General features: G+C 70.8%; 54 protein-coding genes and 3 pseudogenes (2 of these 57 running past the window's edge). 10 read left to right on the top strand and 47 right to left on the bottom strand.

The window, feature by feature from the left end; genetic code table 11:
- On the bottom strand, window positions 1-731 hold the 5' portion of the coding sequence (locus ACZ6K0_RS41935; RefSeq protein WP_469235928.1) for an exonuclease SbcCD subunit D. The gene continues 421 nt to the left of window position 1, outside the view; the window shows 731 of its 1,152 coding nt (coding positions 1-731); its start codon is at window positions 729-731; the stop codon falls past the left edge of the window.
- A gap of 402 nt (window positions 732-1,133) precedes the next feature.
- Window positions 1,134-2,093 carry a hypothetical protein gene (locus ACZ6K0_RS41930; protein ID WP_469235926.1) on the bottom strand — a complete coding sequence of 320 codons (960 nt, stop codon included), beginning with the start codon at window positions 2,091-2,093 and terminating at the stop codon, window positions 1,134-1,136.
- Between the two features lie 803 nt (window positions 2,094-2,896).
- Here ACZ6K0_RS41930 and ACZ6K0_RS41925 point away from each other — a divergent pair.
- Window positions 2,897-3,382, top strand: coding sequence for a PDDEXK family nuclease (locus ACZ6K0_RS41925; RefSeq protein WP_469235924.1), 486 nt, complete (start codon window positions 2,897-2,899; stop codon window positions 3,380-3,382).
- A gap of 145 nt (window positions 3,383-3,527) precedes the next feature.
- Here ACZ6K0_RS41925 and ACZ6K0_RS41920 read toward each other — a convergent pair whose 3' ends face one another.
- The 3 genes and pseudogenes from ACZ6K0_RS41920 to ACZ6K0_RS41910 form a co-directional block, all read right to left on the bottom strand.
- Window positions 3,528-4,601, bottom strand: a complete 1,074-nt coding sequence (locus tag ACZ6K0_RS41920; RefSeq protein ID WP_469235922.1) for a hypothetical protein — start codon at window positions 4,599-4,601, stop codon at window positions 3,528-3,530.
- 120 nt (window positions 4,602-4,721) lie between these two features.
- Window positions 4,722-4,823, bottom strand: a pseudogene (locus ACZ6K0_RS41915) (IS5/IS1182 family transposase); the annotation flags it as partial.
- A gap of 244 nt (window positions 4,824-5,067) precedes the next feature.
- The gene (locus ACZ6K0_RS41910) at window positions 5,068-5,277 is read right to left on the bottom strand and encodes a hypothetical protein (RefSeq protein ID WP_469235920.1); all 210 of its coding nucleotides are present in this window, start codon (window positions 5,275-5,277) and stop codon (window positions 5,068-5,070) included.
- Window positions 5,278-5,414: 137 nt separating this feature from the next.
- Between ACZ6K0_RS41910 and ACZ6K0_RS41905 the strand changes: the two genes are divergently transcribed.
- Window positions 5,415-5,720, top strand: coding sequence for a helix-turn-helix domain-containing protein (locus tag ACZ6K0_RS41905; protein WP_469235971.1), 306 nt, complete (start codon window positions 5,415-5,417; stop codon window positions 5,718-5,720).
- Here the strand turns inward: ACZ6K0_RS41905 and ACZ6K0_RS41900 are convergent.
- Window positions 5,623-5,910, bottom strand: a complete 288-nt coding sequence (locus tag ACZ6K0_RS41900) for a hypothetical protein (RefSeq protein WP_469235918.1) — start codon at window positions 5,908-5,910, stop codon at window positions 5,623-5,625. The two genes, ACZ6K0_RS41905 and ACZ6K0_RS41900, sit on opposite strands and share 98 nt — an antisense overlap.
- Between ACZ6K0_RS41900 and ACZ6K0_RS41895 the strand changes: the two genes are divergently transcribed.
- On the top strand, window positions 5,909-6,268 hold the full coding sequence (locus ACZ6K0_RS41895; protein ID WP_469235916.1) for a hypothetical protein: 360 nt from the start codon (window positions 5,909-5,911) through the stop codon (window positions 6,266-6,268). The genes ACZ6K0_RS41900 and ACZ6K0_RS41895 overlap by 2 nt on opposite strands.
- 81 nt (window positions 6,269-6,349) lie before the next feature.
- Here ACZ6K0_RS41895 and ACZ6K0_RS41890 read toward each other — a convergent pair whose 3' ends face one another.
- From ACZ6K0_RS41890 to ACZ6K0_RS41840, 11 genes are all read right to left on the bottom strand, one after another.
- Window positions 6,350-8,155, bottom strand: coding sequence for an IclR family transcriptional regulator domain-containing protein (locus ACZ6K0_RS41890; RefSeq protein ID WP_469235914.1), 1,806 nt, complete (start codon window positions 8,153-8,155; stop codon window positions 6,350-6,352).
- Window positions 8,152-8,751, bottom strand: a complete 600-nt coding sequence (locus ACZ6K0_RS41885; RefSeq protein ID WP_469235912.1) for an RNA polymerase sigma factor — start codon at window positions 8,749-8,751, stop codon at window positions 8,152-8,154. The genes ACZ6K0_RS41890 and ACZ6K0_RS41885 overlap by 4 nt, the downstream gene beginning before the upstream one ends.
- Window positions 8,745-9,023, bottom strand: a complete 279-nt coding sequence (locus ACZ6K0_RS41880) for a hypothetical protein (protein ID WP_469235910.1) — start codon at window positions 9,021-9,023, stop codon at window positions 8,745-8,747. The genes ACZ6K0_RS41885 and ACZ6K0_RS41880 overlap by 7 nt, the downstream gene beginning before the upstream one ends.
- Before the next feature lie 107 nt (window positions 9,024-9,130).
- On the bottom strand, window positions 9,131-9,643 hold the full coding sequence (locus ACZ6K0_RS41875; protein ID WP_469235908.1) for a DUF6415 family natural product biosynthesis protein: 513 nt from the start codon (window positions 9,641-9,643) through the stop codon (window positions 9,131-9,133).
- A 415-nt stretch (window positions 9,644-10,058) separates the two neighbouring features.
- Window positions 10,059-11,174, bottom strand: a complete 1,116-nt coding sequence (locus tag ACZ6K0_RS41870; protein ID WP_469235906.1) for a hypothetical protein — start codon at window positions 11,172-11,174, stop codon at window positions 10,059-10,061.
- A 5-nt stretch (window positions 11,175-11,179) separates the two neighbouring features.
- Entirely contained in the window at window positions 11,180-12,061 is an 882-nt protein-coding gene (locus tag ACZ6K0_RS41865; protein WP_469235904.1) for a lactate/malate family dehydrogenase, read from the bottom strand.
- Entirely contained in the window at window positions 12,058-13,200 is a 1,143-nt protein-coding gene (locus ACZ6K0_RS41860; RefSeq protein ID WP_469235902.1) for a phosphotransferase, read from the bottom strand. The genes ACZ6K0_RS41865 and ACZ6K0_RS41860 overlap by 4 nt, the downstream gene beginning before the upstream one ends.
- Complete coding sequence (locus tag ACZ6K0_RS41855; RefSeq protein ID WP_469235901.1) at window positions 13,197-13,592, bottom strand: hypothetical protein; 396 nt, start codon at window positions 13,590-13,592, stop codon at window positions 13,197-13,199. Before ACZ6K0_RS41855 ends, ACZ6K0_RS41860 begins: the two co-directional genes overlap by 4 nt.
- Window positions 13,589-14,050, bottom strand: a complete 462-nt coding sequence (locus tag ACZ6K0_RS41850; protein WP_469235899.1) for a hypothetical protein — start codon at window positions 14,048-14,050, stop codon at window positions 13,589-13,591. Before ACZ6K0_RS41850 ends, ACZ6K0_RS41855 begins: the two co-directional genes overlap by 4 nt.
- Entirely contained in the window at window positions 14,047-14,499 is a 453-nt protein-coding gene (locus ACZ6K0_RS41845; protein ID WP_469235897.1) for a hypothetical protein, read from the bottom strand. Before ACZ6K0_RS41845 ends, ACZ6K0_RS41850 begins: the two co-directional genes overlap by 4 nt.
- A complete protein-coding gene (locus ACZ6K0_RS41840; RefSeq protein WP_469235895.1) occupies window positions 14,496-14,732 on the bottom strand; it encodes a hypothetical protein in 237 nt (78 codons plus the stop codon). Before ACZ6K0_RS41840 ends, ACZ6K0_RS41845 begins: the two co-directional genes overlap by 4 nt.
- A gap of 260 nt (window positions 14,733-14,992) precedes the next feature.
- Between ACZ6K0_RS41840 and ACZ6K0_RS41835 the strand changes: the two genes are divergently transcribed.
- Both ACZ6K0_RS41835 and ACZ6K0_RS41830 read left to right on the top strand, forming a co-directional pair.
- Complete coding sequence (locus ACZ6K0_RS41835) at window positions 14,993-15,871, top strand: Scr1 family TA system antitoxin-like transcriptional regulator (protein WP_469235893.1); 879 nt, start codon at window positions 14,993-14,995, stop codon at window positions 15,869-15,871.
- Window positions 15,868-16,080: a DUF397 domain-containing protein gene (locus tag ACZ6K0_RS41830; RefSeq protein ID WP_469235891.1), complete on the top strand. Its 213-nt coding sequence runs from the start codon at window positions 15,868-15,870 to the stop codon at window positions 16,078-16,080. The genes ACZ6K0_RS41835 and ACZ6K0_RS41830 overlap by 4 nt, the downstream gene beginning before the upstream one ends.
- 148 nt (window positions 16,081-16,228) lie before the next feature.
- Here ACZ6K0_RS41830 and ACZ6K0_RS41825 read toward each other — a convergent pair whose 3' ends face one another.
- Window positions 16,229-17,986 carry a pRL2-11 gene (locus ACZ6K0_RS41825; RefSeq protein ID WP_469235889.1) on the bottom strand — a complete coding sequence of 586 codons (1,758 nt, stop codon included), beginning with the start codon at window positions 17,984-17,986 and terminating at the stop codon, window positions 16,229-16,231.
- Window positions 17,987-18,172: 186 nt separating this feature from the next.
- On the opposite strand from ACZ6K0_RS41825, the pseudogene ACZ6K0_RS41820 reads away from it, so the two are divergent.
- Window positions 18,173-18,605, top strand: a pseudogene (locus ACZ6K0_RS41820) (LuxR family transcriptional regulator); the annotation flags it as partial.
- Between the two features lie 105 nt (window positions 18,606-18,710).
- Here ACZ6K0_RS41820 and ACZ6K0_RS41815 read toward each other — a convergent pair.
- The 23 genes from ACZ6K0_RS41815 to ACZ6K0_RS41705 form a co-directional block, all read right to left on the bottom strand.
- Window positions 18,711-19,238 (bottom strand): hypothetical protein, encoded by a 528-nt coding sequence (locus ACZ6K0_RS41815; protein WP_469578706.1) that lies wholly within the window; start codon window positions 19,236-19,238, stop codon window positions 18,711-18,713.
- A gap of 121 nt (window positions 19,239-19,359) precedes the next feature.
- Window positions 19,360-22,779 carry a LysM peptidoglycan-binding domain-containing protein gene (locus ACZ6K0_RS41810; protein WP_469235885.1) on the bottom strand — a complete coding sequence of 1,140 codons (3,420 nt, stop codon included), beginning with the start codon at window positions 22,777-22,779 and terminating at the stop codon, window positions 19,360-19,362.
- Between the two features lie 6 nt (window positions 22,780-22,785).
- Window positions 22,786-23,226, bottom strand: coding sequence for a pilus assembly protein TadG-related protein (locus ACZ6K0_RS41805; protein WP_469235883.1), 441 nt, complete (start codon window positions 23,224-23,226; stop codon window positions 22,786-22,788).
- Window positions 23,223-23,687 (bottom strand): TadE/TadG family type IV pilus assembly protein, encoded by a 465-nt coding sequence (locus tag ACZ6K0_RS41800; protein WP_469578704.1) that lies wholly within the window; start codon window positions 23,685-23,687, stop codon window positions 23,223-23,225. Before ACZ6K0_RS41800 ends, ACZ6K0_RS41805 begins: the two co-directional genes overlap by 4 nt.
- A complete protein-coding gene (locus tag ACZ6K0_RS41795) occupies window positions 23,684-24,085 on the bottom strand; it encodes a TadE family protein (RefSeq protein ID WP_469235879.1) in 402 nt (133 codons plus the stop codon). The genes ACZ6K0_RS41800 and ACZ6K0_RS41795 overlap by 4 nt, the downstream gene beginning before the upstream one ends.
- 21 nt (window positions 24,086-24,106) lie before the next feature.
- Complete coding sequence (locus ACZ6K0_RS41790) at window positions 24,107-24,346, bottom strand: hypothetical protein (RefSeq protein ID WP_469235877.1); 240 nt, start codon at window positions 24,344-24,346, stop codon at window positions 24,107-24,109.
- 39 nt (window positions 24,347-24,385) lie between these two features.
- Window positions 24,386-25,270, bottom strand: a complete 885-nt coding sequence (locus tag ACZ6K0_RS41785; RefSeq protein ID WP_469235875.1) for a type II secretion system F family protein — start codon at window positions 25,268-25,270, stop codon at window positions 24,386-24,388.
- Window positions 25,267-26,187, bottom strand: a complete 921-nt coding sequence (locus tag ACZ6K0_RS41780) for a type II secretion system F family protein (RefSeq protein ID WP_469235873.1) — start codon at window positions 26,185-26,187, stop codon at window positions 25,267-25,269. Before ACZ6K0_RS41780 ends, ACZ6K0_RS41785 begins: the two co-directional genes overlap by 4 nt.
- Window positions 26,187-27,692 (bottom strand): CpaF family protein, encoded by a 1,506-nt coding sequence (locus tag ACZ6K0_RS41775; protein WP_469235871.1) that lies wholly within the window; start codon window positions 27,690-27,692, stop codon window positions 26,187-26,189. Before ACZ6K0_RS41775 ends, ACZ6K0_RS41780 begins: the two co-directional genes overlap by 1 nt.
- Before the next feature lie 4 nt (window positions 27,693-27,696).
- Window positions 27,697-28,539, bottom strand: coding sequence for a hypothetical protein (locus ACZ6K0_RS41770; RefSeq protein WP_469235869.1), 843 nt, complete (start codon window positions 28,537-28,539; stop codon window positions 27,697-27,699).
- The gene (locus ACZ6K0_RS41765) at window positions 28,539-29,243 is read right to left on the bottom strand and encodes an SAF domain-containing protein (RefSeq protein ID WP_469235867.1); all 705 of its coding nucleotides are present in this window, start codon (window positions 29,241-29,243) and stop codon (window positions 28,539-28,541) included. The genes ACZ6K0_RS41770 and ACZ6K0_RS41765 overlap by 1 nt, the downstream gene beginning before the upstream one ends.
- Window positions 29,244-29,281: 38 nt before the next feature.
- Window positions 29,282-30,175 carry an ATP/GTP-binding protein gene (locus ACZ6K0_RS41760; protein ID WP_469235865.1) on the bottom strand — a complete coding sequence of 298 codons (894 nt, stop codon included), beginning with the start codon at window positions 30,173-30,175 and terminating at the stop codon, window positions 29,282-29,284.
- Window positions 30,169-30,765, bottom strand: a complete 597-nt coding sequence (locus ACZ6K0_RS41755) for a hypothetical protein (protein WP_469235863.1) — start codon at window positions 30,763-30,765, stop codon at window positions 30,169-30,171. Before ACZ6K0_RS41755 ends, ACZ6K0_RS41760 begins: the two co-directional genes overlap by 7 nt.
- Before the next feature lie 236 nt (window positions 30,766-31,001).
- Complete coding sequence (locus ACZ6K0_RS41750; protein ID WP_469235862.1) at window positions 31,002-31,661, bottom strand: hypothetical protein; 660 nt, start codon at window positions 31,659-31,661, stop codon at window positions 31,002-31,004.
- Window positions 31,658-32,776: a C40 family peptidase gene (locus tag ACZ6K0_RS41745; RefSeq protein WP_469235860.1), complete on the bottom strand. Its 1,119-nt coding sequence runs from the start codon at window positions 32,774-32,776 to the stop codon at window positions 31,658-31,660. The genes ACZ6K0_RS41750 and ACZ6K0_RS41745 overlap by 4 nt, the downstream gene beginning before the upstream one ends.
- Window positions 32,773-35,310, bottom strand: a complete 2,538-nt coding sequence (locus ACZ6K0_RS41740; RefSeq protein WP_469235858.1) for a TrbL/VirB6 family protein — start codon at window positions 35,308-35,310, stop codon at window positions 32,773-32,775. Before ACZ6K0_RS41740 ends, ACZ6K0_RS41745 begins: the two co-directional genes overlap by 4 nt.
- Window positions 35,307-35,702: a hypothetical protein gene (locus tag ACZ6K0_RS41735; RefSeq protein ID WP_469235856.1), complete on the bottom strand. Its 396-nt coding sequence runs from the start codon at window positions 35,700-35,702 to the stop codon at window positions 35,307-35,309. Before ACZ6K0_RS41735 ends, ACZ6K0_RS41740 begins: the two co-directional genes overlap by 4 nt.
- Entirely contained in the window at window positions 35,699-38,305 is a 2,607-nt protein-coding gene (locus tag ACZ6K0_RS41730) for an ATP-binding protein (RefSeq protein ID WP_469235854.1), read from the bottom strand. Before ACZ6K0_RS41730 ends, ACZ6K0_RS41735 begins: the two co-directional genes overlap by 4 nt.
- On the bottom strand, window positions 38,302-38,973 hold the full coding sequence (locus tag ACZ6K0_RS41725) for a hypothetical protein (protein WP_469235852.1): 672 nt from the start codon (window positions 38,971-38,973) through the stop codon (window positions 38,302-38,304). Before ACZ6K0_RS41725 ends, ACZ6K0_RS41730 begins: the two co-directional genes overlap by 4 nt.
- Window positions 38,970-39,311, bottom strand: coding sequence for a hypothetical protein (locus tag ACZ6K0_RS41720; RefSeq protein WP_469235851.1), 342 nt, complete (start codon window positions 39,309-39,311; stop codon window positions 38,970-38,972). The genes ACZ6K0_RS41725 and ACZ6K0_RS41720 overlap by 4 nt, the downstream gene beginning before the upstream one ends.
- Window positions 39,312-39,325: 14 nt before the next feature.
- The gene (locus tag ACZ6K0_RS41715) at window positions 39,326-40,348 is read right to left on the bottom strand and encodes a conjugal transfer protein (RefSeq protein ID WP_469235848.1); all 1,023 of its coding nucleotides are present in this window, start codon (window positions 40,346-40,348) and stop codon (window positions 39,326-39,328) included.
- A 629-nt stretch (window positions 40,349-40,977) separates the two neighbouring features.
- Window positions 40,978-41,154: a hypothetical protein gene (locus ACZ6K0_RS41710; RefSeq protein ID WP_469235846.1), complete on the bottom strand. Its 177-nt coding sequence runs from the start codon at window positions 41,152-41,154 to the stop codon at window positions 40,978-40,980.
- Between the two features lie 86 nt (window positions 41,155-41,240).
- Window positions 41,241-41,708 carry a GNAT family N-acetyltransferase gene (locus tag ACZ6K0_RS41705; protein WP_469235969.1) on the bottom strand — a complete coding sequence of 156 codons (468 nt, stop codon included), beginning with the start codon at window positions 41,706-41,708 and terminating at the stop codon, window positions 41,241-41,243.
- 2,119 nt (window positions 41,709-43,827) lie between these two features.
- Here ACZ6K0_RS41705 and ACZ6K0_RS41700 point away from each other — a divergent pair.
- Entirely contained in the window at window positions 43,828-44,016 is a 189-nt protein-coding gene (locus tag ACZ6K0_RS41700; protein WP_469235844.1) for a hypothetical protein, read from the top strand.
- Between the two features lie 258 nt (window positions 44,017-44,274).
- A complete protein-coding gene (locus ACZ6K0_RS41695) occupies window positions 44,275-44,886 on the top strand; it encodes a DUF6000 family protein (protein WP_469235843.1) in 612 nt (203 codons plus the stop codon).
- 548 nt (window positions 44,887-45,434) lie between these two features.
- On the opposite strand, the gene ACZ6K0_RS41690 is transcribed toward ACZ6K0_RS41695, so the two are convergent.
- A complete protein-coding gene (locus tag ACZ6K0_RS41690) occupies window positions 45,435-47,717 on the bottom strand; it encodes an FG-GAP repeat domain-containing protein (protein WP_469235841.1) in 2,283 nt (760 codons plus the stop codon).
- A gap of 52 nt (window positions 47,718-47,769) precedes the next feature.
- Window positions 47,770-50,031, bottom strand: coding sequence for an FG-GAP-like repeat-containing protein (locus ACZ6K0_RS41685; RefSeq protein ID WP_469235839.1), 2,262 nt, complete (start codon window positions 50,029-50,031; stop codon window positions 47,770-47,772).
- A 733-nt stretch (window positions 50,032-50,764) separates the two neighbouring features.
- On the opposite strand from ACZ6K0_RS41685, the gene ACZ6K0_RS41680 reads away from it, so the two are divergent.
- Together ACZ6K0_RS41680 and ACZ6K0_RS41675 are read left to right on the top strand one after the other, a co-directional pair.
- Window positions 50,765-52,981, top strand: a complete 2,217-nt coding sequence (locus tag ACZ6K0_RS41680) for an FG-GAP repeat domain-containing protein (RefSeq protein WP_469235837.1) — start codon at window positions 50,765-50,767, stop codon at window positions 52,979-52,981.
- Window positions 52,982-53,322: 341 nt separating this feature from the next.
- Window positions 53,323-53,415, top strand: a pseudogene (locus ACZ6K0_RS41675) (IS5/IS1182 family transposase); the annotation flags it as partial.
- A gap of 235 nt (window positions 53,416-53,650) precedes the next feature.
- Here the strand turns inward: ACZ6K0_RS41675 and ACZ6K0_RS41670 are convergent.
- From ACZ6K0_RS41670 to ACZ6K0_RS41655, 4 genes are all read right to left on the bottom strand, one after another.
- A complete protein-coding gene (locus ACZ6K0_RS41670; RefSeq protein ID WP_376410840.1) occupies window positions 53,651-53,776 on the bottom strand; it encodes a hypothetical protein in 126 nt (41 codons plus the stop codon).
- Between the two features lie 537 nt (window positions 53,777-54,313).
- Window positions 54,314-54,745, bottom strand: coding sequence for an NUDIX hydrolase (locus ACZ6K0_RS41665; protein ID WP_469235835.1), 432 nt, complete (start codon window positions 54,743-54,745; stop codon window positions 54,314-54,316).
- A gap of 35 nt (window positions 54,746-54,780) precedes the next feature.
- A complete protein-coding gene (locus ACZ6K0_RS41660) occupies window positions 54,781-55,095 on the bottom strand; it encodes an SDR family oxidoreductase (protein ID WP_376410834.1) in 315 nt (104 codons plus the stop codon).
- A gap of 511 nt (window positions 55,096-55,606) precedes the next feature.
- Window positions 55,607-55,710, bottom strand: the end of a protein-coding gene (locus tag ACZ6K0_RS41655; RefSeq protein WP_469235833.1) for an HIT domain-containing protein. 286 nt of this gene lie beyond the right edge of the window; only the last 104 of its 390 coding nucleotides appear in the window; the start codon falls outside the window, past its right edge; the stop codon is at window positions 55,607-55,609.

Below are 55,710 nucleotides of genomic sequence, written 5' to 3'. Positions count from 1 at the left end.
GCCTTGGGGTGGTCGGCCTCGGAGAAGGAGTAGGCCAGCGGTGATCCGCTGTAGCGGACGCGGTCGGTGATCTTCTGGCAGCGGTGCAGGTGTCCCAGGGCGACGTAGTCGACGCCGTCGAACACCGAGGCGCTGACCGAGGGCACGCCGCCGGCGGTGATGTCGCGTTCGCTGTCACTGGGTTCAGCGCCGGTGACGAAGGCGTGGGCGAGGACGACCGACCGGCTCCCGGGTCGGGTGGCGAGGTCGGCGCGTACCTGGTCCATCGCCGCGCCGAGGACGGCCTGGTGGCTGGGCTTGTCTGCGTCGAAATAGGGCTGGACCAGGCCGGGTTCGAGGTAGGGAAGGCCGTAGAACGCCACCGGGCCGTGCTCGTCTTGCAGGACTGCCGGGCGGGCGCAGTCGTCCACTGCGGTGCGAAAGTGGATTCCGGCGCGTTCGATCAGGCGGGCGTTGACCCCGAGTCGACGCGGGGAGTCGTGGTTGCCGCTGATCATCACCAGCGGCACGTGCATGTCGGCGAGTTCTTCCAGGACCTGGTCGAACAGGCCGATCGCATCGAGCGGCGGGATGGCCCGGTCGAACACGTCGCCCGCCACTGCCACGACATCGACGTGATGTTCCCGGACGGTGTCCACAAGGAACCGCAGGAACTCGTGCTGCTCGTCGATGAGCGGCACACGGTGAAGTTGGCGGCCCAGGTGCCAGTCGGATGTGTGCAGAATCCTCATGCGCACACACCGTAACCACAAAGGCCAACATTGCAGGCGGATTTGATGATGAATGATCCTTTGGAGTGACCTCCCGGCGGCGACTCACGAAGGTCTGAGCCGCCGCCGGGAAGAGAAGGACACAAGAAGAGAAGGGGAGTGAATCGGTCCGACGCAACCCGCGCGAGCGGTCCCTGCCCGCTGCCGACGTGGACCCTCTCCCCCGCAGGGCCGGTGCCACCAACCCCCGCTTTTTTAGCCGGCGGTCCGGGGGCGTGCCGTCTCCCTGCGAGTCAGGGCCGGTCGGTCTCTGGTGCGTGCGCGCAAAGGGGTGCCGGGCCTCGTAGCAGAGTCCTTGGGACCCCCAGCAACACGACGGTCAGACGTATCGGATGCCCCGGTCAGGCGGGGCGGGGGCGTCGCCTAGAGCAGCGGCAGGGTGTCAGCCGCCGGGATGGAGGAGGTGCGAGGGCCGGGAACTGTGAGGGCCGGGTGGCCGAGCAGCAGGGTGAGCGTCCGTGTCGGAGGCGGGAAGCCACCGGTCAGGCTGGTGAGAAAGTCGGCTGCCTTGATCCGGCGGGTGGGCGCGGTCGTGGCGTCTTCCAGCACGCCGCTGGCAGCGAGCTTCCCCGCCACCTCTGCGATGCGTTCCTCCACGTCACGCCAGGCGGCCGCGGCGTCAGCCTCGACCCGGCCGGCGGCCACCGTGACGACCCGGCTCAACAGGTAGCTGACGGGGGGAACGTCGCTGTCGGGGAACGTGTCCGTGGCCACGGCCCGGCGAGCCGCCTGATTCCTGGCCGCGCGGAAGGCGGGCAGCGTCGCGAGCACGGCGGCCATCCGCTCGGCTTCCGCCTGGGTGTCGACCTGCTCCGTCGCGTGCACCTGCTCTTGACGGTCTCGCCGTGCCTGCTGCAGCAGCAAGGTGAAGTCGTCCCACTGATCATCGAGCTCCTCCCACCAGGAGGCAGCGGCGCCCCAGAAGTGCGCGACCGAATCGGCGACGAAACACAGCCGGACAGCCGCGAGCTGCCCGTGCCGGAGCCGGGCCGCAGCCCTCAGCACCGCCAGCTGCTTACGCTCGGCCGCATCCAGTTCTTCCTCCGGGTCAGGCAGGTCCCCGTCGTCGACGGCCGCGGCGGCGACAGGCAGCACGGCGAACTCGTCGGCATCGAAGCACTCGATGTCCTGGTACAGCACCCGGATGCCCAGCGTGAGAGCGGTACGGAGGAAGTCCTCCAGCGCCATGCAGTCCGCACCGAGGAGAACAACCCGGTCCTCAGCTTCCGGGAGTACCGGGACGAGACAGACACCATGCTCCTGCGCCCAACCGCTCACGGTCTCAGGTGCGTCCTGCACAGGGCCAGCGGCCTGCTTGCTCATCGTTCCTCTTCCCTCAAAGACGCCGCCCATCGCAGCGCGTGAGCCGGAACCTAGGAGGCACCACTGGCAGTCAGCCCCGCGCCAGGCGGGGCGCCGCGAGGGATACGACCGCCCCAAGTGAAAGACATTCGCCCTGGTCAGCAGCTTGCAGGGCAGCACTTCATACGGCTGACGCCGCAGACAAAGACCACCCAAGCGTCAACCAGAGCCGACGTCGGACCACCTGAAAGAATTGGCGATGCGATCCGCTGTTGACACGGACTCCCCCGGACTCAGCTCTGCAGGTAAGTGCCCTCCACTTGCCCGGAAGCAGACGACCGCGGTCTCACACGCCTGACACACGCCTTCGGCGCCTCCGGCTCGACCTGGTCAACAACCCATGCATCAGCGGAACTTCGTCGGCCGCCTACTCCCACGCCCGCCGGCAGCGGGCTTCGGACAGCGGCGACCTCCACTCCACCGGGTCCCGGTCGGCCGCCCTGCTCGACTGCGCAGCGACCACGACCAGGAAGAGCGAGTGCCCTGGTCGTTCGCGCAGGCCTCCCGCCGCTCGACATCCCAGGAGCATCGCGCCCGCCACGATTGAGACCGGAGACAGGACAGAGGCTCACGTGCGACGAGGCGCCTATATTCGGCCAACTTCGAGCGAGACAGAGTGGGATACAGCGAGACACCATGAGACTCGCTCGGACACCGGCGGACACCCACGGACAACCACGGACAGCGGAAGGCAGTGGCCGAAGCATGCGGGCACGAGGACGGCTGCTGTTTCGTCGGGCCCCGCATGCGCCACACTCCCCCGTATGCCGAGCTTTCAGAGAAGGAAGGCGATCGGTGACGCCCACGAGCAGCGCGTCACCGAAGAACTCAACCGACGCGGATGGCATGTCAGCCCCTGGGGGCAGGGAGTCATGGGCGAGCCCGTACGGCTCGCTCTGCACCACACCACCAGCTCGCTGCGCTGGACGCCCGACCTCATCGCCGCACAGGGACGGCGGGTCGTCCTGATCGACTGCAAGAGCCGCATGACCAGCCAGACAAGCCGGCGGCACGCCGTGGAACGTGCCGCGGTCACCGCCCACCTCCAGCTCGTCGCCTGGACCGAGATTCCCCTCTACTACGTCTTCGACAACCTCGACCTCCTCACCCCACACGACGCCCTCGGCCTCGGACAGGAAGGCCCACGGACCACCGCCGGCTCCGGCACGCCCTACCTCCTCGTCCCCGCCACCCGTGCCTCGACGTTCGACCGTGTCTTCGGTGCCCCAGACGGGCTCATGGCCGCCTGAACTCGACTGCGCGCGCTCTCGGATATCCGATCGATCGACGACCGGAACGCGCTGAGCATCGACTCCCTGCCGGTGGGACTTTCACGTTCAGATGTTCATCGGGGCGCCGAAACAGTGTGGGCAGCAGCCGGCGGGCGGTCGCCGCTCAGGTTCCGCGCCGGGATCCAGTGGTGCGGGCGATGAATCCCGCACGGCCCTCCCCAACGGGATGCTGCCATGCCCCGCCCGCGCTGCGCTCGGCGGCAAGACAGCACAGCTCGAGATGGCCGAGACTCAGGAAGTAGCGGTCTGCCATAGAGACCTTCCCTGGCTGGACTTGTCGTGCGCTCATCCATTCCATCAACATGCCGGCCGAGTTCCGGGCCATCGAGGGGCGGAAAAGGTCTGCTTCAGGCTCCAGGCCCCCGGTCGCTCGGTGCCACATCTGGTCGACGGCTGTCCGTACCTCTTCCCTGAGGCTGCAAAGCTCTTCCCGGCTCGCCTCCAGAAGCAAATCGAAACGCTCTTCGGGTGAGGTCTCCGCATAGCGGGCCATCTGCGACGAGTGAGAGATGGCCGCGTACTCCCATACGGCAAAAACGTCATCGTCGTCCTGGGCACAGTCAAAGGCCAGCGCTGCTGATAGGTCAGCCATGAACTCGTGATCTTCCTCGGGCAAGCGCAACCTGTTCAGTCCCACGAGGACGCCGAGAAGCCGGTCGTCGACGTCTCGCTGCGGAGCACCTGCGAGGTCCGGAAGGCGGCGCAGGTTGATCCTCATCTGGCGCACCGCCCGTCCGCCTTTGGCCAGCTCGGTCCGGGCCTCGGCTTCCGCTGCCTCGTACTCCTTGCCGAGCACTGACTCCCATCCTTCAGGAACCCGTGCCGCGGCCTGGGCGATCACGTTTTCGTGGCGGAGGCGGCTGTTGAAGTACGTGCGTGCGATGGCGAGTTTGAGTGCCGTTTCGGGGACGTCGGCGCCGTCGAAGAACGCCAGCAGTGCCAGGTCATCGCTCCGCCGTCCCGGAACTCTGTGCCGGGCGAGTGCACAGACGAGGTCACTTGTCCCGTCCGGGTACACCGACGCGGTACCGTGCCGGCCGCGGTAGACACGTGTCGGTTGCGGCAGCAGGCCGCGCCGACGCCATCGCTCAAGCTGACTCGCGCTGACCGCATAGCCCTGCGCGCGGGCATGCCGGATCAACTCCTGATCGGCCTTGCTGGGTTCACTTCGAGGCATGTACAAGACGCTACGGAGGACACGATGACAGCGTTCGCACCTACCGCGCGGGGGTCCAACCAAAGCGTGTTGCCGAAGGTTGTGTTTGGGCAGGTCAGGGTCGGGGTCGTGGCGGGCTGGTCATGCCGCGAGGGCGAGGTTGGGCATGTGAGCGACGGCCTGGGCCGCGTGGTGGAGGCCGGTCCTGCGCTGGCGGCAGTCTCGGAGGATCTTGCAGTGCTTCCGAGCCCGCCCACCCGATTACCACGCTCCTGAGCCGAACTCCCCCCCCCCTCAGCCTCGGAGTCCCGAGGCGACCGGTGGAGTGTGCGGTCAGCAGCTCGGTCGGCGCAGTGAGTGTGGTGGTGTAGGCGTCTTATGGGAGGGAGCCACACCCGTCCCTGGTCATCAGACTGCTCACGACGGCCGAAGCTCCACGCTCGTGGCGAGTGTCGATGTGAGCCTGGGAGGGCCGGCCGAGCTCAGGTCACCAGGTCAGGTCAGAACACACGTCGGTGAGAACAGTGGCGGCGGCCGCCGCAAGCGTGAGCACCGTGGCGAAGGCGACGGCTGCACGGGTTAGTGCCGTGGGGTAGGTGGCGCCGTCGAGGCGGGCTAGTTTGCCCGCGCCGGCGGCAGCGAGCAGGGCGATGACGATGATGATCGTGACGGCGAGCAGGAGGACGGCGAGGACCACGGCAGGCTCCCAGTGGACGACGGGTTGCTGGCGTGGTCGAAGGTTTCGCGGCCGGTGTTCACGGGAGTTCGTTCAGCCGATGTCGAACGGCGGCGAACACAGCACGCCAGGTTGCACCGTCCCGTTCGAGCAGTTCCATGTCGGCCGGATTCGGGTTTCACCTGTGCCGATGGGTTCCTCGGGAAGAGAATTTCGAGGCGGAGCTCCGTACTGACCTCGGTGAAGGGCGGGACATGGACGACAGTCCCTTGGATCAGCTGGCGACGCGGCTGCGCACGCTCAGAGTGCAGCGTGGCCTGAGCGTGGAGGGGCTGCGGCTGCGATCCGGTCTGGGGCGCACCACCGTCAGTCAGGCGCTAAACGGCACCCGTGTCCCGTCGGAGGCGACAGTGGCCGCGCTGGCCAGGGCTTTGAAGACGGACTTCGGTCCCTTGTCTCCGTAGTCCAGTGAGGAAAAGGCGGTGGCGGAGGTGGCGGCTCACAGTCCCGGAGCGAAGCCACCAACCTCACCGACTGGACACCGCCGACATCGCTGAGATTGAGCAGGGAACCGCTCTCCACATAGGTGTAGCCCCCTGAAACACCGTAATTCGGCTTCTCGTAAAGGCACGCCAGCTTCGACGTACGGTTCATGACCAACCTGAACGTCCCCGCCCAACTGCCCAGTGTCGGCCGCTCAGTGTTCAAGGGCGAGCAGGGCGGGTATGTCTTCGGCGCCCCGGCGTTCGGCAAGCAGCCCGTCGACAACGAACTCGTCGACCTCGACTCAGAGAAGGAGATCGAGGACCTGATCGTGCGCTTCGCGGGCATGTCGGCCTGTCGGTTTAACGCGAGTGGCCCCTGCGAGAGGAAGCCCGCGGGGCCACGTTCACGGCTGGGTCTGCCGTGGGGCCAGCGTGCCGCCCGTAGGGCTGTCGACGACAAAGTCAGCGGGCATTGCGCCAGCGTCCGGCTGGCCGGGCGGCACGCCGCCTGGGCCGTCGGTTGCTGATGGGCGGGGTCCTTCAGGAGCGGGAGCAGCACGTCGCGCAGTCACACAGGACCCCAGGTATGGCGGCCACCGGGTGTCTCATCACCCTGCCCTCCTGCTCAGCTCAGGTTGCGCTGTACTACTGGGCTTGACCGCTGCGTGAGCGCCGGTGGGCACCGTCGCGGACGGCGCGGAGTCCGTGGCGTCCGGCCCGACTTGGCCGGGTGCCGCGGGCCGTACTGCGGGCGCGGTGGAGGGCGAGGTCGGCCGGGACTCGGAAGCGGTTGTGGGGCTGGCGACGGGGTGCATGTCGTCGGCGAGCAGGTGTGCGAGGAGGATCCCGGTGGCGCGCTGGCTGAGGATGCGCGCGGAGTCGACAAGGCGGTGGTGTTCCCCGGCCGGCAGGGACAGGGCAACGCTGGAGGCTCGGCCGGGAAGGCCGAGTGAGTAGGCCACGCACATCGCCGACTCCGAGTATTCCAGGAGGTCGAACTGGGCCGAGTGCGGGCCTGGGGCGTCGAGCGTTTCGATCAGGGCGCGGCGGCTGGTGATGGTCCGGTCGGTGAGGGCGACGGATGGGTAGCGGATGAGGTGGTCCATGCGGCCGTGGAAGTCGAGCTGGGCCAGCAGGCTCTTGCCCACGGCGCTCGCGTGCGCTGTGTCGCGGAACGGAGCCCATTCGTCGACGGGAGGGGCTGTCGTGCTGAAGGCGGATTCCCTGACCGTGATCTCCCCGTCGGTGTAGGTGCTGACGTAGACGGCTGCGGCCAGCTCGTCGCGGAGCGCGCCGATCGTGTCCTTGAGCAAGGTCTGCTCGGGGTCGTTGCCCGTGGCCAGGGTCATCAGTGGGCCGGGGAAGTGCACGGTGTCCCGGGACTCTACGAAGCCTTCCTTGGCGAGCCAGTTGAGCATCCTTGCGGCGATGTCCAAGGGGATCCGGGCCCGGCGGGCTAGCGCTCTTGTGTCGATGCCGTCGGATGTGTGGACGAGCATGAGCATGTCGCGGGCCCGCTGAGTGAGTTGCCAGCGGGCGGGGACGACGGCGGGGGTGTTGCTGTGGCGGGCCATGTCGGTCAGCACCGCCGGCCGCAGCGCGCTCGCCGACCAGGACGGCTCGCTGCTGCCCAGACCGGGCGCCGGGGCAGCGAGCCGGGGCGGCAGTTGAAGGTCAGGCACGTGAAGGGACAGTCCCCCCGTCAGAGCTGTCAGACGGGGCCGTTCCAGTTCGGGTGAGGCCTCTGGCCTTGGGGTCGGCCCGTATGGCGTGGGCAGGACGGGAGCCGGGACGAGGACGAGGCCTGGCCTGGAGGGCCTTTCGTCGGCCCCGGACTGTTCCGTGTCGGGCTTGTGGGGCCGGGCGGGCTGGAGGCCGGCGGTGGCCTGGGATCGCGGGGTGCCGGGCGAGGCCGGGTGATGTGTTGAGGAGAGCTGGTGGCTGATCTCGTCGATGAACAGCGGGTCCTCTACGAGTGCCGCGGCCGATGCGTCGGCGAGGTTGTCGCCGGTGGCTTTGAGTAGACGGCGGGCGTCGCCGTGGCCGTGCCTGGCGGCCTCCTCGACGAGGAACCACGCTTCGTCTCGCCATTCCTCGCTCGCCCGCAAGACGACGACGGCGAGCCGGAACAGGGCACCGGGGTGCCCGGCCGAGGCGGCTTCGCCGAGGCAGTCGGCCGCGGTGGCCAGCTCACGGCGCAGCAGAGCTTTGGAGCCGAGCCGGTACATCGAGTTGGCGCGTGAGCGCTGCCCGGTGTCGAGCTCGTACAGGTGCGTCAGGGGACCGAAGTCGCCTTGGGGGCGGTCCCAGAAGTCCGGCGGCCCGGAGAGCCGGGTCACGAGCGTCAGTAGCTCGGCCGGCCCTTCGGGCACCGGGCGACCGCCACTGTCCTCGTTGAGGCTCACATCCGTCACCTGTCCTTCCCCCCGTGTTGCGTCTTCTTTCGGTGGCCGTTCCGGATGTGCGCGGCGAGTCTGTCGCGCAGTTCGGACACGGCGGTGTGCCGGTCTTTATGGACCCGATCGGTAGTTATGCCCAGGGTCTCGGCGATTTGCGCATCACTCAGGCCCTGGCTCTGGAACTGCACGACTTTCCGGGGCTGTGTCAGTGGCATGGCGTCGATCGTGGGAAGGACCAGCTCTTCCATGGGCTCGATGGCCTCGAAGGGCTGCCCCTGAGCCGGCACGGTCGGAAGGAGTGCTTCGTCCAGGAGGGCGAGGCGGTTGTGTGCCTTCAGTACGTCCGTCGCCAGGTTCCGTGAGGTCGTCCGCAGGTAGCCCGGAAGGTTGGTCTCCGGGCCGAGTTCACCGGACAGGACCTTGTCCGCCACCCGCATGAATGCCTCGTGAGCCACATCCCGGCATGCCTGGCGCGTGAGCTTGCCGCCCGTCCTTTTGCGCAGGATCAGCGTCTCCGCGGCCAGGAAGGTCTTGTAGGAGGCGGCCAGACGCTGGGCGAGGTCTGGTTCCTCGGCCTCGGGGGACTCCTGAGGAGCCTCGCCTGCTACCACCGGCCGTGCTCCTTCGCCCGCGGCAGCATGGTCCCGTTCCTGCCCACCTTCACGATCACCGAGGGCGAGTGGGGCATCGGTGCGACGACGCTCACCTGGACGGTGATTCCGGCCGTGACGGTCACTGAGTCCTCGGCACATGCGGGGCAGGGGGCACCGTCGTGGTGCTGCGTCGTGGACGCCGCGCGCCGCCGGTCCCAGCACGCCTGCACCGCGACGGCTGCGATCTGCACAACGGCTGCGGCGGCCGGGACGAGGCCAGCCCAGTCCATGGACCACGTCATGTGAGTCGTTCTCCGGTTTCGCTCTGGAGGCAACGCGTGGGATGCGCGCCTTTCGACTCCTTGACGGCCCACCTGACCCTGTTCTCCCCCTGAGATCAGAGAACTCCGAAAGATGGAGGGGCGAGGGTCGCTTCTGATCGAGTTCGATCGACGATCGTCCCTACCGAGTCACCCGCCCTTGTGCAGGGTTGCTGCGCCCAAGGAGGTGGGTGCGCTCCGTTCACGTGGTGGCGGGCGTCGTCGAGCGCAGTGTGGAGTGCCTGCACGAGACGGGCCTGCTTCTGAGCTCGGCCGAGGCTGCCGCCCGGGCGTCCCAAGGCCGGTGACGTCAGCCGTCGAACGGCCTCGTCGCAGGTGACCGCGCCTCGGAGCCGTACCGGATGACCGACGGCCAGGCGCTGGAGAGCCTCGTGGACTTCACTGACGAGGAGGTGGGTGTAGCCGGCCAGTTGGAGGGTCGCCAGCTCGATGTCCGGCGGCGGCGGGGTGCTTTCGCTCTGCCCCCATCCAAGCACCGCAGCGGCCACCTCCTGGAGGCGGTCCCGGTCGAGCGGGATGTCGGCCGCGATGGTTCCGGTGGGGTCGTGCACGAGGGTGCCGTGGCTCATCTGGTGGTCTCCCCCAGCGCCTGGTTCCAGGCGCTGATCGTGTCGGGGGTCAGGAGAACGCATGTCACTCCTCCCCTCGGCCTGACGGGCATTCACGTTCATAGCCTTCTGATTCCTTTCTATGAGCAGCACGATGTGGAACGAACCCGATGTCAGGGTTCGAGCGCGGGGTGGCGGTGAACCCTGACATCGGAATCAGGGCGGCCCCGTAACCTCCGTGCGGCGCGGACACCGGGGTGGGTCCGGCCGCCGTACCTCGTGGCGGCGCGCGGCCTGGTTGCCGGCGGCCGCGCACCGCTGTGGGGTGTGGTGTCGCGGGGTGCACGCAGGGCGGACCGCCGGTGGTGGTGTCTTGTCGGGTGCCAGGCTGGGTGGCCGGTCCGCTATGGGGTACGGACCGGCCGGTTCGAGGGAGTCAGCCGCCGAGGCGGGCTACGGCCTCCTTGAGGACGGTGGCGTTCGCGGCGGGGTCGTGGCTCATGACGAGGCCTTGGTGGGACAGGGCGTCGAGGTGCTCGCGCAGGACGGTGTGGTCGCCGGGGGTGGGCAGCAGGCCGAAGATGTCGGGGTATCGGTCCTCGGTCGTCTCGTCGAAGAAGTCGCCGGGCTGGACGCCGCGGATGCTCTCGGTGAGCCGGGGCGCGGCGCAGGCGGTGATCTGCGGGTAGAGGATGCCGACGGCGTGGCCTTCGTTGGCGAGCGGCATGGACAGCCATGAGGTGAGCTGGTCGGGCCACAGCTGCGGCTTCAGCTCCCCCTTGCCATTTGCCTTCCACAGCGGCTCGCGGCGTCCGGCGAGGAGGGCGTCGGTCACGGTCTGGTGTTGGGTGGGGTGCATCTGCTCGCCGGAGGCGAGGCGGGTGCGGACGGTCTCGAAGAGGTCGAGCGCGTCGAGGAGGCCGAAGCCGAACGCCGCGGCGGACGGCCAGGGCAGGACCTGCACCACGCCGTGATCGTCGACGCGGGCGAACACGCGGTCGTTGGCCAGGAGCTGCCGGCCGGCGCGGGCGAGGGTGAGGGCCGTGGTGGTCTTGCCCGCGCCCTTGTCGCCGAGGGTGAGGATCGTGGCGCCGTCGCCGTCGGTGCTGGTAACGGCGGAGGCGTGGAGGATGGCCCAGCCGTCGTCAAGGAGCTGGGCGCGCAGGAGTTCGCGGGCGAGGCGGGCGGCGGCGGTGGCGATCTCGGTCTCGTCGGTGCCGACGATCCGCAGCAGCTTCCACTCCTCGTCCCAGCGGTAGGCGAGCGACCGGTCCTCCTGGACGGCGGTGACCAGTTGGCCGTCCCGGACGACGAGGAGCTCGGCGCCGGCGTACTCGACGGTCTCCGCGTCGCCCTGCTCGACGACGTCGGCCAGGGCCATCAGCTCGGCCTCGTCGAGGTCGGCGGAGACGGTCGGCCCGTCGATCTGGGTGGTGGGCTCGGCACTCCACCAGCTGCCGAGGTAGCGGGTGGCCCAGTTGGGGACGGTGTCGGTCGTGCTGGTGACGGTGACGGCCTGGCCGTCGGCGGTGGTGATACGTACGGCGCCCATGCGGGTCAGATCTCCTTGATGAGTCGGTAGGCGGTGTCGAGCTTCTCCGTGGCCGCCGTGAGCTGGGCGGACTCGGAGTCGTCGAGCGGCGGTGGACACAGGGCCGGGGTCCCGTCGGTGTAGTGCACGGGCATCCCGAGCCAGACGCCCGTCTCCTGACGGACGGACACCTCGGTCATGCCGTCGGTGAGGCCGAGGCTGTGGGTGAGGGCGTCGAGGGCGGCGCCCGCGGGGCCGAGGCGGGTACGGCCGATGCCGTCGCTGATCCGGCGGGGCCGGGCGGCGAGCTCGGCGCGTACCTGCTGCACAGGGACAGTGACGGGCTCGCCGTGGACGGTGGTGGTGGACGCGCAGATCACGGCGGCATCGCCGTGCTCGCCGATCACGTGCCCGCGGACCGCTCCCACCGGGACGCCGAGATGGCGGGCGAGGGTGAGGTGGTAGCGGGCGGTGTCGGTCGCCGCGCCGATGCCGACGACCCGCCGGCAGCCGCTCCGCTCGGCGAAGAGCCGGGCGAGGACGTCGACGGGGTTGGTGACCATGACGGCGACGCCGGCGTAGCCGGCGAGCTGCCGGGCGAGGTGGACGATGAGCGGCGCGTTGGCGGTGAGCCCGGCCATCCTCACATCCCGCCGGGCCCTGTTGGTGAAGGGGGATCGAGGGGAGAGCACGATGGCGTCGCAGACACCCATGGCCGCCGAGGCGGTGACCGTGACCCGCACGTGGGACCCGGTGACCTGGGTCAGGTCCTCCAGATCGGTGACGAGTCCGCGGGCGCTGGCCTCCGTCCCGGAGGCGACGAACAGTTCGCTGCACCAGCCGGAGGCGACGAGGAGCGCGCCGACGCTCTGCCCGACCGCTCCGGCTCCGATCAGTCCGATCCTCATGTGGCTACCGCCTCTCGTACGCGGGTCAGATACAGGCGCCACCAGGTCGCCGGGTCCTCGGTGGCCGCGAGCGGGGCCGTGGCGTGGTCGAGGAGGTCCGCGACGTGGCGGGCGCGGTCCCTCGCCCCGGCCGCGTGCGCGGACAGCGGCAGGTCGGCCGGGGCGGTGAGGTAGGTGGTCAGGATGTTGAGGGTGTCCATGAGGACCAGAATCACGAGCTCGCGCAGCCACCCGGTCCGCTCGTCGGCGGGCAGGCGGCGGGCGGACGCCCTGACGAACGAGTCGAGCCCGGACAGGACCACGACGGCGGCGGCCGGCCGGCCCGCGACCGTCCCGAGCACCATGCGCGAGACGAGCTTGGCCGTGTCCGCTACCTCGTGACCGCGCATCAGCCCGGGGTCGAGATACACCGGCCGGCCGCCTTCCACGGGGAAGGTCGCATGCTCCGGCTTGAGGTCACCGAAGACGACCCTCCCGGCCGGGGTGGAAGGGACCCGGCGGGACCGGCGCAGCCGGGCCACCACCGTGTCGAGGACCTCACCGTGCCCGGTCTGCCGCAGATAGAACCCGCCGCTCAGGCCGTTGAACTTGCGGGCGAACGTACCGGAGATGCCGCGCTCGCGGATCGGCGCGCTCTCCACCGCTTCGGCGACACCCTCGCGGGCGAGACCTTCGGCGACGTCCCGCACGACCAGGCCGAGCAACTCGCGCGTACGGCCGGGCTCGGCCTCGATCAGGTCCGCGAGCGTCGGCCCGGCCACCGGCTCGGTGAAGAGCACTCCGCGGGCATACCCGGCGAGCGGGACTGTGCAGAGTCCGGCGGGCCCGGCCAGGGCCCGCAGTTGCGCGGCCTCGCGCTCCATGAGTGAGCCGGGCGAGACCAGATAGGCGGCCTGACGAGCTCGGACGGTGCCGAGGTCACCACACGCCCCGCGCAGCACCGACACCAGCGACACCCCGCAGACGGACGCCTTCGCATACAGGTCGCGGCCGTCGACGGTGAGGCGCTGCACGTAGCTGGTGACGCTCGGCGTCACCGGACCCGGCAGCACATCGGCCCCCGCCCACACGGACCGTGCCGCGGTGAGCACCTGTTCGCCCGCCATCGCGAGCACGTCAGCCGCCGCTGGGGGCATCATGCGAACCACCCGCCCACCAGGGCCGGGGCCATGGCCGCCAGCGGCCTGGGCAGGCACACGCACCCGACGGCGGGCATCGCGGCGAGGGTATAAAGGACGGAGCCGGGGCCGGTGATGCTCACCGCCTCTGGGGCGTACCCGCCGGTGCTGAGCCGATGGGCGACGTCCTCGTGCCCCATCCGGTCCTCGCCCCAGAGGCGCAAGGTGGCCGAGGGAAACGGACGGGGGTCGTCGGGGTTGTCGTCGGGGTTGTCGTCGAGGCGATCGGCCAGCCGCTCGGCCGCCGCCGTCAGCCGCCGCACTGCACCCGCCGACGTCGGGGCGACATCGCGCGCCAGGAGCCAGATGTACGGGTCGGCCAGCGTCCCGGCCCACGTCTCGCAGTGGATCACGGCCGCACCGCCCTGACCCGCACGTAGGCACTGGGGCCCATGCCGTGCTGGGCGGCGCCGGTCTCATCGTGCGTCTCGACGTGCGTCAGGCCGCGGGGGTCGAGGTCCCCGCAAGCGTGTCCCTGTAGCGCGATCACGGTGATCGTGGCGTGTCCGTCGGCGTAGTCCGAGACGACGATCACGCGGTCGCTCACGGCCTGGTCGGTGATGTGTTCGGTGAGTTCGCGGGCCAGGAGGGTCAGTCGCTCGACGTCCTCGGCGGACAGACCCCAGGTACCGAACGCGACACCCGTCGTGAACCCGACTCTGCGGGGCGTGCTGCGGCCGTCAGCGGGGAAGTGGAGTGTCTGCCGGAGGCGGGCGGGGCGGGCTGTATCGGCCGGAACCTGTGTGCCACCCGGGGGCCGGATGCCCTCCGGGGGCACCCAGGTCAGGCGGCGGGAGAGAGCGCCCATCATGCGGCCTCCCGCCCGGTGCCGGCGGCCGACGCGGCACGCAGAGCGTCACTCAGGGCGTCGGGGTTCATGAGCCGAGGGCGCAAGCTCGGGGCCTGTACCCACCGACGCTCGGGGATCTGTGGGCCGCCCGGCCGGGGGGCGGCGATCCACCACGGCGGGCCGAGGGCGGTGGTGCCGGGAACGTCCCACGTCGTGTGGGTGCCCGTGGGCACCCACACGTAGGCGTACCCGGCGCCGAGGTCGGCGAGGATCGGGACCTGCGTCCACGCCTCGCGCCGGTGCTCGGCGGCGCCGGTCAGCTGGTGCTGCGGCATGGCGATGACGTCCCATAATGCGCCGACGGGCAAGAGGGCGTAGGTGCCGTGCAACCACTCGTCCCAGACCGCCCATGTCGAATGGTGGGCCGTGGCCAGCCAGTGGGCTCCGAAGTCGGAGGCGTCGCGCTTCATGAGCTCCTCCAAAGGGTCGGGCAGTTGCCGCAGACCCGCACCGCGTAGCCGAGCCGGGCGCCTTCGGCTCCGGAGTGCACGTAGGCGTATCCGCCGTCGCGGGTGAGGTGGGGCGAGCCGCAGCCTGCCGCGCAGGTCTGGGCGTGTAACTGGTCGCGCTGGTCGGCCGTGAGGCCGGAAGGGTCGTGCACGTCGGCTCGGATGTCTGCCGACGTCGCGCTTCGTGCGGTCATGGGTGCGTCGGTCCCCTCGTGTCCGATGGCTCAGCAGGGATTGCACCTACGGTCACGATGCGTGATTCACCGCACACGCCCAGGTGCTACTTGAAACACTGCCATTGAATTTCAATGACGGGAACCCAAATAGCTGAACTTCCCCCTTCTCGGGGACAAGCTTGAGCGAGGACCACACGATGGCGACTGCCGCGTACCCTGCGGATGTTGATCGAGCACATGCCGGAAAACCGCGCTACGGCTCAGGCAGAGGGGTGGACATGGCGACACGGGGAACAGCGGCAGGGCCCGCCAGTCGGATGCAGATCGCCCGCGGACTCCGGCAACTCATGGACGCCCAGGGGCTGACGCAGGGCGACGTAGCGCGCTCCGCCGAGGTGTCCTCCGGCACCGTCAACCGGTACCTCATGTGGCAGGACCGCAGCGCCCTCAAGATCCCGACCCTGCGGGCCATCGCGAAGGCCGCCGGCGCGACCGCCGATCAGACCGAGATCCTTGTCGAGCTCGCCCGGTCCCAGTCCGACGGCTGGTGGATGGACAACGCCCAGGCGGCGCCCTGGCTGAACGCGCTGCACGCCTTCGAGGAGATCGCGGAATACGAGTATGTCTGGGCGACGTCGCTCGTCCCCGGCCTTGCCCAGACCCCGTCGTACGCCCGTCATCTCCACGAGCAGCAGGATCCGCGGGCGGACGCGGCGGTCATCGACGCCCGGGTCGAGGCCCGGATGAGGCGTCAGCAGATCCTCGACCGCGAAGACATGAGACTGACGATCATCCTTGATCAGGCCGTACTGAAGCGGCGGGTGGGCTCGGCGGCGGTGATGGCCGAGCAGATAGACCACCTGCGACACCTCGCGGAGCGCCCCCGGGTCAGGGTCCAGGTCCTCCCCTTCGACGTCGGAGCCCCTGACGCCGGCAGCGGCGGGCACTTCCTGATCCTCGGCCGGGAGGATGTCGCCGAGCCGGTCAACAGCATGTCGGTGGTCTACCTCGAACTCCACCGCCGCGGTATGTACCTCGATGACCCCGCCGATGTCACCGACTACAAGATCATGTTTGATGACCTGCGCAGCCAGGCGGCCGACAAGGGCCGCACATTGGACCTGCTCACCACCGCACGATCGGAGTACGACGCATGAACGCCGCCAAGCCCCCCGCCCAGTTCGCCGCTGACGCCTGGTTCAAGGCATCGGCAAGCGCCGCGCAGAACGAGTGCGTCGAGGTCAACACGAGCGCACCCGCCGTCGTCGGCGTACGAGACTCGAAGGCGCCGGGCGGACCGGTCCTCACCTTCGAGCCGGCCGCCTTCACCGCCGCGGTCGACGCCGTCGCCTCCGGCGTTCTGTAGCAACGCAGCAGCGCGTAGGGGGCCGTCCTCTCCAGGACGGCCCCCGTCGTGCTACTGCGTAGGTCACGAAGGCCTGCCGTGCGGGGAGCCTGAACTGATCAGCGTATGAGCAGCAGGCCCGTGCGAGCACCGCGTGGTTGCAGTCGGGTCAGCTGGCCGCGCGGGGGCGATTGCGTGCCCAGCGCTGGAGGTCGCCGACACGGTAGAGGAGCTCCGTTCCTCGTTTGCCGGCTGGCGTCGGGAACTCGGGGTCGTTGGCGCGGGCCCAGCGCAGCGCGGCAAGGGTGACAACGTTTAGGTTCCTCTGAGCTTCGCGCAGTGAGACCAGCTCGTCCTCAGGCGGCTGCGCCCCTGTGTCCGGTTCACCCTCCCGCGCGTGAGGTGGGTGTTGTTCGCCGGGGTCAGGTTCGGTCGCCGCCTTCCGAAGGGTGATCGGCTGCCCGTTGCCCGGGCTCCCGGCCATGGCCCAGGCGCGGGCTTCGGCTTCGGAGAGGTTGAGGATCTGGGTCTCTCGGGCCGTGCCGCCGAGGACGACTTGGACGCGGCCGGGGTGCCGGGTCGATTTCGGGGCGGGGTGGACCTCGGGGACGAGCATGCGCCAGGCGTTGAGGGTGTAGCGGACGAGGATGCGGGTGGAGAAGTTCTCCCGCATCTCCGGGCCGCCCAGCGCACGGGCGGTGGCCGATTGGGCGACGAGCAGGACGTGGAGGCGTACCTGCCGGCCCATGAAGAGGATCTCGGCGAGTGCGTCGATCGCGGGCGAGGTCTTGGGGTCGCCGCTCTCTCGGATCTTTTCCCAGTAGCGTTTGAGCTGGGCCATGGTGGCGTTGATCTCTTCGAGCAGGATGACGTTGCGGGGGCCGACCAGCTCGGGTTCGGAGGCCAGGACGTCGTCGCCGAGTTCTTCGGCGAGCCGGATCCGGCGATGCCCCTCCGCGCCGAGATGGAGTAGGGCGTCGTGGATTTCGGCGATGTCGCGGCAGTAGTTGACGCCGGGGATGCCGCGGGCCCAGGTGTGGCTGATGCGCTTGAAGTCGAGGATGTGGGCCTGGGCGCCGTTGTGGAGGAATTGACTCGCGATCGTGCGCAGGATGGTGGACTTGCCGCCGCCGGTGCCTGCGGAGATCAGGACGTGCGGGGAGTCGTGGTCGAGGTCGACGGAGACGGTCTTGCCGCCGGCGCCGAGGCCGATCAGCGGGGCGGACTCGGGCCTGGAGGCGAGGAGGTCGCGTACGCCGGGGTCGGCCAGGCCGAGGGCGGTGGGTGGGCGGTGCTTCTTTCTGATGGTGACGTGGGTGTCGCGTCCGGCGAGCCGCCAGGAGAAGGAGGCGTTCTCCAGGGCGAGTTTCTGCAGGACTACCTCGGCGATCTCCTCGCGCTTGAAGCGCAGGTCCACCGGAAGGTCGATGCGGATCTCGGCGTCGTCGTCGGTGAAGTTAGCCGGAACGTGGAGGTAGCTGCGGGGGGCGGTGTGCTCGGAGATCCCGAGCGGGCCGACGAGCGCCTGGTGCAGGGGCTCGACCCACTCGTTCATCAGCTCGCGGCCCTCCCGGGTGGCCGCCCGATAGGCGATGCCTCCGGCGGCCGTGGACAGGGCGACAAACGGGCTGCCGTACATGAGGGCTTGGGCAAAACCGTCGGGGTGCTGCAGGTATACGTAGCCGCCTCCGGCCGCCGCTGCGAGTACGCCGAGTCGGATCGCGAGACGCTGCCAGCCTGGCCGGTAGGAGGATCGGCGTACGGGGGCGTCGACGTTCTTCGTCTGTACCCGGGTGCCCGGGCGCCAGAACGTGGCGTCGGTGCGCTGCACTCCATCGAGATCCTGCCCGGTGAACAACCGCCCGGCGGCGGTGGCCAGGTTGTCCAGAGCCTCGTCGAGGCCGTGGGAGGGCGAGGAAGGGGGCATCAACGGCTCCTTCGAGCGGGGGCATGGATGCCCTCACTCTTCGGGGCAGCGCTCACCAGCGGGCTGCCCACCTGGTGCGTTCCGCCGTCACGAAGACGTAACTCCTCATGGTGAGTTCCATGGTGACTCCGGCTCCGCTGGCTTGAGCCGTCGGGGTTCAGTGGGCACCGAGCCGGCCGGTGGGGCCTCGACGCGTGCGCGCTGCTGTGCGACGTGCGCGTTCTCACCACCAGCCGACAGCCTCTGGACGTGGCGGGCGAGCGCACTGTGCCGATCGTGCCGCTACCGACGGGCGACGCGCTGGAGTTGTTCGCGCAGCGTGCGGCGTTGGTCGTGGCCCGGCTTCAGCGTGGACGACGGCAACCGGGAACAGCTGCGGGCGCTGGTGGGTCGGCTCGACGGGATCTCGCTCGTGCTGGAGCTGGCCGCTGTGCGGCTGCGCACCGTGCCCCTGGCGGAACTCGTGGCCCGTCTGGACGAGGGGTTCGACGTGCTGACGGCGGGACGCCGTGGCGCGCTCACCCGGCACCAGACCCTGCGGACGGCGATCGACTGGTCGCACGAGCTGTGCACTCCGGCAGAGCGGCTGCTGTGGGCGCGACTGTCGGGTGGCGCCGGGCCGCGCCGGCCTGGTGAGCGCCCGATCTTCACCCGGCTTGCCGCACCGACCGGGACCGGCAAGCGGAGAGCCCCTCCAGCCGAAGCGGGGTGGGGTCGCGGCGGGCTACTTGATGAAGGCGTTGGCGACCGCGATCGCCAGGCCGATCGCCGCGTCCGCCGCACCGACCAGGACGGCGGAGCGCCGCCGGTAGCCGGAGCGCAGCGCGGCCAGCGTTCCCCATGCTCCTAGGAGCAAGGTGTTCATGCCGAGCCCGAACGTGGTCACCGGGTCCTGCTCCCAGTGCGCGGCCCCGGCGAGGAAGAGAAGCAGCACCGTGGGCAGCGATGCCACTACCACCGGCCACTCCTCGGCCAGTGCGGTGACAAGCCGCCGCCAGCGGACCGCCGCGCTCCCCGTGTGATGGGTGGCCATGTGGTGCGCATAACCATGGGTCAGGCCCGCGGCCAGTGCCGTTACCAGGATCCACACAGCGTCGTAGGCCGGCGTGAATCGCTCGCCCTCGCTGTGCAGCGCCGCGAGCAACGCACTGGCCAGAACGGTCCCGTATACGCCGCCAAACATCCAATTTCGCATGAAAATCAATGATACGAGGATCAATACGGCCCAGCGCCGGGGCGTCGCGTCAATCACATCCCGAGGGCGGGTCCTGGGGGAGGTGACCCACGTGACTTTCGCCGGCGGGCTTCTTTATCGCGAGTGCCGCATGCACACCGCACCCCTCACGGACGCCATGGGCGGATACCGAGCTACATCAGGCGCTGCGGTGGGTGAGGCGTTCGTAGATGGCTTCGGTTTCGGGTTCGGTGCTGACGTCGAGGCGCCGGTTGATGGTGAGGATGGCCTCGTAGGCGGCGCGGACGCCATTGTGGTTGCCGGCCTGGTCTTCGATGAGCATCCAGTCCTGGTAGAGGAGTTCGGCACTGTCGTCGATGTCGAGGCCTTGGCGTACGGCGCGGCGGGCGGCATCGAGGTCGGGGCGGGGGCCCGTGCGGTGCCAGGTGGCGAGGGTGTGGGCGGTGTCGGTGATGCGGACGAGGATCTCCTGGACGCGGGCGGCGGCCCAGCCGGGCGGGGTACTGCCGAAGGGGTAACCGCGGACGAGTGCGAGGGCGGCTTCCAGATCGCGGATCCCGGTCGAGGGTCCCTTGGTCAGGCCTCGTTCGGCGAGCGTGGTGAAGCGGTCCCAGTCGCAGCGGACCTTGGGCGAGAGCTTGTAGATGCCGGTGCGGTCCCTGGGGAGGTAGAGCGCTCCGTCCGGGTCGGTGCCGAGCTGGTTGCGCAGCTGGGAGATCCGGGTCTGGAGGGTGGGCTTGGTCCAGGGGGAGCGCGGGTCCATGGCCTCGCGGACGGTGTCGGCAGAGCTGGGCTTGAAGTAGAGGTAGGAGGCGAGCTGGGCAAGTTTCGGGCCGTGTCCGGTGGAGGCGATCCCGGTGACGGCGACCGGTCCGAGGATCTGGATCTCGGGGGCGTGCAGATCGACCGTGTCGGCCGGCTCTTCCACGTCGGCAGCGGGGTTGGCCTCGTCGGGTTCCTCAGCGGTGCCGGAGCTGGACGGGGCGTCGGTCTCGGCCTCGGTCGCTTCGGCCGGGTCGTCTGTCGTTGCCTGCGTGGTGAGGGTGGGCGCGGGGGCTGGGATCGTCTCGGGTTCGGCTGCCGGTGCGGGCAGCGTCGGGACGGAGGCCAGGGGCCATGTGGCGGTGAAGGCGGCGAACGGCGTGGAGGGCAGGGCAGCGGGGCCGGCCTCGCCGTTGTCGGTGATGTCGGCGAGGACGGGTGGGACCGCCTTCCACGGGCCGTCGGCAGATTGGGCGGGGGCCTCTGCCTGGCGCAGCAGGTCGAGGAAGTCCTGGTAGTCGGTCTCGGGCAGTGACTGCACGATCAGGTCGGCGTCGAGGGCGTCGACGTGCTGGGTCCGGGTGGTTCCGACGGCGAGTTGTACGGCGTCGTCGAAGGCCCCGAAGGCGCCTGCGGTGCCCTGTGCGGGCAGGACGAGGGCGACGGGCAGGTCGCGGGCGGCGGTGAGGGTGTCGGCCAGTATCCGGGCCTCGTCCTGTTCTATGTCGGCGGCGCACACCAGGGTCCAGGGCAGGCGGTCGGGGGCGTCGTCGCCGTCGGCGGTCTGCCGCTGTTCCAGGAGGAGTTCGGCGAGGTCGGTGCGGGCGGCCTTGAGGTGGGGGACGGCGCGCATCCGGCTCTGTGGGAGGAGGCCGGGTAGTTGGTCGCCGAGGCCGACGGTGATGATCTCGGAGTGGTCGCTCCAGGTGCTGGTGGCGGCTTCCAGAGCGAGGACGCGGGCGGTGTCGCGTACGGCGTCGGGGGTGCCGTCGAGGAGGAGGACGCGGGAGAGGGTCAGGTTGATGAGGAGGTGGTTGTCGTCGGGGTCGGTGCCGAGGGTGATCAGGCCGGGGTAGGGGGCGGGGACGCGGGCTGCTTCGTCGGCGTCGAGGAGGGGTTGGGTGCGGTCCAGCGTCCAGCGTCCTGGGGCCGTCTCGGTGAACGGGGCGCACGCTTGGGCGCTCGTGTGGTCGGCGCCGTCTTCGGCGGTGTCGGGCGAGTGGAGGAGGAGTTCGACCGAGCGGGCGGTGATGCGGGCGCCGGCCACGGCCGGGAGTCCTTGGCCCTGCTCGGTGGCGTGGTGGGCGAGGGTGCGCAGGGCGAGGTCGAGGAGTTCGAGGCTGCCCGGGTCGGCGGCCGCGTGCAGGGTCTGCTCGGCGGTGGTGTCGGTCGTCGCGGGGAGTTCGCCGGGCTGGCGGCGTCGTCGCTGGAGCATGCGCTTGAGCCCGAGGGTCACGAGCAGGCTTCCGGCCGCGAGCATCCCGAACGCGGTGACGTCCTGGACCCCGATCCCGTCTTCGGCCTCATTGTCGGCGACCGCTTCGGGGGCGGGCGGGACAGATCCGGTCGAGCGCTCGGGGGTTGGGGTGGCGGTGTCGGGAGCGGTTTCGCCGGGCTGGGCGGGCACGGTGGGGGCGGGGGCCGCTGTCACCGGGCTGGTCGGCTTCGACCGGGCGGGTGGCTTCGCCGGGGAGGCCGGGGGCGGGGAGGCCACGGTCGGCTTTGCGGTCGGAGCGACGGTGGCGGTGGGCGGTGCCTTCGGCGTCGCGGGAGGGGGTGCGCCGCCCGGTCGGGCTGACGAGCCCGGTGCCGGGGCGGCCGGGGTGGGCTTGGACGGGGGCGTGTCGGCGGCGGGCCGGTCGTCTTCGGGGCGGGAAGTGGGTGGCGGGGTCGGGGTGTCAGAAGCTTCTGACGGGGCGGTCGTGTGCGGGATGGTGAGGGTCAGGCCGGCCTGGATCTTGTCCGGGTCGGTGAGCCGGCTGCCGTCCGGCTGCCGTGCTCCCTTGTTCGCCTCGAAGAGTTCCTCGTACCGATCGCCGTCCCCGAGTTCCTCGGCGGCGACCGTCCACAGGGTGTCTCCGCCCTGCACGGTGTAGGCCGTGGTGCCAGCTTGCCGGAGCGGGGGGCTGGGGGCGTCGGTGTGGGGGGTTGGGGTGTCGGGCAGGGCGAGGACCCAGCCGGGCTGGATGGGGGCGTCGGCGTGGAAGACGGTGCCGTCGGCCATCCGCTTGCCCTCGTTGATGTCGGCGATGTTCGTGTAGAGCTCGCCGTGTCCGTAGAGCTTCTCGGCGATGCTCCACAGGCTCTCGGCCGGCCGCGCGTCGCGGACCGTGTAAGTAGGAGCCGCTACTCGCTCGGTACCGGCCGTCTCAGCGTGCTCGGCAGGAGTCCCTGCCGTGGTCGGGTGAACGGTCTCGGCCGTCGCCGTCGTCGTGGCGGTGGTCGGCGTGGCGAGGGCGGGGGTCGCGGAGGCGAGGGTGCTGGAGGCGAAGAGGACGAGGATCCCGGAGACGAGGGTGCCGGCGGCGCGCTGGGACAGGCGCAGTCCGGGAAGGGTCGGGGCGCGGCGGCCGCGGAGCTGGGCGGGGATCTCCAGCAGGACGGAGAGGGTGAAGCCGGCCCAGGCGATCCAGCCGATCGTGCACAGGGCGAGCATGAAGGCGGCGCCGGTGTCCTGGCGGGTGAACAGGTGGGCGATGGCGTCGGTGCCCTGGGCCCAGACGGCGGTGGTGGTGGCGTAGAGGAGCCAGGGCAGGCCGGCCATGAGGGCGGTCAGGACGGCGGTGGAGAGCAGTGCGCGCAGCAGGCGTCGCCCGAGAAAGCGGGGAGCGGGCATCAGCAGTCAGTCCTTCTCGGGTCGGGTGGTGCCGTGCAGCAGGGTGGCGGAGCTGGTGGCGGCGAGGGTCCAGGTCTTGGGGACGAATACGCCGCGGTAGGTGCCGGTTGCCCGGATGGTGATGCGGCGGCCGCCGTCGGAGACGCTCACGGTGCCGTGGGCCCCGGCCTTGCTGAGGTAGGCGCGGGCGGCGGAGGCGGCGGTGGCGGGGTCGGCGACGACGCCTTCGCCGGTGACGGCGCGGGCGGGGTCGATGGCCTGGGCGGCTGCGCGGGCGGCTTCGGTGGCGATGCCGTCGGTGCGTTCGTGGGCGCGGGTGATGCCGAAGGCGTCGACGGCGAGCAGGCCGCCGAGGAAGAGCAGGGGGACGGTGATGATGGCGACGAAGGGGGAGATCGCGCCGCGGTCGTCCTTCCAGTTCCACCGTCTGGGGTGTTTGGGGCTCATCCGCGTTCCCGGTAGGCGTCGACGATCGAGGTGAAGGAGGAGGTCATCGTGCGTACGTCGGGGCCGCCGCCGAGGAGGAGCAGGTCGCCCAGGGGGACGGTGCACGAGACGGTCACGGTGACCGAGGAGACCTGGCCGAGTTCGGCGCCCAGGCCGCTGGTGTCGGTGGTGACACGGGTGGTGGAGCAGGCCTGGTTCCGTTCGCCGAGGGCGTCGGCGGCCGCGCGGCGGGCGGCTGACTGTCCGGCGGCGGGGGTGCGTTCGAGGGAGGCTGCGCGGGCGGCGGCCTGGGCGGCGGCGTCGGTCTTCTGCCCGGCGAGCGAGAGGCGGCCGCCGGCGATGACGACCAGGGTGATCGCGATCAGGAGGGGGACGACGATCACCGCCTCGATCGCGGCGTCGCCCCGGTCGCCGTCTCGTTGTGCGGCTCGGCGGAGCCGGTGGAGGGTGGTGCGCATCATCTGTCTCCTGCGGTGGTCCACCGCTCGACGGGGCCGGACGCGGACGCGCTGACCGACCAGCCGGCCATGCCGGGGACGAGGGAGAACGCGCGGCCCTGGACGGTGATGCTGATGCGGTCGGTGGTGCTGCCCGTGGTGGATATGTGGGTGTCGGCGAAGAGACCGCCGCCGAGCGTGTTGAGCGCTGCGCGTGCCTTGGCCGCTCCTTCCCCGGCCCCTGCCCCGTACATGCGGCCCGCGGAGACGCCTTCGCGGGCGGCGGTGGCGGCGACGTTGTGGGCGTAGGCGACGAGGAAGCCCTGCACCATCGCGAGGATCAGCAGGATCACGACCGGGAAGAGGATCGCCACCTGGAGCGGTGACGATCCCCTGTCGCGATCGGCGGGGACGGTGAACACGATGCGTCTGGGCTTTCGGATTCAGCCGCCGAGGATGCCGCTGAGCTTGCCGTTGGCCCGCGAGTACGCGAGGGCCAGGCCGCCGGCGATGATGACGGCTCCGGCGACGGCAGCGACGATGATCACCACGGTGGAGATCGGGCTGTCGCCGCGGTCACCACGGGCCTTGACCTCCTGGAGGCGTTCTTCGAGGCGGACGCGGATCGTCCAGGCGCGGGTGGTCACGGCGGCCTGGGCGCGGAGCATCGGGCTGGTCTTCATGAGGTGGGTTCCCCCTTCGGGTGGTGCGGTCGCTGTGGGTCAGATGGAGAAGATGTTGAGGACCGCCGGGAACGCCATCGCGATCATGACGATCACGGCGAGCAGAGCGGCGGGGGTGTGGAGTTTCTCGCTGTCCGCATTGGCCCGGGCGGCCTCCGCGGTCAGGAGTTCGTCGGTGAGGCTCTTGGCGCGGTTGCGCAGGGTGTCGTAGACGGAGGCGCCGTCGTCGGAGGACAGCCGCATGATGTCGGCGACGTCGTTGAGGACGGGCAGGCGTAGCTGGGTGCCGAGGTCGGCGAGCGCCTGCCACGGGGAGGACTTCTCCGTGCGGGCGCGCAGGAGGGCTTCCTGGAGTCGGGTGAAGGCCCAGCCGTGGCCGATGCGGGCGGCGTCCTCCAGGGCCTGGTCGGCGGCGACGTTGGAGGCCATGCGGGTGGCGACCAGGTCCATCCAGGCTGCGGCGGCGTGGGCGAACTCGGTGCGGGCCTTGGCCGCTTCGCTCGCGACGGCCCAGTCGGGCACGAACCACAAGGCGGCGGCGAGCAGCAGGCCGGCGGCGGCGGGGATGAAGAAGGGGACGGGCAGGCCCATCAGGAGCCAGGCCACGGCCGGGACGAGCGGGGCGAGGAGGCCGAGGAGGGCGAGGGCGGTCTTGTTGGTGAAGAACTGCTCGGGTGTCTGGTGGAGCAGATCGAGGTCGGCGCCCGGTACCCGTCCGGGCATCCGTTCCGCGAGGCGTCCCGCCCACGCGGCGCCCGCGGCGTTCGTACGGCTCGGCTGCTGGTCGCCGGGGCGGGCGAGGGGCGGGTCGAGGCGGCGCAGTGCGGGCCCGAGGCGGGGTGCGGAGGGCGTGAGTTCGCGTACGAGGAGGGCGATGCCCGCGCCGGTGGCGGCTCCGCAGATGATCAGGGCGGTCTGGCTCATGGGGCCGGCACCTCCGCGGGTTCGGCGGGGCCGGGCTGTTCGACCTGGCTGCGCGGGTCGTTGATGAGGAAGCGGGGTACCGGCTGGTGGCTGGCGAGCTTGCGGGTCCACCACAGGACCGCGGCGAACGCGGCGCCGAGGAGCGCGAGGACGAGCTGGCCGAGGAGGGTGGCGTACGGGGCGGTGTAGGGGATGAGGAAGCCGGCCACGACCAGGGCCATGCAGATGAGAGTCATGGTGCGCATCGCGGTGCGGGACTTGGCCCGGTCGGCCTCGATGCGGCGGCGTGCGGCGACTTCCTCGCGGACCTGGGCGGCGACGTCTTCCAGGACCTGGGCGAGGCCGGGGCCGGGGTCGACCGCGCACAGCATCAGGGCGGCGCAGGCCTTGTCGCCGGTGACGTCGTCGAGGCGGCCTGCGAAGTCGCGGAGCGCGTCGACGGGGAGCCAGCCGGCTTTCAGCTTGTCGGCGAGCTCGCCGACCTCGTCCTCGATCGCCGGGGGCGGGTTCTTCCGGCTGGTGATCAGGGCCTGTTCCAGGGCGAAGCCGAGGCGGAGGATCTCGGACAGGCGCTGGGTCCAGTCGGCGAGTGCCTCCAGTTTGGTGATCCGGCCCTTCGCGGAGGTCGCTGAGGTCAGGAGCCACGGCACTCCGATCACGGAGCCGCCGAGGAGGACCGCGGCGACGAACACGCCGGAGATCAGCCACACCATGGCCGTCGTGGCGCAGGCGGCGGCGAGCAGGGCGCGGCGGCGGGCGGTGCGCTTGGGTCCGTCGGGGCCGCCCGACCACTGCGCCCGCCACCTAGCCATGCGGCCCTGGCCCTTCGGGGCGGTGGTGCCGATCGTGGCGACGGCGGCGGCCACCAGGCCGCCGGCGAGCATGGCTCCGCACAGGGTCCACCACAGGGCGCCCATCACAGCCCCCTGTTCCAGGCCGCGGCCTGGTCGAGGACGTGGGTGGAGAACCCGGCCAGCTCCAGGCGCCGGCGCGAGCGGGGTGAGAGCGGGGCGGCCGGGGCGGCGCGCAGGTCTTCCTCGGAGGCGGGGCGGAAGATCTCGTTGTAGGCGGGGCGGCCGTTCTCGCCGATGCCGGTGATCTCCCATACGTGGCTGACGAGCCGGCGCGGGGCGGGGCCGGACTCGTCGACGGACATAAAAACAACGAAGTGCAGACCGTTGGCGATCTGCCGGTAGGCCAGCTGCTCGGAGAAGTTGCCCCGGGCCAGGAGGTAGAGCTCGGCGATGCGGTCGAAGACGACATGCGGCTCGGAGGCGTGCATCGTGCACATGGAGCCGGGCCGGTCGCTGGTCAGGGCCTGCATCATGGCGGTGATCTCCGGGCCCCGGACCTCACCGACGACGACGCGCTTGAGGGACATGCGCTTGGCCCGGTACATCAGGTCGAGCAGCGTGATCTCGCCGACCGCGCGGCCGTCGACGCGCTCACCGTTGGACTCGCGGGCCTCCATCGGCACGACCTGCGTGTGGTAGCCGTTCTGGTGGGCCCACAGCTCGAACTCGGTCTCCACCGTGCCGAACCGCTCGTGCTGCGGGATCTCCCGCAGGAGCGCCCGCATCAGGGTCGTCTTTCCCGACGACTGCTCGCCGACGACGATCACGTTGCGCCGGGCCCGTACGCAGGCGCGGAGCAGGGCGGCGACGGTGGTGTCCATGGCGCCGGCAGTGACGAGGTCGTCGAGGGTGGCGTTCTGCAGGCGGTGGCGGCGGATCGTGACGAACGTCCGTGCGCCGGTGATCTCCGGGTGCAGGGCCTGGAGCCGGGACCCGTCAGGCAGGCGGATCGCGGCGTCGGGAGACGCGGTGGAGAACGTCCGGCCGGACTGCCCGCTGTTGCGGATCAGGTCGCGTACCAGCTCTTGGAGCTCTTCCTCCGATTCGGCGACCGGCTCGGCCGCGACGGGCTCACTGTCGCCGCTGTACTTGAGGAACACCCGGTCGTGCCCGTTGATCCAGATGTCCTCCACCCGCTGGTCGTCGAGGTGGCGCTGCAGACGGCCGGAGCGGAAGAGCATGTCGAAGACGAGCGCGGCCAGCTGCTGCTCTTCGCCGGCCGTGACCGTACGAGAGGTACGGGCCGCGTCGCCCCACACCGCGACCCGCTCGTTGATCAGCGCCCGGGCCCGGTGCTCACGCACCGCGCCGACCAGGGCGCGGTTCATCTTCGCCTCGGCCAGGAGTAAGTCGTTGACCTGGCGTTTGATCTCACCGGCCGCGCGGGCGTCGACCCGCACCTGCGGTAAGGCGAGCGGGTTGACCATCGCCGGGGCGGCGGCCTGCCCACCGTGCCGCGCAGCGAACGCCGCGGCCGTCAGGCCCGGCTGTACGGCGGCGCCCGGGCCGGGAGCGCGAGCCGGAACCTGGGGCGGGTTGGCGGGCGGGGGGACAGCTACGGGGTACATCGGGTCAGCGCGCACCGGGCACTCCCCTCAACAGACGCTGCTGCAACGGGGAGGTGACCCGAGCGCGCCGGGAGGCGACTGATTGCCGGATCGGACTCGACGCGTCCCGCGCGGCGCCCATCAGCTTGCCCGTCATGAAGCCGCGGCCTTCAGGCGCGCCGTCGGACAGCACGGCCGCCTCCTCCGGCCGGTAAGGCAGCCCGGCGACGACCCGTACGCCCAGTTCGTCCTCGACTTCACGCGGCCCGTACGGTCCCTGGCGGATGAGGAGGATCCCGAGCGCCCCCGCCCCCTGGCCGGAGTCGCCGTCCATCAGGGTGCCCAGCGCCTGAATGCGGGAGCGGGCGGCGTGCATACTCCGCAGCGTTCCGCGCATCACCACCAAGACGGTGTCCGCGCGCAGCGCGAGAACTCCGGCCGGGCCGAACGCACCGGCGCGGCCGAGGTCGACGATGACATCGTGGTCGTGGGCCTCGATCCCGGTGAACAGGTCAGCGAGCTGCCCCCACACAGGGGCCAGGCTGGAAGCCTGGTGCATCGCGGTCAGCCCGGGCAGCAGCAGCCGGTTGCGCTCCGACCGCTTCTCATCGTTCTCCAGAGCGATCAGCTGCGGCCAGAACGCGGTGACCAGATCCTGCGTACGGGAAGACTCCGTCAGGTTCCGCAGGCCCCGGTCGGCGACCACCGCGCTCTGCAGTGCGCCGGGCAGGACGGCTCCGCCGTCCGGGTCGCACTCCGCGAGCACCAGACGCCGGCCCCCCTCCAGCGGCCAGGTCCGCAGCAGCGCAAGCGCCGTACTCGTCACCCCCGGAGCGCCCGGGAGACCGACCAGTGTGATCACGGCCATCAGGACTCCCCCGGCCCGTCCACGACCAGAGCCACGTTCCCGGTCGCCGCCTGCGCCGCGAGCGCGGGCCCGAACTGCGAGGGCACCGCGACGTCGACGACCTGCTCGCCGGTCGTCTGCTGCCGCTCCCCCACCCGTACGATCCGGGCAGCGATCTGCTGCGGGCCGGCCCCCTCGCCGGTCTTCTCTCCAGGGATCTGCCCGTCGGCGGGGGTAGAGACGACCAAGACCTTGTCGCCGGGCGAGAGGCGGCTCGCAGGCATCTGCGAGGCCTTCAGCCCGATACCGACCAGCCGCTCCCCCGGCTTGACCAGCGTGCGGGTGGTGACCTGGCCCTGTGTCAGCAGAGCGCCCGGCGTCAGGGCGACGGAGGCCCGCTTGCCGACCACCTTCTCCCGCTCGGAGGCCAGGACCGGCTTCAACGCCGGATCGAGCTGGACCGCCGCCTCGATCAGGTCGGAGTCCTTGATGACATCCCCGGCCTCAACGCCCTTGGCCACGGCGAGAACCGGGGTCCGCTCGCCCGTCGCCTGGAAGGCGAGGAACCCACCACCCCCACCCGCCGCGATCAGAGCGATCGCCAACGCGTACATGCCGGGACGCCGCCGGCGGGAACGGAAGCCGACCGCCGCGCCCGGGACCTGGGAGTGCGTCGGCTGCGCGGGCACCTGGCCCGGGCCGGCCGGAACAGCCGTCTTGCTCACGATCTCTCGCCTTCTTCGTTGGAACCGACGGGGGTGCTTCAGCTGCCGACGGCCTGGAGCTCGCCGACCCGGATGTCCACGGCGCTCTGCCGGGACTCGCTCAGCTGACCGGACTGCCCGGTCGTGGCCTGCCAGTCGATCGTCCAGGCCGACGTCGCGACCACGTGATACGCCCCGGCGCCGGCCGTCGACGGCCTGGCGTAGCGGTGACCGCAGTCCGGCGACGACTTCGTGCCGTACGACGGCTTGTAGGGGGTACCGGGGGTGGTGCAGGTGACGGTCTTCCCGTCACCCATCTGCCAGACGATCCGCTTCACCTTCGCCGTCGCGGTCACCGTGACCCCGCCCGCGGAAGCGGACGCGACATTCGGCCCGTACGTCTCCGGGCCCCGCTCCGTCCACAGGTAGACCGGCATCCCGACCAGCCCCATACCGCCCGGCTTCGGCGTGATCCCGATCTCCGGACCACGCAGCACCATCTGATCCACGGCCTGCCGCGCGAGAACGGCAGGATCCACGGCGGCTGCGGCCGGCGGCGTCGCCGCCCAGGTGTTGCGAGTGATCGTGAACGGGTTGAGGCCTTCGTCGAAGGTGCAGCTTTCCTCGTACACGGCACCGTCGCCGGGCGCGTGGCCTTCCCAGTCCAGGCTCCCGGCAGGCGGCTGCGGATCGAGCTTCTTGTAGGTACACACAGGCTGCGTGGCGGGCTTCTCTCCGCTGTCGGATCCCCCGGATCCGCCTGAGGACGAGGAACCGCCCGCGCCCCCTCCTGCACTGCCTGAGCTACCGGGCACGTCAACCTCAACCTGGCAGAAGAAGGTGCTGCATTCCGTCCCGCCAGACCCACCGGGGTCGTCGGCATAGGCCGGCGCCGAGATCGCCATCGCAGCGAGAGCCAGCGCAGCAGCAGCTGTCAGGTTCGGCCTCAGCACTTCTTCCCCTGCGGCTCGTCGCGGATGACGCGCCATCCCTGGGGCCAGCGCTCCACCGTGGCCTTGATGACATACCGGGTGAGTCGGTTTGCAGGCAGGGTGGCTGGCTTCTTTGTGGTCGCATCGACCGTCTGCCAGCGGGTGATGTCCAGGCAGCTAGAGATGATCACGTGCGGGATCTGGCGATCGATGTCGACCTTGGTGACGGTCGGGTTCTGAACGGTCACGGTGCCGATGGCGAGCAGGTTCCGCTGGTGCAGGCTCTTGGCGTCCTTCTCTGCTTGCGAGAGGGCAGCCGAAGCGGCATAGAGCTTGAGACTTCCGGCCTTGCCGGTCTTGTCGGCGTAGACCTTCTCCATCTCCCGCCAGTGGGACAGATACGCGGTGACTGCTTCCTTCTTCGCGGTTTCTGCCGGATCTGCCGGGGGCTCCGTCTTGGAGGGGGTTGGCGCAGGGGTAGTGGAAGGCGACGGCATGCTCGGCGGTTTTTGCGAGGTCGGTTCATTCGTGGTGCAGCCGACGGCGAGTGCGGAGACCGCGCACGCGAATGCGAGTTTCCGCCAGCGGTTCTTGGTGAGCGTGCGCGTCATCAAATTCGCCTCCCCGGGCATATGCGACTGCGTGGTCTCACCTGCGCAGACTCGGCTGGTGACAGGTGTCGGGACCGCGAGGTATGGGCCACAGATTACGCAACAGTTCACTGAACTACACAGCCAGTAAACGGACTTGACATACTTTCGCACTCCTCAGAGCGAATTACCGGCCGCGCTCTGGCCTGCTTGTCCGTCCGAAAGGCCCCTGGAATAGCGATAAATCCATGTGGTAGTCACCGGATGGGATCCCACACGTTGTGGTGAAGCGCGAGGCGGACTTGGGCGAGGCGCCCGTCCTGGAAGTCGTCTGCAGCGCCGGCTCCTGCCCATACGAGCCGGACGACCACTTGGTCGTCGTGGCCGTCGGCGCGGCGGGCGATCGCGGCCTGGACGCGTACGTCGTGGTAGGGGGCGCGAAGGGAGATGTCGGTGAAGTACTTGGGCCAGGTTTCGCGGCCTCGGCCGGTGGTCTCGGCGATCCAGAGCCGGGTGGCGAGGGCGACGAGGTGGCGCTCGGTTGCGGGCTGGAGGTCGGCTGGTGTGGTGCGGTCGAGGAGTCGCTGGATGGCGTGATCGCCGTCGGGTCCGTCGCCGGAGACCGGGATACCGCTCGGCGCAGGCGCGGGCGCGGGCGCGGCAGGGCGGGTACGGAGGGGGGACGGGAGGTCGTCGGGATGCGCCGCTGTGGCCCGGGCCGTACGGCGTTCGGCGGCGGGGGCTGGCGGTACGGCGGTGTCCCGGGCTTCCGCCGATGTCTTTGAGGAGGGCGCGGCGACGGCGGGGGCGTCCTGGCTCGGGTCCTCGGGTCGGGCCAGGAGGGCAAGCGTGCCGGCGAGGAGCAGGAGGAGGCCGCCGAGCAGGAGGCGTGCGTGCGTGGTGGGTTGGGTGGTCACAGGAGTCGGGCTCCTCCGGCGAATCCGTGGTCCCAGAGGGGCTCGGAGCGGACCTGGGTGCCGGGGCGGGGTGCGTTGATCATTTGTCCGTTGCCGAGGTAGATGCCGACGTGGTGGATGGTGGAGTCGCTGTTGGGGTCGTAGGCGAAGAAGACGAGGTCGCCGGGTTGGAGGGCGCCGGGGCCGAGGGTGGCGGGGATGCGGGTGCCGGTGCCGGCCTGGCGGTCGGCGGTGCGGGGCAGGCGGATGCCGACCTGGGCGTAGGCGTAGGTGGTCAGGCCGGAGCAGTCGTAGCCGGTGATGGTGGTGCCGGTTTTGCCGCTGGGTGAGCAGCAGATGCCGCGGGTGGGGCCGCTCGCGTTGCCGCCTCCCCAGGAGTAGGGGACGCCGGTCTGGGCGAGTGCGGCGGTGATGACGGTGCGGGCGTCGCCGGTGGCGGGCTGGCCGATGGGGAGGGTTCCGGTGGCGAGCTGGCTGTAGCGGTCGATCCAGGCGAGGACGTCGTCGACGTAGGCGGTGGAGTGGTTGTACTGGAAGATCGCGGCGTGTAGTTGGGTGGGGTCGTCGAGGTTGCGTCCGTTGCCGCAGAGGTAGACGGCGGCGCCCAGGGCGGCGTCGTCGGCGTTGTGCGGGTCGGTTGCCTGGTCGTCGTTGGCGTCGCGGCCGGAGCCGTTCCAGGTGGAGGGCAGGAACTGGAAGGGGCCGACGGCGCGTTCGGAGGTCGGTGTGCCGTCCCAGCGGCCTTTGTCGGTGTCGGGGAAGGCGGTGTGGTTGCCGCCGGTTCCGGAGCCGTCGAGTACGGGTCCGAGGATGCGCGGGGTGATGTCGCCGTGGGCTGTGATGGTGTGGTCTGTGGCGTGGTTGGACTCGATGCGGGCGATCCCGGCGAGGACGGCCCAGCGCATGCCCCGGCAGGACGGGGCCTCGCGTGGTAGGCGGGTGGCGGCGTTCTGGTAGGCGGCGAGCATTCGCTGCGGGATGCCGGCGACCTGCCCGACCGTTTCCAGGGCGGGGGTGGGGGCGGGTGTCGGGAGGGCGGTCACCATGGCGACGAGGAGGACCGGGGCGGCGAGCACGGTCAGCAGGACGGCACCGCACCCGATGCGGCGCTTCATTCCGCGCCTCCCGGGTGTGTGCCGCCGCCGTCGTGTCGCTCGCGCCAGGTCTCGCTCCAGGAACGCGGCGTGCTTCCCGGGCCTTCTGTTCTCGGCGTGCTGGGAGTGCTGGGTGCGCTGCTCGGTCGTTCGGTGCGGGCTGTGGGAGCGTCGGGCTCGTGCCCGGCCGGGCGGCGCGGGCGGGTACGGGGTGGTTCGGTGGTGGCGGCCGGGTAGGAGCGGCGGTCGGTCGGGGCATCGTCCCGGCGCTCGCGGCTTCGGCGGGAGGGGAACGCTGCGGCGGTGTCGCGGGTCCAGCGCCCGGCGACGCGGCCGTAGTGGTCGCGCTGGTGGCCGAGTTCGGTGTGCAGCTCCCGGGAGATCTGGCCGCCGAAGCGGCGTGCTCGGGTCCAGGTGGCGGGCAGGCCGACGGTCGAGTAGTACGCGGCTTTCGTGGTGCGGACCAGGACTCGGCCGCTCCGGGTGCGGCGGAGGGACGCTTCGAGGCGGCTTCCGGCCGGAGTGAGCGGTGGGCGGCCCGTTTGTGGTGTCTCTGCTGCGGACGGGTCGAAGCGGCGGGTGGCGGTCTCGGTGGTGGGTGCGGCCGCGGCGGCGCCGGTGCTGCCGGCGGCGGTGCGGCGGCCGGGGGGCAGGACGAGGACGTCGGGGCCCACGGGTTCGGGTTGGACGGGGGGTCGCTTCGGCCCGATGAGGACAAAGTGGGCGGCGCGCATGCCGACGGCGAGCGGCATGAGGGCCTTGCGGCCTTCGGTGAGTGCTTCGGCTGCGAACTGGCCCGCGCCTGCGGTCTGCCGGGTGAGCAGGTTGGCGTGGGCGGGTGATCCGGCTGCGCCGCCGCCGTTGAAGCCGAGGGAGGAGAACGCGGCTGCGGTGGCGGCGGCGTTCTCGCCCATGGTGTGGCTTCCGCCGATCTTGGAGTAGCGCATGCGGTTGGCCATGCGCTGGCCGAGCTGGCTGGTGCCGCGGATGATGCGGCGGTGCATCACGAGCGCGGTGATGGCCAGGCCGTCGAGGAGGAAGAGCCGCTCCAGGAGCGGGGTGCTGCTGTCGGCGAGGAGAGCGCGGGCGCCGATGCCGAAGAGGGGGATGAAGACGGCGATGGCGAAGAGGGTGAGCATGCTGCCGGCGAGGTAGCCCAGCCATCGCCAGAGCAGTCCGCGGGTCGGCCCGGGCAGCAGGGCCAGGGTGAGGACGACGATGGTGCCGGCGGCGGCGATCACGCAGCCGAACTGGGCGGCGATGAGGACCATGGCCATCGTGAAGATGATCAGGGTGATGACGAGGGCGGCGAGGAGGACCAGGGCGGCGCCCAGGACCTTGTCCCAGTCGGTGTTCTGCATGTGGGCGGCGACGGCCGCGCCTTCGGGTCCGAGTTTCTTGAACTCCGACGCCCGGCCGAGATAGCGGGTGTCGCCGGTCGCTTCGGCCTCGCAGAGAATGCGGGCCGTGCCGGTCAGGAGGCTGCAGGATTTGGCCTCGGACAGTGCCGCCTCGCAGTTTCTGCGGGCACCGCCCGTCAGGCGGCTGCAGGAGCCCTCGCCGGTGGCGGCCGGGGGCGGGGTGAGGAAGTTCTTGTGGACGGCGTAGAGGGGGCTGTCCTGCTCGATGATCCGCCCGTACTGGAGCAGCATGTACGGCTGGACGACGAGGGTGTCGGTGAGCGTGCGGGTGATCGGCTTGGAGACGTCGGCGGCGTTCAGGGGGCGCTCGCCGTGCAGGCATGTATCGCGGGCCGGTCCGACGATGGTGGCGCATTGTTTCGTACGGTCCGGCTTCGGCTGGGGGGTGGTGCCCGGGCGGGGCTGATTGCGCAGGCAGGTGGTGTGCGCGGGGCCGGCGATGGCGTCGCACGGGCCTGTGGTTTGGGGCAGCTGCCCGGAGTTCGCGGTGAGGGTCGCGGCTTCCAGTGCCGCGCGCTGGGTCTGCTGGATGGGGCCTTCGTAGCCGAGGATCATGGCCGGCTGTACGACTGCGGTGGCGGAGACACCGGCGATCAGCAGGGTCAGCAGGATCTCTCCGGCGCCCCGGGCGGCCCTGCCGCGCATGGCGGTCACCAGACCGAAGACGAAGGCCCAGGCCAGCAGCAGCCCGGCCAGGCCGAGCGGGCCGATGATCTGTGACTCGTAGGCGTCGGACAGCTTCTGGGCGGGCGAGCTGAGCTTGTCCATGACCGGAAATCGGTAGGCCCAGTCGATCAGCCAGGAGGCGAACCCCGTCACGGTGCGGGCCAGGGCGAACAGGCCCGAGGCCAGGAACCGGCGGACCGCGTCCATGACCCCGTCCCCGGGGGTCGTCGCGACTTTGACGATGCTGGGATCCGCGGCTGGGTGGTTCACCGATTCGGGGACGGTGGCCGGTGCGTCGAGTTCGTAGCTGTTCAGCGGGGCGCCCTCGGAGGACTGGACGTTCAGCGGCCCCAGGAGCCCGCCGGAGTCGGGGCCGTCGGCGGCGTACGCGATGGTGGTCCCGGCCGCCCACATCAGCAGCGTGATGGTGGCGGCCGTGGCGGCGCGGCGGCCGTACAGGGCGGTCACTTCGCCCTCCGGCAGCGCGCGGCGATCGTGGCGGCAGCCGCAACGGGCAGGAGAAGCAGGGCCACGTGCAGGACCGGGGGGCGGCTGGGGTCAGGGGTCCGTTCCTGCGGGGTCCGGCTGCCGCGGCGCAGGCAGAAGTCGCGGGCGGGGCCGACGATGTAGACGCAGTCGTCCTCGCGGTCGAGGGCCGGCTGCGGGCTGGCGGTGGCGGTGGCGGTGGCGGTGGCAGCGAAGGCCTCGCCAGTGTGCGGCCACCAGCTGCCCGGCGCGCCGGTGTTCACGAGGCTCAGCGCGGCCACGAGCGCGGCACAGGCGATGAGGTCGGCGAGCGGAACGCGGGCGAGCAGGGCGCGGGCGCGCTGGGCGACGGGGCGGTGAAAGGTGTCGCTCATCGCGGGCTCCCGGCGGTCGCGGCGGTCAGGGCGGTGTCGGCAGGGGTGGTGTCGGCGGGGGTGGTGTAGATGCCGCTGGTGATGCGCTCCAGGTCGGGGACGAGGACCTTGAAGCGGCCGATGCTCATGCGGGGGTCGCGGGCGAGGAACTCGCCGGCCCGGTCTTTCTTGCCGAACGGTGAGAGGTCGGTGGTGACCACGCGCAGGAGTTCGGTGTCGGTGCCGTCCAGGCCCAGCCACTCCAAGCCGCGGGCGGCGAGGACGGGGTCGGCGGTGCGGGCCAGGAACCGGTAGGCGAACAGGCCGCGGGTGGTGGAGGTGCCGAGCTCGTCGACGTCGTGGCAGCCGAGTCCGGCGCCGGCGCCGTGCTTGCGGCCGTCGTAGACGATCTCGTCGATCAGCGCCTGGCCCTCGGCCGAGGAGGTCAGCCAGTACACCTCGTCGAGAGGAAGGAGGGTGAAACGCGGATCGGTGAACGCGGCCTCGCGGGCGAGCGCGGCGATCAGGTAGAGCACGGCGCGGCCGATGAGCGCTTCCAGGGGCTGGCTGCGCAGCAGTTCGGGGTTGGTCGCCGCTTCCTTCGGGGGCAGGGTCAGGCCGGTGGTGGTGATCACCACGAAGTCCGAGGACACAGCGGAGAGGAGATCGAGCGGTGGCAGGTCGGGGTCGAAGACGGCCGCGGCGAGCGGCTCGTCGGCGGCGACCCGCAGCCACTCGGCCAACGACGCCGCGCGCTGCCCGCGGGGGGTTTCCTCCTTCGCCATGTCTTCCAGAGCCGCGACCACGCCGGCCATGCACGGGGCGGGCGACGCGGCGGCCTGCTTGACGGCCGCTTTCAGCAGCGCGCCGTGCTCGCTCACCGGGCCGACGCCGAGCTGCAGCGTCAGGTAGCTGAGCGCGTAGCGGGCGCCCACCGCGGGGTCGGGGAAGACGCGCAGCGGGTCGATGGACAGCTCGGCCTGGGCGGCGTCGACGACCTGGCAGCGGCCGGCGGCCGCGGTGCGGGCGAAGCGGGCCCACTCGCGGGACTTGGTGCGGTCGATCGCGATGACCCGCCCGCCCCGGTCGGCGATCGAGCTGGCGATGAGCTTGGCCAGGGTCGACTTGCCGCCGCCGAGGTCTCCGGCGAGAGCGAACGAGGCGCTCGCGTTACGTACGGGGGCGTCGGCGATGTCCAGCAGGGTGGGGCAGACGGTGCCGATGTCCTGGGAGAAGCCGATCATCGCGCCGGTGGGGTCGCCGAAGGCCTGAGCCGTGAACGCGCCGTTCATCGCCCAGTCCTCACCCAGCTGGTGCTGGACGTACTGGCGGGTCGCGGGCGCCGCGGGCGCGGCCGGGAGGCAGAGAGCGAACAGCTGCTCCTGGCCGCCGACAGGGCGGACCAGGCGGTAGTTCGCGCTGCGCAGCCGGGCCTGGAGCGCGCCGGCCCGCTTGTCGCACTCGGCCGGGCCGGTGCCCCACACCGTCATGACGGTGACCGCCTGGACCTCGACCTCGACGCTCGTACGCGACACCCGGACGCCGAGGTCAGCCAGATCGTCGGCGGCATCGTGCATGTCCTCGGGCAGACCCGTCGCGCGCCGGGCGGCGTACTGGTCCGCTTGGTCGACCAGGTCCCGCTTCTTCTTCGTGACCGCCGCGAGGACCTTCTCGGCCGGGATGAGGCTCATGTCGACGACCCAGTCCACGCCGAACGGCATCCGGTCGAGCTCGGCAAGGAAGTCCCCGCCGACGGCGGTGAAGTGACGGGGCATCTCCGCAAGCGCCAGATGCGCCTGGTAGGAGGTGCCGGCCTCGGAGTCGACTTGGAGCCACCTGCGGCCAACCAGCATCCCGGCCCGCTGCGCACGGCTCCCGCCACTCCCCCGGCCCGGTCCGCGGGGGTCGTGGTGGTCGCCGCCTTCCAGGAGCCGCACCTGCCCGAGGTCGGCGTGCGACGGCGCGCGGAGTTCACCTCGTACGAACCGGCTGCCCCGCAACGGAGACTTCTCTGCCTGGCCGAGGAGTTCGCCGTCCAGGCCGCGGGCGACGGCGTGCTGGTACATCCACACGATCTCCGCCGGCAGCGCCCGGCGCAGCTGAAGGCCGCCGTCGAGCTCCGCCTCCAGCTGCTCGACCCGCGCCCGGCAGGCGGCCGTCTCGCGGCCTGTGACCGGCGTGGGGGCCAGGCCGAGCATGCCCGACAGCTCCGACCACACGGAAGCGACCGTCGCCGTCCACTGCGCCTTCGCCCCGGCCGGCTCCAGCGGCACGGCGAGCCACAGGGTCCGTCGGTGCATCTCCACCGGGGAGTCGAAGTCGTCGCCGGCCAGCAGCCGCAGCCGCTCCTGGGCGACCTCAGCCCACGCCTCGTGACGCCGGTAGTCGACGCCCTCCACCGTCTTCGCGACGACCTCGGCCGGGTCCAGCCGGGCGCACAACCCGTACAGGCGGGCCGCCCCGGGCAGGGAACGGACCAGGGTCGTGGCCCGGGAGATGAGCTCGTCGCGGGCACGGTCGTCCATGTAGCGGGATCCGGCCGGGGTGAGCGACCAGATCGCCCAGACGGTACCGGTGGTGGACCACACCATGTTGTCGACGATGTGACGGATGGGGAGCTTCATCGCGCAGCTGCCTTCGGTCGCTCGCGCAGCATCTGCTGCAACGGGGTGGGGGCCGGGCCCCCGCCCCCGGCCGAAGACCGAGGACGGGGGCGGGAGTCGGGCACGGCGGAGGGCGCCGTCGCCGCGGAGCCGAAGCCGGGGACGGGGACGGAGGCAGGGACGGGGACGGGGACGGAGGCGGAGGCGGGGACGGAGGCGGGGACGGAGGCGGAGGCGGGGCCGGGGGCGGAGACGGGGACGGGGACGGAATCGGAAGCGGAGGCGGGGGCGGGGGCGGGGGCAGGGGTGTGCTCGATCAGGAACGTCCCGGTGAGCGACCTCGGCCTGGGGACGCGGGCGGTGCGGCCGGCGATCCGCCCGGTGGAGGGCTGCAGCGCCCGCTGGAGGGCGCCGTAGGCGATCCACAAAGGGGCGCGGCCGGCGATCCGGTTGGCCCGGGCCGCCCACACCGCAACCCCCAGCGCGGCGACCGGGATCGGGCCGAGCGGCCCTGCCCACCACGAGAACGTCTTGATGAGCAGGAACACCCCGGCGGCGGCGATGATCAGCTGGGGCGCGTTGTACGGGCCGAGCCACAGGACGAAGTCGCCGATCTTGCCGAGCACCCACGGAAACACGCGGGCCCGGGTGTAGGTGCGGCCGACCCGGGCCGGGGTGGTGGCGGTCATGCGGTCCGCTCGCCGTCGGCTGCCTGGCCACCGGGCCCGGCGGGCATCGGCCGCATGGACTGGGGCGCCGGGTCGGAGGTGGTGACGTTGGTCAGCTCTTCCTTGAAGGCGTCGGACAGCTCGGTACGGGCGTTGTAGATGCCCAGGCAGATCACCAGGGCGATCACGGAACCGATGGCGGCCTTCAGGCTCATCTTCGTGACGACCGTGATGACGACGGCCGCGAGGATGAACAGCTTCAGGGCGCGTTCGGCCCAGCTCTCCCCCATGCCGAACAGGTGGTTGCCGATGTCCTGGAACGCAGCGGCCATCACGACGGTGGTGTCGACGGAGTTCATGAACGGTCTCTCCTTCAGGAGGCGGGGGTCCGGCCCGGCACAGCCGGGCCGGCGGAACGGGAGGAAGAGGCGGAGGGGGCGAAAGAGGCGGAGGGGGTGGCGGGGGCGGGGGGCTTCGCCTGCGTCGTGGCCGCGGTGTCGAGGCCGGAGTCGAGCGCGGCGACCTCCCAGCGGCCAGCGCGGGCCGTCAAGGAGAGCGCGTACGACAGGGGCCACTTCCGGCCCGCGCTGTCCGTCGCGGTCACCTCGGCACGGACCCGCGCACCGGAACCGTCCCACCCGAGGGCCTGGCCACTGGTGCGGCGGTCGGCCAGGAGCTGGTCGACCTCGACGGCGATGTAGCCGCCGGCCGCGGGGCGGGGCAGGGTCACACCGGGGGCGAGGTAGCGGTCCGCGCCGCCCTCCGCGCCCAGGAACGCCGTCAGGAACCCGGTCACACTGCCGGCGAGCGGACCGTCCCCGACGGGGCTCCCGTACGGGGAAGCGGGCATCCGCCCGGCCGCCGGACCGGCGACCTCCATCGGCGCCCCGGCCGCGGCGAAACCCCCGGCATCGGAGGTGCCGGACTGCTGGAGAACGACGGGGACCGTGAAGTACCGCAGCCCGACGCCCTCTCGGTCGAGCTTCTCGGCGGCCTCGGTCAGCTGCACGGCGACGGTGACCGACCAGATATCGGCGCCCTGCCGTACGGTCCGCACGGCCGCGAGCCGCTCAACGACCACCGCCCGCTGCCCCCAGTCCGGGATCCGCACCGACGGCGCGAGCAGTCGTAGCCGGCGGGCCGCCGCGCCGTTCACGTCCGAACCGGCGCCCAGCCACAGGCCGAGAACAAGCTCGGCATACCCGCCCGGGCCGGTGTCGGCGGCGGTCTCCGGCTGGACGGTCCGGGTCACGGTGGCGGGCCGCTCGACGACGCCCGGAGCGACGGGGCGGCCCCAGCTCGCGAAGAGCGCGACAGGCCCGGCAGCGAGCACCGCCCACACACCGAACCGGGTCAGAGCCGCACGCCGGACACACAGCACGGAAGCCTTCCGCACTGTCTTCTCCCCGGCAGGGGCTGAGGGTGCGCGCCGGTCGCGGCGCGGCGGGGACGGAGGCATCGGTGGCTCCTCGAAGAGCTCGTCGGGGTCGATGCCCCACTCTTCGACCGCGTCCTCACCACACCGCTGACCACCCAGACCACCCGGCCGTCACAACGCCATAACTCCTCATGATCAGTGACGTGGTAAGAAGCCCCTGACCCGACGGCAAGCATGGTGGTAAGTCAGTCCTGCCGGGCAGGAGACTCCTACGACGTGCATGAGGTCCTCGGGTGCTGTCCAGCGCGAGTTAGGTGGTGCAGCGCCGGACGGTGACCATGACAACGGAGGTTCGCTGCGGGCTTGGAGCCCGGCGCCATCACTGCCTCGCTGGCTCTACGGCGAGCGCGGCCAAGCGCTGCATCTCGTCCACGCCGTTGTCACAGCACTGCCCGCACACTAGCCGCCGGCCCTTGGGCCGCTCGGGCGGGCGGATGTCGAACGCCATCCGGGTCTCGTCCCTGGGCTCGCGCAGGTCGTAGTCGCACTCCGTGTAGACGAGCCGGGCAGCGCGGGCTGGCTTCGTCCACCAGGCCCGGCAACTCTGCCGGCAGCGTCGGCTGGGCAATGCGGCAGCCCTCGCAGCGCTAGCGTTCGTGCCGGGCGCAGACCTTGAACTGCGCCTTCCGGCAGCCGCCGCAGTTCGCCTTCAAACGCTTCGAGATCTGGCCGTAGGCGAACGGCTCGCGCAGTTTCGCGAGCCGTTCCACCCGGTTCGGGACGCTCTGGCTCAAGCCCTCCGCCGGTGTGGCGGCCTGGGCCATGACGTCTCCTATGGGGTTGCAGTGCTGCAGCGGCAGCGGGGCCCAGTTGATGAATGATCGTCGGGCAGACCCTGCGCGATAACGCTCTACTCGCATTGGCAGGCGGACAGGATGGTGTCAAGTCCAGCAGCCCACAGGACACCCTCCGGGGCCACCGGAGCCAGTCCACAGCTCTCAAAGAACGCCATCCTGCCCTCAGCGTCCGTTTGGTTGGGGAAGAGGCTGAGGGAGTCCCGCCCCGCCGCCTTGGCGCCCTCGCTGAACCTTGCCATCAAGGCCTTCCCGATTCCGCGGCGCCGGGCCTCACTGTGGACGAGCATGTTCATGATCCGGGCGCGGGGCGGGGGAAAGACTCCTGACGAGAACTCGGAGAGCTCGCTGAACTTCCCCTCGATGAAGCCGACGACCTTGCCGTCGGTCAGGGCGACGTAGTTGTTCGGGTTCGGCCGATGCAATTGGTCGAGGAACTCATGGGCCAACCTGTGCCAGTCCTGGCTGATCAGCAACGCCTTGAGAGACACCGCGTGCGTGTCGTCGAACTGTTCGATCTTCATGTTCACGCTGCAACGCTAGGCAGCCTTCGTCAACAGCCCGCAGGTAGGGCGGCTATCGGCCAGCACGGAGCGCCGCTCCCTGGAACGCGCTGCGCTCTCCACTCGGAGGACACAGGGGAGGTGAGCGCACGACCAGTCAGCCCGGCCTTGCGTGCTGCACCCGCCCGGTGCAACGTGCGACGGCTTCCCGGGCGGGCTCTGCCTCTCATCGTGCGCCGCGACACCGCCGGGCGCACGCGGTGGCGTGGTCGTGGGTCAGCTTCCCTGCTGCTTCTCGCGCTTCTTCTACGCGGCGGCTGCGGCGAGTGCGCCGCGGACGGCCTGGGGGCCTTCCTGGTGCATGTCTGGCGCGGCCAGACATGCACTGCCGAATCAGCGCCATCGCCAGCCAGGCCGTCATTTCGCGGACTCGGCCAGCTCGGGCCGAACCCGACCACAAAACAGTCCCACACACCCTCACAGCATCGCCGTTCACCAGGAGAAACAGGCCATGAGCCACACAGAGAACACTCACCACAAGGGCGCGGGCAGCTCACTCACCGCAGCCCGGAGACAGGGGCGACCCGGCGGTACTGCCCCCCAAGCGCATCCGGGCACCAGCCTCACCCACGCACACCAGATCGACACGGACTGACACAGACCCCACGCCGTGTCCGGCGAGCCCCGCCGGGCTTTCGCCGTCGCGTCCGCGCGGGTCATACCGGTGCGGGCGCGGTGCCGGGGTCGGCTGGACGCCGCCGAGACGCCGCCGGCCCTCTGGGAGTCCGGCGGGCACAAGGGCGGGTTCGTCGGACCACACCCCGAAGGCCGCGAGCTCGGCGGCAGCCGGCGCGCGCGAGGGCCTCGGGCGTCCGGCTCGGGCAGGACGCAGCCGCGGCCGGGGTTGAGGGCCTGGCGTCGTTCAGTGCCCACCACGGCAGCCTCCTCCAGGCCGAAGAGCCAACCGAACGTGACCCCGCACCGGTCACCTGCCCCACTCACAGTCCGGCGAGCAGGTCTCACCGGCGCCATAGGGGTTCCCGGCCCGATCCGCAGTCACGCTGACACGGGCCTCTTCGGTAAGGCCGTCGACGAAGCCGTAGTACAGCTTCGTCGACCGACTCGACCAGGCCGGAGCCGGGGTGCGCTTCACGGACGTGGGCGCTCACTGCCGCTACGACGTCGGCCAATTCCATGCCGGTCCAGTGCCTCGGCCCCACGTACAGAGCAGAGGCGCCAGACGGCGGTCACAGTGCCGGCCGACGGCCCCGGCAGCCGGACAGCCGAGGAAGTCAGTAGCAGCCACGCACGGGTCAACGACCCGGCTGCCGAGGGGAGACGGCAGGCTCAGGGGCGCGGCATCGGTCAACGGACTGCGAGCACGACAGCGACAGCGACAACGGCGCCCCACACTGGCGGCTGAGAACGGCTGGGCGACCTGCGGATACCCGTGGGAGAGGCAGACGACCGCGCCGAGAACGAACAAACCGACGACAACCAGGAACAGAACGACGAGGAAAGCAAACGCGGACACAAGCGGGGTCCCCTGCTGGCCGGGGCCGGCAGCCGAGCGGCACGCCCGCTGCCACAGCCGTACTCCGATCCAGCCGACCGGCAGCGCCACAGCACCGGGAATGGGGATGGGGATGGGGATGGGGATGGGGATGGGGATGGGGATGGGGGGACTGTGCAGAGGGCGGGATTCAGCCCCGCAAGCCGCGCCGCCCGGCGCTCTGACCTGCGATGGTAAGCACAGTGGTAAACGGCACCGGGCCTGGTGAGCACGGTGGTAAACGGCACCGGGCCTGGTGAGCACGGCCCGGGACCCGTACTCACCACAGCGTCAGCGGACGTTCAACGCCTGCATCTCGACGACGCGGAGGTGAACGCGGCCTCCCGGACCTCGGCCGGGATCCGGAGTCGCCGAGGGCAGGCCCGGGCCATTCCATATCCACGCGAGGCGGCTCCTGGTGGAAGGCGCGTTCACGGTCGCCGTGGCGGTCCGGGGCGGGCCCCGCAGCGGTCCGGGCCCACAGCTGCCCCTTCTTGCGGAGGGTCTGGGCACGGACGCTGCACCAGCACGGCAGAATGACCGGGGTCGGCGGACCGCCTCGGGCAATGGCTGCACACACACCCGGCAGTGGCCGGGGGCGATACCCGGCACGAAGCGCTGCAGGAGCCGGTCGACCCGGCTTTCGTCCTCCTGGCCGAGCGGGGCGATGCCGGCCGGGCAGTCGGCGAGGAGTTCGGCGAGGGCCGCGCGCAGGGCTGGAAGGTCGCGTCGGCACGTACCGAGCAGGTCGAGGTACTCCTCCACGGGCCATGCTGAGGACGCCGGAGCCGGTGAGGTAGAGGCGTAGAGTGTCGATGCGATAGCGGTCGCCGAGACGGCCGCCCTGGGCGTGCGTGTCGTACGGCTGAGCAACGGGCGGCAGGCGGATGCGGGGGCGCGGAGCAGCTCGGCCGGCGGTGACCCGGCGCTGTGGCGAGGCTCGATAGCTGTCACCCGCTCCCGTTCCCGTAGGCAAGCGGCGTGGCTTAAAAGGGCTGGCTCCATTGCACATCAGCCAGTCAGGATCGTCCTGTGATGCGCCACGCCTACGAGGATGCCGAACTGCTGGCCCTGGTCCGCCGCTATGTCACGCCCGAGCGCCGCTATCTAAAGCTCGGCGGCAGTGTGCTGAACATGCCCAGTCCTGAGTACGAGCGTTTCGTGCAAGCTCTTGGCGAAGACGCGCGACTCATCACCCCGGACGAGATCGCCACCCTTCTTGAAGGCGGGTGGCGTGAGCGGAGGACCGCCGCATGGCTCATCGCCGTCGGCCGCCGGACCGATTTCCGTGAGCGACTCGGTGAGCTGCTGCTCGCCAGTGAGGTCTGCTGTGCGGGGTTGGCGTACTGCGTGGCGCTGGCCTGCTTCGGTACTCCACGCGACGCCGATCTGCTGGCCACCTATCTTGATCGCTACCTTCGCCGCCCCGACCTCGGCTACGACCAGACCGCAGCCATGGGCGCCCTAGAGTTCACCGCCCTGAACCTCGGAGGCGATCAAGCCGATCGTTTCCTGGGCCCAGACGGCATGTGGGAACAGTGGCTCCACGACGCACCCCACATGCAACCCACCGCGCACCCCGCCACCTACCTGAGCCTGATCCGCCGACTCTGCGCCTTCGTCGACGAATGCGCGGAAACGAGATGACCGCAGCCCTCCTTGGCTGTACCGCAAGACGGCGGCCGTGGCGATCACCGCGCCTCGAATCCTGTCGCGCTACGTATGGTGGGCTGCTGACCTGCACGGTTGCCAGGTCGTTTGAGAACGCCGTTCTCCATGGTGCCGCGATGTGGAAAGCCCCGAACCCGCCCTCGCGGCCTCGGATCTGCACGTGGTGATGTGCTGTGTGATGTGCACCTTTACCTGTACGCGGTGCTGAGCTGCGCTGTTGATGGGGAATCGAACCCCCGCGTTGCTCTTCACGCGCCAGGAGTGGGCTGGAAACCGCCAACCCTCGGTGTGTGCACGCCTCCGAAGCTACTACCTGCTCCACATCGCCCCAGCCGGCCGGACTGCTCAGTCCAGCAGATCGACTTAGGTGCCCCAGCCCCCGCCGACCCGCGTCCGGGGCGCGAACGTACCGTCGCCCTTGCCGAGGTACAGCCACAGGACGCCGTCGTGGTCACGGGCGAGGAGGTCGCCCATGCCGCGCCGCCGAGGTTTCCAGGGGCGATGAGGAGGTCGTACGGGCAAGGTCAGTAGACGTCGGAGGGACGGGCGTACGGCAGGGGGACGAGTGCCCCGGCGTCCTGCGGGTAGGTGAAGGGGGCGCGCCAGTCCCCGGTGCCGCCGTACAAACGCCAGACCGATCCCGAGTACATGCCAGCCAGGTCTCCGATGCCGTCGCGCGGGAACTCGTCGCCGATGCCGATCAGCGCCGAGAAGCCGTTCCAGCCGGGACCGACCCGAGTGCGGGGTGCGAAGGTGCCGTCGCCCTTGCCGAGGTACTGCCAGAGGACGCCGGTCCTGTCGCGGGCCAGGAGGTCGCCGTGGGCGGCGCCGCCGAGGTTCCCGGGGACGATGAGCTTGTTGTAGACGCCCCAGCCCGTGCCGATCTTCTTGCGGGTGGCGAAGGGCTTGGTGGCGCTGCCGGTCCCGGGGTAGAGCCAGAGAACGCCGGTCTTGTCGGTAGCGAGGAGGTCGTTCCGCCCGTCGCCGGTCAGGTCGGGGCCGGCCGCCAGCTGGTCGTAGATCTGCCAGCCGCCGCCGATCCGGACGCGGGGTGCGAGGCCCTTGCCGTTGCCCTGGTGGAGCCAGAGCACGCCGGTCGTGTCGCGGGCCAAGAGGTCGCCGTGGGCGGCGCCGCCGAGGTCGCCGGTGGCGGTGATGCGGTCGTAGGCGTTCCACCCGGTGCCGAGCGGTGTCGGCGGCAGGGACGGCGGGTCGCTCTCCCGGTAGGGCTGCGAGAGGTACTGGCGGCCCTCGTACAGTGCCAGGCGGCCCTGTGCGTCACGGACGAGCACGTCGGGGCTGCCGTTGTCGTCGAAGTCGTGAGGCCGGGCCGCCCGGGTGATGGTGAAGGATCCGGTGCGGACGAGAGTGGGTCCGATGCTGTTGGCGGGCTTCGCCGTCATCGTCCACGTGTAGGCGCCATTGAACGCTGGGTACTTGCCGTCGAAGGAGCCGTTCCAGGTAAAGGTGAACGGCTGGGCGGGCGTCCGGGGAGCCAGGGCCGGGGAGGTCCACACGCGGCCCGAAGCTGTGTGTCTGATGACCAGGCGGGCCTCGGCGTTGTGCCGGTTCAGCGTCCATGAGGGCTTCAGCGTGCCGCCCGCGCGGTCCAGGTCCACGATTCCGGCCGGGGCGTCCTCGGTGGTGACGGCGAGGGTGGTCGGGGCGCCGGCCGTCGCCAGGAGCGAGACGGTGGGCGAGGTTTCGTCGTTCGTGCCGGTCGAGATCCGGTACACGCCCTCACCCCGGTCGAGTGTGCCGCCGGAGGCGAGGAGCGAGCCGTCCGGGGCGGCGACCAGGGCCGAGGCGTGCGCGAGAAGCGGGACCGTCTCACCGGAGGTCAGCGAGCGGGCCGTCACCTGGTGCAGGGTCTCGGTGCGCGGAGCGGTTCCTCCGCCGAGCGCGGCGTACACGACCCAGTCGCCGACGATGCGCACGGTCATGGTGCTGTTCGTCTCCGGGGCAGCCGGGGCTGGCAGGTCGGTGCGGGCGATGCCGGAATGGCCCCGCCGCGCCGTGCCCAGGACCGTGGGGTAAGGGTGGTTCTCCGGCTCCAGCCACGCCACGTGGGTCGCCGACACGGCGGCGGGCAGCGGCGTACCCCTGCCGTAGATGTGGTCGTATGTCTCCACCACCGATGCCGAGGCCACGTCGACGACGGCCAGCCTCTGGCTCCATACCCCGCCCACGGTGGAGTAGGAGCGGACGAGGAAGGTGTCGGGCCCAGCGTTCTCGATCCCGACGATCTCCTCTGCGGGCACCCCGGGCACGGGCACGTCCGTGGTGCGGCCTTCGGCGTCCTTGCCGATGATGTGCAGCTCGGCCCCGGTGGTCGCGGTCGGGAATGTACGGACGACGAGCCTGGTGCCCTGGTGGAGCACGGGCACGGGGGTACCGACGAGTTCCGCGGTGCTGTAGGAGACGACCTCTCGGGCCGTGCCGGACGCCAGGTCGAGGTAGGTGTGCCGCGGCCCGTCGATCCGGACGACGAGGTCCGTGCCCTGGTTCCCTTCATACCGCCCCGCGGGCAGCGGGATCGGGGTGCCGTCGTGCCGTACCCAGGTATGGGTGGTGGCCGTGCCCTGCGGGTGGGAGGTGAGGAATCCGCTCGGCCCGCTGGCAAGGACGGTGGTGCCGGCCGGGACGGAGAACGCCGTCGTGGGGGCGGGGGCCGGCGCGGCCGGTGCTGTCCGCCCGGCCGGGGCGGCTGCGACCGCCGGGGCGACAAGACTGCCGGCGGTGATGCTGAGGACGACGGCGGCGACCGTGGTGAGCCGGCGTGAGGGGGTGGGTCCCTGACGGTTCACAGGGGGGACTCCTTCTGAAGTGGGTGCGGGAGCAGGGGTATGGGGCGGGGCGTCAGAAGACGTCGCCGTCCCAGTTCTCGTACTGGGGGACGGAGGTCTCCCGCGATCCGAGTGGTGCTTTCCACTGGCCCGTGCCCGGGTAGATGTGGAACAGCGGGTACTGGCCGACGACGTCCTCGTGCGCGAGCAGGTCGTTGTGTCCGTCGCCGTCCGCGTCGCCCACGCCGACGACGCTCTTGAACGCCCCCCAGCCGCCGCCGATCCGCGTGCGGGGCGCGAAGGTGCCGTCGCCCTTGCCGAGGTAGAGCCAGAGCACTCCGGCCTTGTCGCGGGCGACGAGGTCTCCGACCGGGCCACCTGCCAGGTTCCCGGTGGCGGTGAGCTGGTTGTAGACGCCCCAGCCGCTGCCGATCTTCTTGCGCGTGGCGAAGGGCTTGGTGGCGCTGCCGGTGCCGGGGTAGAGCCAGAGGACGCCGGTCTTGTCGGTAGCGAGGAGGTCGTTCCGCCCGTCGCCGGTGAGATCGGAGCCGCCGGCGAGCTTGTCGTACGCCTGCCATCCACCGCCGATCCGGACGCGGGTGCCGAACGGAGCCCTGGCATCGGCCCGGCCTGCGTAAAACCAGAGGACACCGGCCCCGTCGCGGGCGACGAGGTCGCCGTGACGGGTGCCGCCGAGGTCGCCGGTGGGGGTGATCCGGTCGTACGCGTTCCAGCCGCGACCGATCCGCGTCTCGTCCGCGTCCTCCCAGCTTCCCAGGCCGAGGATCTGCCGGGCGTCGTACGAGGAGAGGAAACCGAACTCTCGGATCAGCACATCCGGGGCGGCGTTGCCGTCGAAATCGCGCGGCCTGGGGGCACGGGTGAGCGTGAAGGTTCCCCTACGTTCGATCGCCGGACCGATGCCGTTGGAGGGTGTGGCCGTCAGCGTCCAGGTGTAGGCGCCGTCGTAGGCCGGGTACCCGTCGCCGAACCGCCCGTTCCAGGTGGCGGTGGGCCGGCTCAGGTCTCCGCCCGGCCAGTAAATGTACGGTTCGGCGATCCGGCCCGAGGCGGTGTGCGTCAGCTTCAGGGTCATGTCCGCGTTGGGGCGGCTTAGCGTCATCCCGACCGTCAGCTGCCCGCCCGCACGGTCGAAGTCGAAGGTGCCGTCCGGCGGCAGGGTCTCCGCCACCACGACCAGGGCGGTCGGCCGGCCGGAGCCGCGTACGAGGATGGCGGCGGGCTTGCCGGTGGCCGCGGCGGGGGCGATCCGGTACAGGCCCTCGCCCTGAGCGAGGGTGCCTCCGAGGACGAGCAGGTTCCCGTCCTGGTCGTAGGCGGTCGACGACACGTGGTCCAGGACCTTGAACGTCTCACCGGTCGTCAGGGAGCGGGCGGTGAGCGCGTGGAGGGGGTCGGCCCCCGTGTAGGCCGTGCCCCCGCCGGGCCGGGCGTACAGCGCCCAGTCGGCGAGCGGGCGGACCTCGACCCCGCTCGCCTCGCCCGTGGTCGTCAGCGGTACCCGCTCGACGTCCTGCGTGCCTCGGAGCATGCCCCTCAGCATCGGAGTCTCGCCCCACGCGATCCACGCCAGGTGGTTCGCGGTCCGCGCGACCGAACCGACGCCCTCCGAGCCGGAGCCCGCCTCGTAGTTCTCGGTCACCTCGCCGGTCGTCGCGTCCACCAGGCAGAACCGCCGCGTGGACGAGCCCGCCCCGGACACCACGTAGCTGAGGACGATGCGCCCCGGCCCGGCGTCGTGCAGGCCGTAGTCGAACCGGCCGATCGGCTCCGCGACCGGGCGATCGACGGTCCGGCCGTCCACCACGGACACCAGGTGATGCGTCCACCGGGAGTTCGTGTAGTGGCTCATCAGCAACGTCGTGCCGATGACCCGGCGCAGGTGGTAGGGCTCGCCGGGAGTGCCGAGCCCCGATACGTCGATGACGACCGGCTCCGACTCCCCACTCATGTCAGTGAGCGTGTACACGTCCCCGCTCTTGGATACGACGAGGTCTGTGCCCGTGCTGCCCCACTTGGGCCCGGCGGGGAGCGTGACGGTGGCGCCACCCCTGTGAGGCGTCCAGCGGTAGACGGAGGTGTCCGCCTGCCGGCCCGTGCTGGTCAGCATTCCGGTCGGACCCGTGCTGAGCAGTTTCGAGTCGGCCGGGATGTCGAGCGGTGCCTGCTCGTCCGCCGGTTCCTGGGCGGTGGCGGGCGGCGCCGGCTGCCCGGCGGCGACCGCCGGAGCCGTCAGCGCCCCGGTCGTCACCGCGAGGGCGACGGCGACGGAGGCGCTGAGGTGACGCCGGGTGATGCGTCTGTGGTGCTTCACGGGGGTGGGTTCTCTCCGAGTTCTGAGGAGGGTGAGGGCATCGGCAAGTCCGTGGAGCCGGCGGACTTGACGCGGATCAGTGGATGTCGTGCGGGCCAAGCCGTGCAGTCCGCGGACGCGTACTCGACGGGGCCGAGGGGGGTCTGCCACCGGCCCGTCCCGCGGTGGACGAGCAGGCCCGGATCGGGGCTGGTGGGCGTGCCGTTCGCGGCCAGGTCGTTCAGGCTGTCACCGTCGATGTCACCGAGGCCCGGGGCTCCGTCGGGAAACCGGTCGGTGCACCGGGCAACGCCGTGGTGCCCGGCGGCACGCCGAAGGGCTCTTGCTGGTCGGCTGCCGGGGCCGCGGCAGCCGTGCTCGCTCCGAACGCCGGGCTCGTCACTGCCGCACTGGCCGTCGCTGCGAGGGGGACCGTGGCGGCCACGGCGAAGCGTCGGCCGGCGCGGCGAAGGTGCTTCAAAGGGGGATTCCTCCGGAGGTCCGTGGTCGAGTCGGTGTGCCACGACCAAAGGACTCATGAAGGCCGTTCAAGGTTGTACAGCAGTTCGGAAGACAACCGCCAGTTCTTCGAGTCTGGTTCAGGTCCGCGTGCGGTCGCCACCTCGCGTAGTCGCCCAATCGTTGGAGATCGCACGTCCGAGTGCGAACGCGTATACAACCCCAGAGGGCTGTCGTGAGTCCTGTGATCGTGGTGCATGGACGCCACGACCGCAGCGCTCCTGGAGAATCACCCTTGAATCACCAAAGCAGTGTCGGCCGGCTCGCCCTCTCCGTCTCCGTCGTTCTCACGGCGACGGCCGGCCCTGCCATGGCAGCCGGTCCGGGAGCCGCCCTTCCCACGGCGGACGGGGGCCCGGTCTCGACCACGGCCCCGCAGGAGCAGAAGCGCGCGTTCGTCATACCCGGCGACGCAGATCTGTTGGCCGGAGGCCCGTCCGGCTTCGTGACCTACGCACCCGTCGGATCGAAGTTCACCTACCAATGGCACCGGTCCGAGGACGGGGCGACCACCCCCCTTCCTGCCAGTTCCGACGGCTCCCTCCCCGGCGTCGCCCTCGACAGCGACCATGTCGTGGTGCGGGCCCAGGAGAACGTCTACCGGATCCTGGACATGGCGGGCGGCGAGCCCGTCGATATCGACGCGTCCTCCGTCGGGACGGGCAGGAGCTTCAAGATCCTCGTACAGGGGACGCTCGTGCTCTGGAAGATCGGCACCGACGAGGAGAGCCTGCACCTCCTGTCCAAGTCGGCGGACACGACGATCCACCGTCAGGTCACCGGTCTCCCTTCCGACATGACGATCAGGGGCGTGGGGTATTCCCTGCCAGGCACCCTCGCCGTCCACTACCAGGTCAACGTCGGCCACACGTCCCAGGAGCGCCTGGCCGTCATCGACCTCGCGGAAGCGAAGGTGATCGAAGACCGGGCGCTGGCCGACGCCTCCCCCTTCTCCGACATCGCAGTCTCCACGACTCATGTGGCCTGGATAGAGCAGAGGCCCGACGGATCCGGCACCCTGGTGACCGCTCGCCGCGGCACGGAGGAAGCGACACGTCACCCGGCCATCATTTCCACCACCGCGCAGATCGGACTGCTGGGAGACTGGGCGGTGTACGGGGGTCGCGACCAAGACCTCTCAGCCGTCTCCCTGGAGGGCGGCGCCACGATCAACTTGCTCAAGGGCATGAAGGTCCTGGCCGGCGCCGATCAGGGCCTGCTGGCGCAGGGCACCACCCCAGAGCGCGGCACGGGCGTCTACCGGATCGGGCTCGGGCCGGACGGCCGGCCCGCCGCGGTGTTGTTGGCGACCAACGGCGTGACCACGGCGACCACGGTAGTGTCCCAGCAGGTCCCCGCCATAGCCGACTTCCGCGCGGCCGGCGCCAAGACGGTGCTGCGGTGGACATACGGCCGCAGCGACCTGCTGGTGAACCTGCGCGTCACGCACAAGCAGACAGGCAGGACCTGGACCGCCGGCACGACGCTTCTGGGCACGGACACCGAGGCCGCCTTCGAGTGGAACGGGACCTTCAGCACAGGCATTGCCGCCTACAACGGCCCCTACGAGTGGAAGATGACCGCCACCCCGACCAGCGGCATCGGCGGCACGGCCGAGCGCACTGGCACCCTGACGGTCACGAGCGGCACCGCGGCGCACGACTACTCCGACAACGGCTCACCCGACATGCTCGTCCGAACCGGCGAAGGCCGCCTGGTCTCCTACGACGTCGGGCAGTTCCTCCCCGAGCTCGACGGGTACTGGGAACGGACCGATCGGGGCGGCGGCTGGAACGTGTACGACCGACTCCTGTCCGCCGGGAACCTCGACGCGACCCCGCACTCGGACATCATCGCCCGCAACAAGACCACCGGCGATCTGTGGCTGTACCCCAACACCGGCCACTCCCTCGCCAAGCCGATCCGGATCGGCGGCGGATGGAACACCTACGACAAGCTCGCGGCAGGATCCGACCTCACCGGCGACGGCCGCCCCGACCTGATCGCCACCGACAAGGCGGGCGTCCTGTGGCTGTACAAAGCCACGGGCTCCGTCGCCAAACCGTTCGCGCCCCGTGCCCGGATCGGCGGCGGATGGAACACCTACAACCTCCTCACCGCCACCGGCAACATCGGCGGCGCCAAAGCCGGCGACCTCTTGGCCCGCGACAAGGCCGGCGTCCTGTGGCTCCACCTCGGCAAAGGCGACGGCACCTTCGCACCCCGCACAAAGGTCGGCGGCGGCTGGAACGCCTACCAACAGATCATCGGCATCGGCGACGCCGACCACGACGGACACCCCGACCTGATCGCCGAAGACGGCTGGGACGGCGTCTCCTGGGTCACCTTCTACAAGGGCACCGGCGACTGGAAAGCCCCGCTCGGCCCCCGCCAGTCACCCGGCCGCGCCCCGTACTCCGCCCTGGGTGCACCACACCCCCTCCTCTTCTGAGACCCCCTGGCTCCGTCCTGAATCCCCTGAAGATCCAGCACGGCACCTCAATCCGCCGACTCCACGCCGGCTCGTCGGTTGCGCCGGCCCGACTGTCGCTGGACTCGCCGCTCGCCGCAGCCGAGCGGCGAATCCGCAGCCGGCCGACCTGGCCGTCGGCCTTGATGCCGGAACACTGCTGGACGGCCTTGACGGCGGCTTCGGCCCCCCGCCGCGCGCAACCGTCCAGCAGGCAGTTCAGCCCCCGCTCGGTGCAACCTCTCCGGGATGGGCGCGCCCTCCAGCCGGTCGAGCCGTTCGTCGAGGACGCGGACCAGGCGGGCCCGGTTCTGGACGCAGTCATCGACGCCGACACCAAACTCGTGGTCGCCGCGACACGTCCGGTGCCCGACAACACCGCCCGCGCGAAGGCCTGGCGCGACTCCGGCCTGGCCGCGACACGGGAACGGCTCGGCAATCCGGGCGACCGCTCCGGGCAGTAACGGCGACTCATCACTGTAGGAGCCCCGATGACGTGGCCAATGCGCAGACCATCCCTGCGGGATGGGCGGACTGTCGCTCCGCCCTCACCCAAACGTACGCTCGCGCGGGTTCGACGACCAAGACCCACCCCGGCCGCAGTCGGCGGGGCAGCACCGCTATGAACGGGAGAGCGCGGTGCAGGACGACTTACTCGTGGTCGGCTTCGACCTGGAGACCCTGCGGGAGGTACACATCGCCGAGGGACCGCCGGAGCGCCGGAAGCGCCTCGGGCACGGCGGCACGGGCCAGCTGGTGTGCTTCTCCTGCTTCCACGGGTTCGAGACCCCCGTGGGCACCCGGGTGCCGCTCGTGACGCGCGGGCGGCCGGGCGGGAAAGCCCACCGGCACTTCGCCCACCCGCCCAGGCAGGCCCCAGCCGGCGGCCACGGCCCGGAGACCATCTGGCACATCACGACCAAGCACACACTGGCGGCCTGGGCACGAACGAGACCCGGGATCGCCCGAGTGCGGCAGGAACAAAGGACCGAGGACCACAACCGCAGGGCCGACGCCGAAGTATTACTGGAGAACGGAACGAACATCCCACTGGAGGCACAGCGCAAGCAGCTCCAGGCCATGAGCCCGACCGGCTTCGAACACGCCTACGCCGAACTCCTCGCCCGGGACGGCTTCCCCCACCCCCGGCGAGTCGGCGGAGCCGGCGACCTCGGCGCAAGAGCAGGACCGGTAATCCGACTCGTACAGGTCGCGGTGCTCGGACGTTCGGCATCGAGTTCCGCAGCTCCACGCCCGTCGCGAGCAGCGCCAGAGGCCAGAGCGCGAACAGAGAAGCCCAGCCGAGCGGCCGGTCTATGCGGCAAGCAGGTCCCCACGCTCAAGGGCCTGGCACAGCACCGTGGAGATCTCCTCGGGCAGCAGGTTCAGGCCGGCGATGGCCTTGGTGGTGAGCGGGACCTCTTCGAGGACGTACTCGCCACGGTCGGTCCGAGCGAATTCGGGGCCGGTCCGGTTCTCGAAGTCCCACGTGTCGATACGGGTGAGGTAGAAGAACTCCTCCTCTCCCTTGGCGTTCTCCATCTCGTGAAACAGGCGGACGATCTCGGCGTCGCCGGCGATCTCCTCGCGTACCTCTCGCAGGAGGGCGTCCTCCCGAGTGACATCGCTCTCCTCGACGCCACCCCCGACGATCACCCAGTAGGGGGCAGAGCCGGGGCGGACGCGCTTCATGACAAGCGTGGTGAACTGCGGGGTGATCAGGATGGCGCGGACGCGCTGCTTCATGGGGTTCCCTTTCCGGGCTGGGCATCGGGGCGTGGTCAGTGGAGTTGCCAGCCGCCGTCGATGTGCAACGACTGGCCGGTGATGAACGATGCGCTGGGTCCGGCGAGGAAGGCGATGGCAGCTGCCACGTCTTCGGGCTGTCCGCGGCGGGGGACGCACTGGCAGGCGATCTGTTCCTCGGGCCGTGCTCGGTGGTGGGCGGGGAGACTGTCCTCGGCGGCGACCTGGATCGCTCCGGGGACGACAGTGTTCACGCAGATGCCGTGGGTGCCAGGTTCCCTGGCCAGCGAGCGGGTGCGGCCGATCAAGCCAGCTTTGGCGGTGCTGTAGGCGGTGAGGATGTACGCCACACCCACACCGCCGGCCTGACCGCCATCGCCGTCGCCTACGGCTACGCGAGCCGCGAGGACCTCATCGCCTCCGGGCCCCATGGGCTGCTGGGCACCGCTGCGGACCTGGCCGCCTGGTGCCGGACCCAGACCGCCAACGGGGGCCCAGTACCGGCGCCGGCTCCGTCCCGCACCACCTGACCGCATCCCGAGCATCGCCCGCCCACCCCCGGGGACCACCCGATACCCCGGGGGCCGGTAGGCCCTGCCCGGAAGGACCTTCCGCATGGCCGACACAACCACTGCGGCGCTGGACCGGCTGGCCCGCACCGTCACCACCGCACACCCCAACAGCCAGCCGCTGACCGACACCGACCGGGCAGCCCTCGCTCCCCTGCTCATCTCCCCCAACGACCTTCGGGCCCGTCTGGAGACCCATCTGGACGGCGAGGAGGGGCGGGTGAGCGCTGCCGCCGCGCGAGTCGCGCGGATCACCGTGGGCGCGAGCGCCCCGGCATCGGCGCGGCTAGCGTCAGCCGTCGTGGTGACCGTAGGTGCCAAGGATCTGCTCGGGGCTCTCACCTCTGAAGACCACGTGTACGTGCAGGTGCTTGGACTCCTGGTAGAGCCCCAGGT

It is taken from the genome of Streptomyces sp. NPDC042346 (assembly GCF_055581845.1).
This window is presented reverse-complemented; position numbering and strand designations above follow the sequence as displayed.

Coding starts and splice junctions, on each gene's coding strand:
- ACZ6K0_RS41930 (WP_469235926.1), bottom strand. CDS start 2,093: ATGAGCAAGCAGGCCGCTGGCCCTGTGCAGGACGCACCTGAGACCGTG.
- ACZ6K0_RS41925 (WP_469235924.1), top strand. CDS start 2,897: ATGCCGAGCTTTCAGAGAAGGAAGGCGATCGGTGACGCCCACGAGCAG.
- ACZ6K0_RS41920 (WP_469235922.1), bottom strand. CDS start 4,601: ATGCCTCGAAGTGAACCCAGCAAGGCCGATCAGGAGTTGATCCGGCAT.
- ACZ6K0_RS41905 (WP_469235971.1), top strand. CDS start 5,415: ATGTCGGCCGGATTCGGGTTTCACCTGTGCCGATGGGTTCCTCGGGAA.
- ACZ6K0_RS41895 (WP_469235916.1), top strand. CDS start 5,909: ATGACCAACCTGAACGTCCCCGCCCAACTGCCCAGTGTCGGCCGCTCA.
- ACZ6K0_RS41900 (WP_469235918.1), bottom strand. CDS start 5,910: ATGAACCGTACGTCGAAGCTGGCGTGCCTTTACGAGAAGCCGAATTAC.
- ACZ6K0_RS41880 (WP_469235910.1), bottom strand. CDS start 9,023: ATGGACTGGGCTGGCCTCGTCCCGGCCGCCGCAGCCGTTGTGCAGATC.
- ACZ6K0_RS41875 (WP_469235908.1), bottom strand. CDS start 9,643: ATGAGCCACGGCACCCTCGTGCACGACCCCACCGGAACCATCGCGGCC.
- ACZ6K0_RS41870 (WP_469235906.1), bottom strand. CDS start 11,174: ATGGGCGCCGTACGTATCACCACCGCCGACGGCCAGGCCGTCACCGTC.
- ACZ6K0_RS41865 (WP_469235904.1), bottom strand. CDS start 12,061: ATGAGGATCGGACTGATCGGAGCCGGAGCGGTCGGGCAGAGCGTCGGC.
- ACZ6K0_RS41860 (WP_469235902.1), bottom strand. CDS start 13,200: ATGATGCCCCCAGCGGCGGCTGACGTGCTCGCGATGGCGGGCGAACAG.
- ACZ6K0_RS41850 (WP_469235899.1), bottom strand. CDS start 14,050: ATGATGGGCGCTCTCTCCCGCCGCCTGACCTGGGTGCCCCCGGAGGGC.
- ACZ6K0_RS41845 (WP_469235897.1), bottom strand. CDS start 14,499: ATGAAGCGCGACGCCTCCGACTTCGGAGCCCACTGGCTGGCCACGGCC.
- ACZ6K0_RS41840 (WP_469235895.1), bottom strand. CDS start 14,732: ATGACCGCACGAAGCGCGACGTCGGCAGACATCCGAGCCGACGTGCAC.
- ACZ6K0_RS41835 (WP_469235893.1), top strand. CDS start 14,993: ATGGCGACACGGGGAACAGCGGCAGGGCCCGCCAGTCGGATGCAGATC.
- ACZ6K0_RS41830 (WP_469235891.1), top strand. CDS start 15,868: ATGAACGCCGCCAAGCCCCCCGCCCAGTTCGCCGCTGACGCCTGGTTC.
- ACZ6K0_RS41825 (WP_469235889.1), bottom strand. CDS start 17,986: ATGCCCCCTTCCTCGCCCTCCCACGGCCTCGACGAGGCTCTGGACAAC.
- ACZ6K0_RS41810 (WP_469235885.1), bottom strand. CDS start 22,779: ATGCCCGCTCCCCGCTTTCTCGGGCGACGCCTGCTGCGCGCACTGCTC.
- ACZ6K0_RS41805 (WP_469235883.1), bottom strand. CDS start 23,226: ATGAGCCCCAAACACCCCAGACGGTGGAACTGGAAGGACGACCGCGGC.
- ACZ6K0_RS41800 (WP_469578704.1), bottom strand. CDS start 23,687: ATGATGCGCACCACCCTCCACCGGCTCCGCCGAGCCGCACAACGAGAC.
- ACZ6K0_RS41790 (WP_469235877.1), bottom strand. CDS start 24,346: ATGAAGACCAGCCCGATGCTCCGCGCCCAGGCCGCCGTGACCACCCGC.
- ACZ6K0_RS41785 (WP_469235875.1), bottom strand. CDS start 25,270: ATGAGCCAGACCGCCCTGATCATCTGCGGAGCCGCCACCGGCGCGGGC.
- ACZ6K0_RS41780 (WP_469235873.1), bottom strand. CDS start 26,187: ATGGGCGCCCTGTGGTGGACCCTGTGCGGAGCCATGCTCGCCGGCGGC.
- ACZ6K0_RS41775 (WP_469235871.1), bottom strand. CDS start 27,692: ATGTACCCCGTAGCTGTCCCCCCGCCCGCCAACCCGCCCCAGGTTCCG.
- ACZ6K0_RS41770 (WP_469235869.1), bottom strand. CDS start 28,539: ATGGCCGTGATCACACTGGTCGGTCTCCCGGGCGCTCCGGGGGTGACG.
- ACZ6K0_RS41755 (WP_469235863.1), bottom strand. CDS start 30,765: ATGACGCGCACGCTCACCAAGAACCGCTGGCGGAAACTCGCATTCGCG.
- ACZ6K0_RS41745 (WP_469235860.1), bottom strand. CDS start 32,776: ATGAAGCGCCGCATCGGGTGCGGTGCCGTCCTGCTGACCGTGCTCGCC.
- ACZ6K0_RS41735 (WP_469235856.1), bottom strand. CDS start 35,702: ATGAGCGACACCTTTCACCGCCCCGTCGCCCAGCGCGCCCGCGCCCTG.
- ACZ6K0_RS41730 (WP_469235854.1), bottom strand. CDS start 38,305: ATGAAGCTCCCCATCCGTCACATCGTCGACAACATGGTGTGGTCCACC.
- ACZ6K0_RS41725 (WP_469235852.1), bottom strand. CDS start 38,973: ATGACCGCCACCACCCCGGCCCGGGTCGGCCGCACCTACACCCGGGCC.
- ACZ6K0_RS41720 (WP_469235851.1), bottom strand. CDS start 39,311: ATGAACTCCGTCGACACCACCGTCGTGATGGCCGCTGCGTTCCAGGAC.
- ACZ6K0_RS41710 (WP_469235846.1), bottom strand. CDS start 41,154: ATGGCCCAGGCCGCCACACCGGCGGAGGGCTTGAGCCAGAGCGTCCCG.
- ACZ6K0_RS41705 (WP_469235969.1), bottom strand. CDS start 41,708: ATGAAGATCGAACAGTTCGACGACACGCACGCGGTGTCTCTCAAGGCG.
- ACZ6K0_RS41695 (WP_469235843.1), top strand. CDS start 44,275: ATGCGCCACGCCTACGAGGATGCCGAACTGCTGGCCCTGGTCCGCCGC.
- ACZ6K0_RS41665 (WP_469235835.1), bottom strand. CDS start 54,745: ATGAAGCAGCGCGTCCGCGCCATCCTGATCACCCCGCAGTTCACCACG.